We start from the raw sequence: 57671 nt of genomic DNA, 5'->3' as shown, positions 1-57671 counted from the left end.
GTGCCCTATGTCCATGTGGGGGGCACCAATGGCAAGGGATCGGTGTGTGCCTATCTGTCCAGTGTGTTGGCGGAAGCGGGCTATAAGGTGGGCCGCTACACTTCTCCCCATTTAATTGATTGGCGGGAAAGGGTTTGGCTTGATAACCGTTTCATTGATGACGCTAGTTTAATCGGGGCATTGCAACAAGTAACGGCGATCGCCCCGGCGGATAGTTCTGATCGCCCGACTTTGTTTGAGGTGTTTACTGCGGCGGTGTGGCTTTATTTTGCCCAGGCAGAGGTGGACATCGCGGTGATGGAAGTGGGGCTGGGGGGCAGACTGGATGCTACCAACGTCCCAGAACCTTGTTTGCTTAGCATTATTACCTCTTTAAGTCGGGAACATTGGCAGGTTTTGGGGCCAACCGTAGCTCACATTGCCAGGGAAAAAGCTGGCATTCTCAAAGCCCAGAGGCCAGTATTTTTAGGCAACATTCCCCCAGAAGCGCAGGCAGTTTTTCAAGAACGCATTGCCGAATTACATTGCCCCGATTATTGGGTTACCCCCGCCATTGCCACGGAAAAAAATGGTCAACCCTGGGCTAGTTGGCAAGGTTTTGAATATCCCCTGGTCCTATTGGGAGATTTTCAGCTACAAAACTCGGCCCTGGCGATCGCCGCTTTGCAGGAATTAAAACACCAGGGTTGGGATAAATTAACACCGGAGGTTATCCAACGGGGCATGGGTAAAGCTGTCTGGCCTGGACGATTGCAGTGGGTGGACTACAACGGACAAAAAATCCTTTTAGACGGGGCCCACAATCCGGCGGCGGCCAAAGCTCTGGCAAACTATACCCATGGGTTAGTTGATCAATCGGATAATTACCTGCCCACCATTACCTGGGTGATGGGTATGCTCAGCACCAAGGAACATGACCAAATTTTTCAGCATTTACTTCGTCCCGGCGATCGCCTGTTATTAGTGCCAGTGCCGGACCATGACAGCGGGGATTTACCAACGTTGGAGCAGTTAGCCTGGCAGATTATGCCGGATTTAAAAGAGGTTACACTGTTTGATGATTGTTTTACAGCCTTGGAAAGTTTAGAGAAAACCAACGAAAATTCTGAACAATTGACTGTTCTCTGTGGTTCCCTTTATTTAGTGGGCTACTTTTTAAAAAGATTACAGTCTTCCCACTAATTATTTCTAGAAATTCTGCCCTAATTTAATCCGATTCATATTATTGCTATCATCGGTTTATTCCGCTTAACTCCCCTGGTCCCCGTGGGCATTTCGCTGAGCCATATCGCCCCTGCGTCAAGGATAATGCAGGGAAACCAATTGTTGCCAAGCTTTTATTAGTTTATAGGATAAATAAATTGATTAAATTACTTATTTATTTTGTTATTCTTCCCATTGCTATTTTCCTGCTGGGAAATCAGCCCGCGATGGCAGTGGCCAATACTAACTCCCCAGATCAGACCCTGCCGGTTTTAGTATGCTTTTCCGGGGGAGAAGAAATTTTTCGTAAAAATGTGGTGGAAGGCCCCTTTGCTGATGAATATAAATTCGCCCATGAAATAAAAGTTTCCGACAGTGAAGGACAACACTGGGTTAATTTTAGTGGGGGTATGTGTGTGATTGATCAAGGGGAAGTTTTCAACAAAAAACAGCCAAAATTAACGGACAACTTAAGTTGTTATTCAGGAGCTAAAAAAGTTGTAACTTTTGATGTTTATGGAGAAGAAACAACCATTGACGAATACGTTGAAGGTAGAACATTTCTAGCAAAAGCCAGTGGCAGTGTAATTGCTTCCAATTCAATTCATCAATATTTATTATTTGGTAGTGGAACCTGCATTGGAGAAGAAATAGGAGAGGATTGATTAATCACCATGGCAGAGTTTAAATTTGCCGGGATTGATGTCGGTTTGTAGTGGCGATCGCCTGATGTTAGTGCGTTGCCTGATCATGACAGTTTTTTTAGGTCCTCCCTGCCTAGTGGGGGATTTTTCGTGCAGTAATTTTGGTTCTTTTCGGCCCAGTTGATACCATGGGGGCGTTTCCTTTGCCCCCAAATCAGTATGGATTTCCCCACCTTAAGTTCTTACCTCCATCACCATCGACCAGGGGAAGACATTCTTGCAGATTTGCACACCGATCCAGGTTTAGGTCTGACAGCGGAGGCGGTGGCCCAGCGTTACGAACAATATGGCCGCAACGAATTGAAATTTAAACCGGGCAAACCAGCTTGGTTGCGTTTTCTGCTGCAATTTCACCAACCTCTGCTCTACATTCTGCTCATTGCTGGTACGGTTAAGGCTTTTCTCGGCTCCTGGACCAACGCCTGGGTTATTTGGGGAGTTACCCTAGTCAACGCCATCATTGGTTACATCCAAGAAGCGAAAGCAGAAGGGGCGATCGCCTCCTTGGCCAAGGCAGTAACAACAGAAGCCACAGTGTTGAGAGATGGGCAAAATCTACGGATTCCTTCCCAGGATTTAGTCATCGGTGACATTGTTTCCCTCGCTTCGGGGGATAAGGTGCCAGCGGATCTAAGGCTGTTAAAAGTGCGTAATCTCCAGGTGGATGAGTCGGCTTTGACGGGGGAAGCAGTGCCGGTGGAAAAGGCGGTGGAACTTTTACCGGAGGAAACGCCCCTGGCCGAAAGGTTAAACATGGCCTATGCGGGGAGCTTTGTCACCTTTGGTCAGGGAACCGGGGTGGTAGTAGCTACTGCCAATGCCACGGAAATGGGGCAAATTTCCCAATCCATGGAAAAGCAGGTCAGCCTCATGACCCCTTTGACCCGTAAGTTTGCCAAATTTAGCCACACACTGCTCTACGTAATTGTTACCCTGGCGGCCTTCACCTTTGCGGTGGGTTGGGGACGGGGTGGTTCCCCTTTGGAAATGTTTGAAGCGGCGGTGGCCTTGGCCGTTAGTGCCATTCCCGAAGGTTTGCCTGCTGTGGTGACCGTCACCTTGGCGATCGGGGTGAATCGCATGGCTAAACGTAACGCCATTATCCGTAAACTGCCCGCTGTGGAGGCGTTGGGTAGTGCCACGGTGGTTTGCTCCGATAAAACTGGGACCCTAACGGAGAATCAGATGACAGTGCAAGCGGTGTATGCGGGGGGCAAACATTACGAAGTTAGCGGCGGTGGTTACAGTCCCAAAGGAGAATTTTGGCAAGTGATGGGAGAAGAAGTGGATAACGTTTTGTTGGATGGTTTACCCCCAGTGTTGGAAGAATGTTTGCTGACGGGCATGCTCTGTAACGATTCCCAACTGGAACATCGGGGGGATGATTGGGCGGTGGTGGGGGATCCCACGGAGGGAGCACTGCTAGCTTCGGCGGCCAAGGCTGGTTTCAGTCAAGCCGGTTTGGCAAGTCAAAAACCCCGTTTAGATTCCATTCCCTTTGAATCGGATTATCAATACATGGCAACTCTCCACGATGGGGACGGCAGAACAATTTACGTCAAAGGTTCAGTGGAGTCCTTACTACAACGGTGTGAATCCATGCTCCTCGATGATGGTCAAATGGTTAGCATCGACCGAGGGGAAATTGAGGAAAATGTTGAGGATATGGCCCAACAGGGTCTAAGAGTGTTGGCCTTTGCTAAAAAAACCGTGGAGCCCCATCACCATGCGATTGACCACGGGGATATTGAAACAGGGCTAATATTTTTAGGTTTACAGGGCATGATCGACCCGCCACGACCGGAGGCCATTGCCGCAGTCCACGCCTGCCATGACGCTGGCATTGAAGTGAAAATGATCACCGGCGACCACATCAGCACCGCTCAGGCGATCGCCAAACGGATGGGTATTGCCGCTGAAGGGGATGGCATTGCTTTTGAAGGACGACAGTTGGCAACCATGGGTCCGGCAGAATTGGCCCAAGCCGCTGAAGATAGTTGCGTGTTTGCCAGGGTAGCTCCAGCACAAAAATTACAACTGGTGGAAGCTCTACAGGAGAAGGGTCACATTGTCGCCATGACGGGGGATGGGGTGAACGATGCCCCAGCTTTAAAACGGGCTGACATTGGCATTGCCATGGGTAAAGGGGGCACAGAGGTGGCTAGGGAATCCTCCGATATGTTGCTCACGGACGATAATTTTGCCTCCATTGAAGCGGCGGTGGAAGAAGGACGCACCGTTTACCAAAATCTCCGTAAGGCGATCGCCTTTTTGCTGCCGGTTAATGGCGGGGAGTCCATGACCATTTTGATCAGCGTTTTACTGGCGTTGAATTTGCCCATTCTTTCCCTGCAGGTGTTGTGGTTAAACATGATCAACTCCATCACCATGACTGTGCCCCTAGCCTTTGAAGCCAAATCACCGGGCATTATGCAACAGGCTCCCCGCAATCCCAACGAACCCCTAATTACCAAAAAGTTACTGCACCGCATTTTACTGGTATCCCTGTTCAATTGGATTCTAATTTTTGGCATGTTCGAGTGGGTTAATCGCACCTATGACGACTTAGCCCTAGCTCGTACTATGGCCATCCAAGCCCTGGTGGCCGCTAGGGTGATTTATCTACTCAGCATTAGCCAGTTAGGGCGTAGTTTTCTGGGCTATGTGACGGGTAAACGTCAAACCATTACCAAAGCCTCCATACTGTTACTGGGCATTGCGGTGGCGATCGCCTTACAAATTGGTTTCAGTCAACTGCCATTTATGAATGTATTGTTCAAAACTGCTCCCATGGACTGGCAACAGTGGGCAATCTGTTTACTACCTATGATTCCCATGGTGCCCGTGGCCATTCTGGCTAACCGCCTTGATCCTTAACCACTGTTGGGGATTTGTAGTACCTGCCGTAGTAACGAAAACCTTAAAATTAAGCCGATGGAATCCAAAATTTTGTTTGACACTAGGCAATGCAATTAGAAGATACTATTGCGGCGATCGCCACGGCCATTGTGCCCCAGCAGGGAAGCATCGGGGTGGTGCGACTATCGGGGCCACAATCCCTCACCATTGCCAAAACTTTATTCGATGCACCGGGCAACCAAACTTGGGAAAGTCATCGCATTTTGTACGGCCATGTGCGCCATCCCCAAACCAAAGCGGCGATCGATGAAGCCCTACTCCTATTGATGCTAGCGCCCCGTTCCTACACGAAAGAAGACGTGGTGGAATTCCAGTGCCATGGCGGCATTATGCCCGTGCAACAGGTTTTACAACTGTGTTTGCAACAGGGGGCCAGGCTAGCCCAGCCGGGGGAATTTAGTTTCCGGGCCTTTCTCAATGGTCGGTTGGATTTAACCCAAGCGGAAAGCATTAGTGAATTGGTGGGGGCCCAATCTCCCCAGGCAGCGGCGATCGCCTTGGCGGGATTACAGGGCAAATTAGCCCAACCGATTCGGGATTTGCGCAACACCTGTTTAGATATTTTGGCGGAAGTGGAAGCACGCATTGATTTTGAAGACGATTTACCGCCCCTGGATGAAGATTCAATTCGTCAGCAATTGCAGAATTTGTACCAACAATTGGAGGACATTTTAAACACAGCCCAGCGGGGGGAATTATTGCGCACGGGTTTAAAAGTGGCCATTGTCGGACAGCCCAACGTGGGAAAATCTAGTCTGCTCAATGCCTGGAGCCGCACCGACCGGGCGATCGTCACAGATCTACCGGGCACGACGAGGGACGTGGTGGAATCCCAACTTGTAGTAGAGGGCATTCCCATCCAGGTATTGGATACGGCAGGAATACGGGAAACAGCGGATCAGGTGGAGCAAATCGGAGTGGAACGCTCTCGCAAAGCGGCCCAACAGGCGGATTTAGTTTTGCTGACGGTGGATGCCCACCAGGGTTGGACAGAAGCGGATCAATTGATTTATGAGCAAGTCAAAGACCGCCCTTTGATTTTAGTCATTAACAAAATTGATTTAGGCCGGGCTGATTTGGTCAGTTATCCACCAGAAATCACCAACACAGTGTTAACTGCAGCCGCCGCTAATCTAGGCATTGAAGCTTTGGAAAATGCCATTATTGAGCAAGTAAATCAAACCAATTTATCACCGCAAAATTTGGACTTTGCCATTAACCAAAGGCAAGAGGCTGTTTTAACGGAAGCTCAACTGGCGCTCAAGCAATTGCAACAAACCATGGCGGAACAGTTACCCCTAGATTTTTGGACTATTGATTTACGTTTGGCTATCAATGCCCTTGGGCAAGTGACAGGGGAAACGGTAACAGAATCAGTCTTAGACCGTATTTTTAGCCGCTTTTGCATCGGCAAGTGATGGGCGGGTCAGCCTATATGCCAAAGGATAATCACTATAAATCCTTAATTATTTTGGTTAGCGACAAACTGATTAACTAGTTCAACATCAATATCTAACTCCTTGGCAATTTCGGCGATCGTAAGACCTAATTTTTTCAACAGAGGTATAGTTTCCAGTTTTCCCTCGAGCCGACCCTCTAGTTTCCCTTCCAGTTTGCCCTTAAGTAAACCTCGTTGTTCCCCTTCCCGTAAAATTTCTTGATAGACAGCGGATTCCTTCATAATTTCACTCCTTAAAATCGTTTTGATCAGCTCAGGGGCCAGCAGGATTCCTCCAAAAACAGAAGTTGCTGCCATGAGATTTGCTTTAACTCGATTATCCTCAATCTGTTCCAATACAGTCGCCACTTCCCTCAATTTTAATGTAGGGTCAGAGGTCTGCGTCAATACCGCTAGGGGCAACAACCCTGGACTTTGGAGAAATGCTTCCGATGGTTGCTCCCAAAGCCGAATCGCTTGGTAACGGTGCAAAGTCTCCCCCACCTGAAAACTATCCTGATAAACTAAATCATTGTTACTACGTTTCAGGTAGATAACGAATTGGTGCATCGTTTTCTGGGGGAAACGGCGATAAACCCTTACCCGATAGTCCAACATCCGAAAACCCATGGTGGGGTCAGGTTCCGTTTGGAATTCCAAATGTAAAACCAAGTCTTCCGATTGCTCCAAAATTAGGGAGTCAGCCCGAATTGGCTCCAGGGATAATTCCGTTGGACTGAGCTTGGTCAATTTGATTGGTCGTCCCAGCAACCAGGCAGCATAGTCTTCGGAAAATGATTCGGCCAGAAATTTGCACAGATTGTCAAACATACCCAAATTCTAAGGGTCTAATCGAATCCATCTAAAATTACCCAAAAGCCTTAAACCTTCTGTGATGTTACCCCAGGCTGCCATTAACCGAAAATGATTATAAGCATCAAATTCAGTCAAAGTAATGGTTGAAAGCTCCTCAACCAACTTATTCACACTGATTCCCCTAGACTTCGCAAACTGTTTGAGTTTGGAGTGCTTACGATCAGGCATCCGTATCGCCAAGAGCTTTCTATCTCTTGTGATTTTAGTTCCACTTCAACTGGTAAAGAGAATTAGTATCACGATCCGAAATATACAGTTCATGAGATTTATTAGGATTAAATGCCAGCCCTGAAATACTATTAAGCTTTGACTGATATCTCCATTCCAATTTTGCAGTTTTCAAATCGAAAGCGGCAATCCACCCAGAGCTGTAGTCGGCAACGAAAAGAGATTTTCCATCGCTAGCAAGTCCCGAAGGTTTGTCTAGCCAATTTTCTGAAATAAAAGTTTCCTGAGGCACATTGTAAACATAAGAATATTCTGCAAGAACTTCCATAGGAGGAATCCAAGCTTGGCCAAGTTCCGCTATCTTAGCAAGATCTCCATGAGTTCTTACCCAGTTACTAATAGCCTCTGGTTCATCTCCATCCATTGAGACACTTTTAACATCTTCCCAGCTAATTATTCCAGTGCCAACTTGTTCTTTATCGTATTGATCTGACCAACTTTTGACAATGGTTTGTACATTTCCCTCCGTAGTAGCTATTCTCTCAACTTTGCCCATACCAGTATTGGAAAAGTAGAGCCAATCATCTAGCACCAACATTCCGCTAGGTATATCTTTGTCACGTTTGAAATCAATTTCTGGGTAACGCCAAACAATGCCATCGCCATGAAAACCATTACCTTCCTGGTGATCTCGGTTAAAGTCATAGCGCATTAAATGCCCATTACCCAAGCACTGCTTATTGCTGTCTCGACTACCACAGCCATCTAGCAAGAAATAGGCATTACCCTTGTCATGGGCAATTCCCATGGCTAACGGACTTTCATGCAACATATCCAAGTGGCTCCCTTCACGCGGCCAGTAACATTGCTGAACGCTAGAATTCCAATAAGTTAAAGGACATCCTTGTGAAAGAGTCAAATCACGGTCTGGATCATGTCCGTTCCCAGGTTGCGGCCAATCTTCTAGATATTTCTTAGTTTGTCCAGCCAAAGCATAGGTGCTTGCCGAGAACAAAGTAGGACCCATGAAATGGTTATTAACAAAATTTTTATTTCGCTCAGGATTTTTGATGAAATTCATTCCCCGTAACTCGTTGATCGAGTCATTTGAGACTGCGAACGTGTCATCATAACCAAATGCAATGCCGGTTGGTTTGGCTAGAAAATGCTCAGCGTAGGCATCACTTTTAACTGATACTTCTAGGTTAGACTCTCCAAGATTTGTTAAAGTTGCGATTGAGTCATTGCCATGATTGACTACCCACAGTTGATTGGATTGATTAGGTCTAAATGCCATTCCTGCAGGCTCATACAACTTGTCTTCTAGAGGGATTCTTGAAAGCGTCATCTTTGGCTGTGCAGATAACTGCTGCAGTCCGATCGCCATTCCGAAAACTAGGAATATTGACACTATGAGAACTTGGACAAAACGAGTTTGCTTCATTGATATTTGGTGCATAAATACTTGTGGAGTGCTTAGGTAAAATATATCCAAATTTTACGGGCGATCGCCGTTTGGCAATGAATTATTCCCTTGGACAATTAATGGCTTTGAATTGAAGCAGTTCGGCGGGGCCAGCCCAGCCAAGGGGCTTGGGGGAAGGTTTTCGCTCAAACGTTACCTGACAGTCTTGACCGTAGTTGATGGTTTGATTTTCTAGGTCTATGGATTTCAACGTTGCCGCCACGTCAGGATTCTCTTTAACATAGTTGACCATTGCCTCCAAATCTTTGACGTTCTGATATTGAGGGGGCAAAGCGGCGATCGCCATTGGAGAAAAAGATAAAGTAATCAGTGCGGGAATAATTTGCTTCATATTGTTGCTACCGATGCTTTCGCTTCACCTTACATCAAAACCTACCAGTCGTAAAAATAATACAATTTCGCGAAAAGAGCCCGATTTCATTACTTGGCTGATTTTTTGATCATACTAATAGTTAGAATTAAAGATGTGAACGCTGTCCTAGAACCACTCCGATCATTTTGGTTGAATTAGAAACTATAGCGAAGATCGAGACGGTTAGAACCAACAGTCACTGAAACCTTCTCGGAATAAACGTTTTGAAGTTGAAAGTGTCTCGAATAACTCACTTTTTGCTATAGTTAAAACACAAAATATTTCTCCCAAATTTCTTATTTTGTTCCACCATTATTAAGATAATAATTTTTATGATTACTCCCCTTTCTTGGCAAGCTTTAGCTGAACTATCCGACTATCAGGTGGATACGGTTAATGGTCCCACCAATGCCCAGGCAACTCTGAGATTATTTGGACAATCAAAGGAGTCTTTACAAGTTACTCTTTATCGCGATAACCATGCCTGGTGCCCCTATTGTCAAAAAGTTTGGTTATGGTTAGAAGAAAAGCAAATTCCTTACCGAATCAAAAAGGTGACCATGTTTTGCTATGGGGAAAAGGAGGATTGGTATAAAAAATTAGTGCCATCGGGAATGTTGCCTGCCTTGGAACTGGATGGTAGATTTTACACTGAAAGCGATGATATTTTAATAGCCTTAGAAAAAGCTTTTGGACCATTGCTTTGGGCGATGGAAGATCCATTGGTATTACCCCTTAGAAAACTAGAAAGGTTACTGTTTCGAGCCTGGTGTAATTGGCTCTGCTACCCTGCCATGTTTCCCGGTGCTGATCAACGGAATCAACAACAGTTTCAACAGGTGGTGAATCAAGTGGAAAAAGCATTGGAAAAATTACCTGGCCCGTATTTCTTACCAGAATTTAGCACTGCTGACATCGTTTTTGTTCCCTACGTGGAGCGCATGAATGCGAGCTTGTTTTATTACAAAGGTTATTCCCTAAGGGAGGATAATCCCCGCTTAAAAGACTGGTTTGCGGCGCTGGAAACCCGGATGACCTATAGGGGTACCCAGAGTGATTTCCATACCCATGCCCATGATTTGCCGCCCCAAATGGGTGGTTGTTACTCCAACGGTAGTGTCCAGGCCCAGCAGAATCAACAGCGGGTGGACAACGGCCCTTGGTTTGGTTTACCCGATGCCACCTGCCCGGAACCGGAAAATGTTAAGCAAGAGGCGATCGCCAGGGTGGTGAAACACCACGAAAATATTATTAAGGTCAATGCCCATAACCAGGGGGAAAAGTTTGATCAAGCTCTGCGCTGTGCGTTGACCCTACTGGCCACGGGGGAAAAATGTGCGGCACCCCAGGGTACAGACCAAGCATTGCGTTATCTGCGGGATCGGATTAATGTGCCCAGGGATATGTCCATTTATGCAGCTAAACATCTTCGTCAAGCTTTGGAAACCACCGCCAGTTTAGTGGGGGACAGCGAAGGAGAACCCATTCCAGTGCGCCACCGCCGGGATCAAGACCCAGCAAATTTTCGCTGATCCGTCCTTGTTTTCGGAGCCCGTTCCAAAGATGCGATCGCCCCTTGGCAATCTTCAAATAACTCTAGGGAAGCCTGTTGCTGGCCAAAACAGAGTTCCTGATGGACGGTGAAAATGGTGTCGTAGGCGCCGGCCTGGGGAAATTGTTCCGTTAACTGTTGATATTCCCGGTCAGTTCTCCCCGGTGTCGGTTCTAAACCTCTTTGCTCCTGCAACATTTGCAACGTGGCCAAGTACAAATATCGGCAGGCTTGGTAATAATCTCCTTGGCGGGCGGCCTGCTGAGCAGCTTTGAGCCAATGGTTAACTCCGGGATTTGGGGGCGAAAAATGGGGATTGAGATCAACGTTGCTCAGATTCTGCCAATATCTCTGCCAAGTTTTGCGGTTAAACCAAATAGCGGCGATCACCAAGGCAATAATTAACCAGAGTAAGCCGTGGAAAATTAACTCTTCCCACCACTCCCAATTGGGAATGTCCAGCCCTGGTATCGGCGGCACTCCCTGCCACAGGCGATCGGTCTGCCAAGCCAGCCATTCCCGTCCATTTTGGGTTAACTGTTGCAATTCCCAGGCAAGGTTACTTTTTTGGTAGGTGGTGTCCATAGCAATGACTCCAGCAAGGGGGAAGAAAACCTTTAACCAATGGGTTTACGGGCTTTAATTAACTCAATGGCTTTGCTCACACTTTCGGGGAACACTACCACCAAACCCTTTTCCTCTACCTGATCTAAAGCCTTATTCAACGCTACAGTTTCGTCCAAAATTACCTCATAGGCCGCGCCGGGATTCTCCTGCAAAATGCCTTTAACAATTAAATCCGCTGTTTCTCCCCCACTCCGGCCCCGTTTATCATCATCTTCTTTGACAATGATCCGGTCAAATACCTGGGCCGCAATTTGTCCCAGTTCAATTAGATCACTATCTCGGCGATCGCCAGGGCCTCCCACCACACCAAAGCGTTGACCGTGCCAGTTTTTGACAAAATCCCCCACGGCCCGATAGCCCGCCGGGTTATGGGCGTAATCCACCAGTGCATGGTACCGACCCAGATTGAACAAATTCATCCTTCCAGGGGTCTGTTCCGCTGAGGTGGTGAAAGTCCTTACTCCTTGGCGAATAACTTCAACATCTAAGCCATTAACAAAAGCCGCCAGACAGGCTGCCAGGGCATTGGCAATCATAAACGGTGCCATCCCCCCCATGGTCATGGGAATCAATGTGGCCTCTTCCACCCGCAGAGTCCAAGAGCCTTCCAAAATGGACACATAACCAGACTCATACACCGCCGCAATGCCATTCCGCCGTATGTGGTTTTGGATAACAGGATTATCGGGGTTCATGGAGAAATAGGCCACTTTGGCTTTCACTTTGTCTGCCATAGCCGCTACTAAAGGATCATCCGCATTGAGCACCGCATAACCACTGGGGTCCACCACCTCTGCAATGACGGACTTAACTTTGGCCATTTGTTCGATGGTGTCGATGTCTCCCAAACCGAGGTGATCCGCCGCCACGTTGAGCACTACCCCCACGTCACAGGTATCAAAAGCAAGACCTGCCCGTAAAATGCCTCCCCGGGCCGTTTCTAACACTGCCACCTCCACCGTAGGATCCCGCAAAATTACTGCGGCACTCTGGGGCCCCGTATTATCGCCTTTTTCCACGCAGTATTCGTTGATATAAATGGCATCGGTGCTGGTGTAACCCACCGTTTTGCCCGTTTGCCGATAAATGTGAGCCAAGAGGCGGGTGGTGGTGGTTTTACCATTAGTCCCCGTCACGGCCAAAATGGGAATGCGGCTGGGGGTACCGGAGGGAAAGAGCATATCCAATACTGGTGCGGCCACGTTACGGGGCAGACCCTGGCTGGGGGCCACATGCATACGAAAACCTGGAGCGGCGTTAACTTCCACAATTACTCCGTTGGTTTCCCGTAGGGGCTTGCTGATGTCGGAGGTCACCACGTCAATGCCGGCAATGTCCAAGCCAATGACCTTGGCTACCCTTTCCATCAACCAGATATTTTCCGGGTGAATATCATCGGTGCGGTCAATGGCTATGCCTCCCGTGCTGAGGTTAGCGGTGGCCCGCAGGTAAACCACTTCATCCTTAGGTAAAACACTGTCTAGGTTATAACCCTGGCGTTCCATCACATCGATCGCCGTTTTATTGACCACGATTTTAGTGAGGATGTTGGCATGGCCATCGCCGCGATTGGGATCCTGATTAGTTTTATCAATTAATTCAGTGATGGTGGAAGTGCCATCCCCGGTTACATGGGCTGGAATTCTTTCCGCCACCGCCACTAGCTTGCCATTGACTACCAAGACCCGGTGGTCACTGCCCTCGTAGTAACGCTCCACAATAATGGAACGACTTTTGGACTCCTCAGCGGCCAGATCATAGGCGGCGATCGCCTCTTCCCAATGGCGCACATTGATGGTGATCCCCCGACCATGGTTACCGTCCAGGGGTTTAATTACCACTGGATAACCCCCGACATCATTGATGGCTTCTTCCAAATCATCAAAATATTGGATAGTGGTGCCCCGGGGAACGGGAATGCCCGCATCTTGGAGAATGGTTTTTGTACCTTCCTTATCACAGGCCAGTTCAACCCCCAGAATGCCGGAATGGGAACTAAGGGTGGCCTGAATTCTCTGTTGGTGAACCCCATAACCCAATTGCACCATGGCCCTGGCACTGAGCAGCATCCAGGGAATTTTACGGGCATCGGCTTCAGTGACAATGGTTTCTGTGCTGGGCCCCAGGGCTGAGTTAGCGCCCAAATCCCGTAAATCTTCCAGATCCTTTTCCAATTCTGTCAGGGAATAATCCCCCGTATCCACCAAGGAACGACACAAGCGCACCGCGGCTCGGCCAGCGTAACGTCCTGCCTGTTCATCTACGTATTCATAAACAACGTTATAAATGCCTGGGGTGGAGGTTTCTCTGGTGCGACCAAACCCCGCCGTCATCCCCACCAACTCCTGTAATTCCAGGGCCACATGCTCGACTATATGGCCCATATAGGTTCCCTCCCGCACCCTTGCCAAAAAGCCGCCCCGGTGTCCTGGGGAGCAAAAATGTTCTACAAGAGAAGGCAACACCCTGATCAACCCTTCATAAAAACCAGGAATACTGTTGGAGGGTCGCTCCGCCAAATCCTCCAGGTCGAGGCGCATTACAATTAACTTCTTGCGTCGAATGCTCCAGTAGTTAGGGCCGCGGAGGGTAAGGGTTTTAAGAATTTTCATGATCTGTGTCAGTCAAGAACCAATGCAAGAAGCGCAACACGCCGACTATCATTCTCAAGCTAGGCCTCTGACTGAAACTGTTCGCTGTGAACAATTGATCCGAGTCAGCCCCCAGGGTCAGGGAACCTTACCTGCCTTGGGTCATGGCTAGGTTACCCGGGGAAAGGCCCGCTGTTTTACCTGATGATAAACCTCCCCATGGACAAGGATATTGAGCCGCAAATTATGGAGACTCAATGGGGCATTGGCCCCCACCAAAGCGGCGTTAGTGTAGCTCATGTCCCTGGCATCGACAAAGGAGACTGTGCCTTGGCCAATTACCTTAACGGAACCGTCCCGCTCAAACATGGCGCAGGTATCTTCATCAATACCCAAACCCAGCAGCTCAGGATGGGTAGAGATGGCACTCAACAGCCGGGCCATGCGATTACGATTGTGAAAGTGCTGATCCACCACAATTTCCGGCACAATGCCCAGCCCCACCGCCATATCCACCAGCGCTCGATTGGGCCATTCACCGCTACTGCCCCCGGCGATCATGTGATGCCCCATTACTGCCGCCCCCGCACTGGTGCCCGCTAAGCTTATTTCCCCGTTATGTACCCGCTGACGAATGCGGTCCATTAGGGGAGTGTCCGCCAACAGGCCACAGAGACGCAATTGATCCCCCCCGGTCATGAAAATACCTGTACACTGTTCCACAAACAATCGGTAGCCACTGTCATCCCCCTGGGCACGGTCACGGATGTCCAAGACTTTTAACTCCTTGACCCCCATGTCGCTAAAGATGGTTTGATATCTCTCCCCAATCAGTAGGGGCTCCCGAGATGCAGATGGAATGATGCCAATAATGGCGTCGTTGCCACCGGAACGCGACCAAAAGGTTTGCAAAATTTCACGGCCGTGAACTTTATCTTCTGCACCACCAATAATTAAGATGGCCGGTTGGGAGGATAGGGGCATTGTCAACTCTTAGGGGTTCAGTTCTCTGATCAGCAGACTAATATTATCTTGACCGGACAAAGAAAAAAAGTCCATGCCAAGAGTTTTTGTGGGCAGTTTGACAACTATTGGGGCGACTTAATCGGCGTTGAATGCCCCGACGAAATTACAATTATTAGTTGGATAGGTTTAACCCATGGTTACTGCCATGGTCAAAGCTAGTTAAATTTAGTCAAATTTAAGTTCAATTAACCAGTGTGAGCGATTTTAGCTCTTAATTAATTAGGTGAATTACCTTGAGTATCCGGATTAACAGTATCTGGAGTAACAGTGGGCTCAACTCCGGGGGATGGGGATGCGGGAGCATTGATTACATCTTTCGCACTTAAGCCGTCGGTTTGGACTCCTAAAAACCAGAGGGCAGAGGCCGCTTCTCCCCTAGTTACGGGACGCTGGGGTTGAAAGATAGTGATGTAACCAAACACTCTTTTCAGGTTGGCTTGATCGCCGTTTTGGAAGTCGGCGGCTAGGGCGGGCCAAATGTTGGGATTGATTTTGGCCGCGTCCTGAAAACCCCAGGTTTCTTTGATATTTTCCAGGCTCGCATTGGGCAGGGCTCGGCGTTGATCTAGGGGCACTTTCCAACGGACTAAATCTTCCCTGGTTAGGGGCGCATCGGGGCGAAACTGACTAGCAGTGGGGTCGTTGGTGAGGCTAGAGGGGATTAAGCCGGCGTCGGCTAAACCTTGAATTTGAGCAAAGTCGGGATGGGTGGGGGGAACGTCGGTGAAAAGAGGGGTGGCGTTACTGGGAGCGGGGCGGATTTGTTTACTGGGCTGGTTAGCAAAAAAGACGTTATTGGCCTGAAATAACCAACGGGCAAATTCTCCCCGACTGATGTTACTTTGGGGCGCAAATTCCTGACTTGTTTTGGCTTGCACAATGTCTAGTTGAGCTAAATCCTCAATTTCTTCCCTTTGGCGATCGCCTACTTTGTCTAGATCGCTAAAAGTGCCAGTGGAAAAGGTGGCCGTGGGGGTAGGTTCCGGTGTGGTGGGGGTATCCGGCTCCGTAGTTTCTGGGGTCGGAGTGGGGGAAACAGTGGTGGTGGGACTGGGGGAACTACCCAGGGAAGGATTGGCGGCAAAACGATCCTGCAATGCTTGGTTGCCGCTACAGGCCCCCAACAGGGCGCAAAGTCCGGCAATTAAATAGGGAAAAAACGACGAAGATTTTTGAGCCATTGACAACAGGGAATGATTTTGGTGTGAAGAGGGGAAAATTAAGCCGCAACTGTTACGTAGGCAGAAAAGGAAGTTGGCTCTGGGATAGTTAATCCTTCTAAACGCATTCCCTCCAAGTGAAAGGCGATCGCCTCCGACATATTTTGTTCAACTTCTTGCTTCGTTTTTCCTGTTGCCACACATCCTGGTAAATCGGGAGAATAGGCGGAAAATCCCGTTGTTGTCGTTTCAATGATGACTAAATACTTCATAAAGTAATACCTGATTGCTTGAGAAGATTGCTTGAGAATACTGGCTAGTGTCCCAGGGGCTAATTCGTCACTGGGTTTGCCCAGTACAGTTACCAAACCTGCCTTGTGGGGGTGCTTCAATTGCCGATGACTTCCCCGTATTCGAGCTACGTACCAACCATCCCGTTCTAAGATTTTGAGGATTACTTTAACCTTCATCGTTTAGGGATAATTGGTTTTATTGGCTCTAATCATGGTGAGAGTTTTCTGAGCCATTGGCGGCACTGCTGGCTAAATTGGGCAACTTTTTTGAGCAACAGGGGAGTAATGCCCCCATAGATCCTATCAAATCGGTAATGGAAAAGGAGATCCAGCACGTCATCATAGCGGAGGTAACTCAAGTAGGTCACCCCCAAATCAATCTGGCGATCGCCGAATTCGAGGTAAACCCGTTGGCTTAATTTTTCTGTCCGTTGCCAGGGTTCAGCAAAATGGGCTTTCATGGCCTGTTCATATTTTTCAAAAGCTTGTACATGACCCCGGAGATAATCCGCCACAAAAGGAACGGCAATATTGGCTCCCTGCATACCATGGCGGATGCCTTCCCCCCCTAAAAAGTTCACCGTTGATACCGCATCACCGATCGCCAGCACGGAGCCCCGATGGTATGTATCCCCCTGGTTAACGGCATAGTCCAGCACAGAGCCGTGAATTTCCTCCAGATGGTATTGGGATTTTTCCAGTTTTAAATAATCCCGGATAATAGCTTCAGTGTAGGAACGGAGCGGCTTCAATTCGCCCAAATAACGGTGTTGCCCGGCAAAAATTGCTGTCCCTACCTTTAACTGGTGATTATCCATGGGAAAAATCCAGGAATAACCCTGGGGACTCCAACGGTAACCGAGGAAAAAAACTAGGGTATCCGCAAAACGTTGGTGGGTGGTTTCATCTACTGTAATCAAATATTCCGTACCAATGCCCCGATAATATTGGTTGTTATCCGTCGCTTTGGGTTGCCCACAATTAATCACTGCCCGTTTTGACCCCGTTGCATCAATGAGTACCTGAGTTTTTACTGTAACTTTTTCGACTTTCTCCACTGAGTCACTACTTAGGGAATTTTTACTAGATCGCCGCAGGGTAACCTCCAAACCATCACCAACTTGCTGGTAACCCCAAAAGCGGTGCCCCAACCACACTTGCCCCCCTGCTTTCGTGACCGTATCCGCTAAAAATTGTCGCAATTTAGCAAAATCGAACACCACACCCCGGGGTTGATCGCTGTACCATATTTGTTCCTTTTCCGTGGCGGCGATCGCCAAATTGCGCCAATAACGGGCCACCACCCCCGGGGGCAGATCGAACAATGCCATGGTTTCCAAAGGACTAGCCGCGCTGGAGTAATTATTTTGGCTAAAATTTGAATGTTGCTCCACTAGCAGGACTCGGACACCTTGTTGGGCCAACTGTCGGGCACATTGGCCCCCGGCCGGCCCCGCCCCAATTATCACCACTGCAAACTCTTCCATCCTTTCCTCAGTTGGCTCCTCATCAACACAGTCAAAACATCATCAAAACACCAACGGGCCAATTTGTAATGTCCCCATCCCAGCCCCACCCACCCATTGCTACTTTTGAGCCGGAGAGTTTTCTCATTCTGGTGGTGGATGACGTAAAAGAGAATATTTATGTGATTTCGGAACTGTTGGAAGGGGAAGGTTACAGCACTACTTTTGTGACCTCCGGGCCGGAAGCTTTGCAACGGGTGACCCAGGCCCAACCGGATCTCATTCTGCTGGATTTGATGATGCCCGGCATGGATGGGCTGGAGGTGTGCGATCGCCTTAAACAAGATCCCCAAACCAGGGATATTCCGGTAATTTTTCTCACTGCTAGCAACGAAAAACAAGATTTGCTGCAAGCCTTTGCCAAGGGGGCAGTGGACTATGTCACCAAACCCTTTAGCCCGCCGGAACTGTTGGCTAGGGTAAAAACCCACCTGGAACTGAAACAAACCAGGGATAATCTACACCACACTCTCCTGGAACAGGCCAGGACCGCCGAAGCCCTGGCCTGTACTTCCACCCGCCTGGGTATCCTGGTGCAAAATATGCAAGCAGGGGTGTTGATGACCGACGCCCAGGGCACCATTGTGGTGGTCAATCCCGAATTTGCCCGGCTGTTTAATCTGGGTTTTCCCGCCGACCTTCTGCTGGGCAAAAATTTAACGGCGATCGCCCCCCGCATTAATGGCTTGATATCCCATGGCCAGGGGGTAACCCACAACTTTTTGGCGATCGAGTCCCCGGAACCCCTGCTAAAAGTGGAACTTGCCCTAGAGGATGGGCGCTTTTTTGAGCGAGATTATGTGCCGATCATGTTGGGGGATAGCTCCCAGGGTCATTTTTGGCTTTACCGGGACATCAGCCAACGTAAACAGGTGGAAATGATTCAGGGACAGTCCCTGGAAATGGAACGGCGCATGCGGCAACAATTGGCCGAACAAAATCAGGAATTGGTGGCGGCCACCACGGCGGCGGAGGCAGCTAATCGGTCTAAAAGTGAATTTTTGGCCACCATGAGCCACGAAATTCGCACCCCCATGAATGCCATCATCGGCATGACCGGATTATTACTAGACACGGACCTAACCACTCAACAAAAATATTTCGCCCAAACCATCCGCAACAGCGGGGAAACCCTGCTCACCTTAATTAACGATATTTTAGATTTTTCCAAGATTGAGGCCGGCAAATTAGACCTGGAAGTGTATCCCTTTGATTTGGGGCAATGCCTGGAGGAAGCCTTGGACGTGGTGGTGCCGAGCGCCCGGCAAAAATCCCTCACTCTGATCCGACGTTTTCTCACCCCCATTCCCCCCAACCTCCAGGGGGATGTGACTCGCCTCAGGCAAATTTTGGTTAATCTCCTCAGCAATGCGGTCAAATTCACCGAGGCAGGACAGGTCAAGGTGACGGTGGAAGTGGTGGACCACGACGCAGCTAAGGGGGAATATCAAATCTGTTTTGCGGTGCAGGATACGGGCATTGGCATTGCTCCTAACCAACAACAGGCTTTGTTCCAGGCCTTTAGCCAGGGCAATTCTTCCATTACCCGTCGCTTTGGCGGCACTGGGTTAGGCTTGGCCATTTGTGTGCGGTTGACTGCTTTGATGGGGGGCACCATCTGGGCTGAAAGTAATGGCTGTGTGGTGGGAAATCCCCCTGAACTTTGGCAGATAGGGCAACCGACGATCGAGGGTTCGACTTTCTATTTCACAGTCAATTTAACGGTGCTGCCCAGTTGTGCCTATTCTGTCCATAATTTGCGCCACTCCCTCTTCATTGGGCGATCAGTGTTAGTGGCAGATTACGATGAGGGCCGGGGCACCAGAATGCGAAATCTTTTGGCCAGTTGGCGTCTCCAAGCGGAGCAAATTACCTTTTCCTCCCCCGCTAAACTAGGGGAAGATCTCAAAAGCAGATTAACTCAAAAAAACTATGGTGCCCTCATCCTCCATTGCCCCTATCCAGAGGGCCGGGGAAAGCAGTTCACCGATTTTGACTTAGGGAAAATTACAACCTGGGCCCCTACGGAACAGGACATTCCAGTGTTAGTAGCCACGGATATTTATCTATCCCCAGGGGAGCGCTACAGCGGCGACAAACCACCGGTGCAAGCCTGGATCAAGAGTCCCATTAACCCCGATGAGCTTGAAAATACCTTGGTGGACGTGTTGGGGCAAACTGAGCCCCCGACCCTGGTGTCTACGGAGGCAATTAGCGGGCCTTTGTTTCCCTATTCCTCCTCTAATTTAACTATTTTGTTGGCGGAGGATAACCTAATCAATCAGCAGGTAGCTAAGCTTTTACTGAAAAAGTTGGGGTACCCAGTGGATGTGGTCAATAACGGTCAAGAAGCTTTATCGGCTTTGGCAAAAGGTGATTATGACGTGGTGTTGATGGATGTGGAAATGCCAGAAATGGACGGTTTAACCGCCACGGAGCATATTCGACGGTCCCAGGGCCGGAGTGAAAGGCCTTGGATCATTGCGGTGACAGCCTATTCCATGGAAGGCGATCGGGAAAGGTGTTTGGCCAGCGGCATGAATGATTATGTCAGTAAGCCCATTCGCCTAGAAGCCTTACAACAGGCCCTACAAGTGGCCGCCACTGCGCTCCAGTCCACCAGCCAAGATCGGATGGCTACTGTTTCCTGTGTTAGTGCTTTTGAGGCTAAACCATCCCCTTCTAGTCCCTGCCCAGAAGATCCGGCTGGCACAACTTTACCCCCCATTGACCAAGACATAATCTGTTCTCTACGGGACTTGGATCGAGAGAATGGTCAGTTAATTCTTCGGGAGATTATCGATATCTATTGCCAAACGGCGCCGGAACTATTGCAACGGATCAAACTGGCGATCGCCAATCAAGATTGGGGAAATTTGAGTTCGGCCGCCCATACATTGGGTTCTAGCAGTGCTAATTTAGGGGCGGTACTCCTGGCACAACAGGCTAAAACTTTGGAAAATCTGACCCGCCAACGGGACTCCCGGGCCATGGACCCAGGGCATTTCCCGACCTTAGCGGCCAGCTACGAAAGGGTGCAGGGAGAACTGAAAACTATGCTTGATCGCCTCTAGAAAAGTCTTGCTAGGCCTTAGTTGGTTAGAATACGGGATGTTTTCTGTGACAAGGTAGTAATGACCGTTAGCGAATCGATGGCCGGATCCCCGTTGCCCAAATTGCCCCTGGTGACTATGTTCCGTCTGGGGTTATTCCAGATGGGGCTGGGCATTATGTCCCTACTTACCCTGGGGGTACTCAACCGGGTGCTGATTGACGAGCTAGCAGTGTTACCCTGGGTGGCCGCTACGGCGATCGCCATGTATCAATTTGTTAGTCCCTTTAAGGTGTGGTGCGGTCAACTGTCCGACAGTCAGCGGCTGTGGGGTTACCATCGCACTGGCTATGTGTGGCTGGGAGCCCTGGGTTTTACCATATTGTCCTTTATCGCCCTCCAGGTGGTGTGGCAATTGGGGCTAAGTTTGCAAAATAACGGCTGGGGAGCCCTAACCATTTTTTGGAGCATTGTGCTGGGGGCAGTTTTCGCCGCCTACGGGGTCACTCTGAGTTTAAGCTCCACTCCCTTTGCCGCCCTGTTGGTGGACGTATCCGATGAAGATAATCGCTCCAAACTGGTGGGCATTGTCTGGTCCATGTTGATGGTGGGTATCGTGGTGGGGGCCATTGTCAGTTCCCGGCTGTTAAACACCCCTGAAATTTGTGGCCCGGCCCTGTTGAATGCCGATGCCCTGCTAGTGAAAAAAACCGTCGATATTGCCCAACTGCAACGGGGAATTAATCCCGTCTTCATCATCATGCCGGCGATCGTGGTATTCCTGGCCTGGCTCGCCACGGTGGGGGTGGAAAAGAAATATTCCCGCTTTGGCGATCGTTCCGGGGGGCGAGAGGATGAAATTACTTTGGGGCAAGCGCTGAAGGTGTTGACCGCCAGCCGACAAACGGCCATCTTCTTCGGCTTTTTGTTGCTACTAACCCTGAGCCTATTTATGCAGGATGCAGTACTGGAACCCTACGGTGGGGAAGTCTTTAATCTTTGCATTTCCGAAACCACCCAGTTAAACGCCTTTTTTGGCATGGGAACCCTGCTGGGCATTGGCTCCACTGGCTTTTTTGTCGTCCCCCGTTTAGGCAAACAACGCACCACTTCCCTGGGCTGTGCCCTGGCCGCCCTGTGTTTTTCCCTGTTAATTCTGGCGGGATTTCAGCAAAATGTGACCCTGTTAAAATCCGGTTTACTTTTCTTCGGCTTAGCATCGGGCATGATCACCGCTGGAGCCACCAGTTTAATGTTGGACCTCACCGCTGTGGAAACCGCTGGCACTTTTATTGGAGCTTGGGGTTTGGCCCAATCCATTTCCAGAGGCTTAGCCACGGTGGCTGGGGGAACGGTGTTGAACATCGGCAAAGCTTTATTTGCCAATGCGGTATTGGCCTACGGTTTGGTGTTTGCCCTCCAGGCCCTGGGGTTAATTCTCTCCATTTTCCTGCTCAACAAAGTCAATGTGCGGGAATTTCAGGACAATGCCAAAACGGCGATCGCCACGGTGATGGCGGGGGATTTAGACGGCTAAAAAAAATCTCCCCAGAATTAGGGAGGAGAAAATTAGGATTCTTGCACAGTACCGCAAAAGTTAGGTGTGGTGGGCCCCATTTACCCGTAATACTTCGCCGGTGACATAGCTACTGGCTACGGGGGAAAGTAAAAAGGCCACCGCCCAGGCAATTTCCTCCGGTTTACCAAAACGGCGGAAGGGGATTTCCTTGGTAATTTTTTCCCGAATATCTTCCCGGATCGCCAAAGTCATTTCGGTGTCAATGAAACCAGGGGCTACTGCATTGGCCCGCACTCCATACCGGGCCCCTTCCCGAGCCAGGGATTTCATCATGCCAATTACCCCAGCTTTAGTGGCGGAATAGTTAGTTTGACCGACGTTACCCCGCTCCCCGGAGATGGAACTAATGGCCACAATGGAGCCGGCTTTCCGTTCATACATGCCTTCGATGAAAGGCTTAATGCTGTAGGCTACCCCTTTCAAGTTAACGTTCAACACTGCATCCCAATCGGCGGGGGTTAATTTTGGGAAAAAGTTGTCTTTGGTGATACCGGCATTGGCCACCACACCGTAAACGGGGCCCAGCTTATCGGTGATTTCCGCTGCCGCCGCCGTCATGGATTCCAAATCGGTGACGTTGGCCACCACCCCCAGGGCTTCAGTATTACCCCCGTCCGTAGCTAAATCGGTAAAAGCTACTTTGGCCCCCATTTCCTGGAGTAATTTCACGATCGCCGCGCCGATGCCCCGATTGCCGCCGGTGACCACGATTACTTTATCTTCCAAACCAAGACTTAACATGGTGACTCCTGGGTAAATAGGTTAAATGTTGAAAATGTTGAAATCGAAATGTTGAGAAATTTGTGAACTAAAGGGACTAATTGTGGAGATCTTGCCACTGTTCACACCCGCTCTAAGGCGATCGCCGTACCGCCCCCCGTGCCATGGCAAAGGGCTGCTAACCCCAGAGTTTTATCCCGTTGTTGCAAGGCATAGAGTAGGGTAACCATGATCCTGGCCCCCGACGCTCCAATGGGATGCCCCAGGGCGATCGCCCCACCGTTCACATTCAACTTGTCCCGATCCACCCCCAACCGCCGCTCAAATAAAAGATTGCTGACGGAGAAGGCTTCATTATTTTCAAACAAGTCAAAATCTGCCAGGGTTTTATCTAGCTTTGCTAACAGTTTCTGGCTAGCGGTAATAGGCAACTCAGGAAAACGACTGGGAGTACCCGCCGCCCAACTGCCTCCCAAAATTTTTGCCAAGGGTTTGAGTTGATATTTTTCCACCGCTTCCCCACTGGCCAGGAGCAAAGCTGCCGCCCCATCGGTAATCTGACTACAGTTGCCCGCTGTTAACACTCCGTCCTTGGCAAAGGCCGAGCGCAATTTGCCTAGACTTTCCACGGTGGTGTCACTGCGAATACCTTCATCACTGGCTAACACCTGGGTTCCTTTCCGACTGGTGATTTCAATCGGGGCAATTTCTGAGTCAAAATAACCAGATTCCGTGGCGTGGGCCGCCCTTTGTTGCGATAAGCAGGCCACTTCGTCCAATTCTATCCGGCTGAAACCATGCTCTGCGGCCAATTTTTCCGTCTGTTCCCCCATGCCCTCCCCATTGGTGCTGTCCGTCAAACCATCATGGAGCAGGAGATCGGTTAAATTTTCCGGTGCTCCCATGAGGAACTTGTAGCCCCAGCGGGCCCGGTGGGAAAGGTAAAAACCAGTTTGGGACATGGATTCCGTCCCTCCAGCTAAAATTAAATCCCCCTCCCCAGCCCGGATGGTTAAAGCTGCATTAATCACACTCATCATGGCGGAAGAGCAGACCATATCCACTGCATAACCGTCCACCGTATCGGGAATCTCCGCCTTCAAGGCCGCTTGCCGGGGAATCAATTGCCCATGGCCAGCCCTTAACACGTTGCCCATAATGTACAGGTCAAGCTGGTCTCCCCCCACCCCGGCCTGGGCTAGGACGCTTTTCATCACATGGGCTCCCAAATCCGCCGCCGAAAAATTGGTCAGGGAGCCACCAAAACGTCCCAGGGGAGTTCGTTTAGCGGCAACAATAAAAACATCACGCATAATTGTTTTCCAATGCCATGGGTTGGGATGGGCGGCCATTAACTCCGCCTCCAGCTCAATTATGGGGATTAATTTGGCAAGCGGGGCATTGGAAATTTCAAGCTTTGACAACAAATAAACAAATCCCCCCCGGCGATCGCCTATGAGGATCGGATTTTTACCAATAAAATACCCCGTGCCCAGGGCCGGGGTGAAGATTGCAACAAGCTCAATAGCAGACAATGTTTGTGCTATTTACGCTCAATAACTTAGCCCAAGGCTTTTTCGATCGCCGCCTTGAGATTAGTGTCATCGGGTTTAGTTTGGGGGTCAAAGCGAGCCACCACCTGTCCATCCCGACCAATTAAAAATTTGCCAAAGTTCCAGCTAATATCTTCCCCATCCCCCACAAGGAATTGGTAGAGGGGACTGCGGTTGGGACCATTGACGTCCTGCTTTTCCAACAAGGTGAAATCAACGTCGTACTTGGTTTTGGTGAAATCTTTGATTTCCTCTGGGGAGCCTGGTTCCTGGGCCCCAAATTGGTTGCAGGGCACACCGATAATTACTAAGCCCTTTTCTCCATAGGCCTTGTCCAAAGCCACTAGGCCGCTGTATTGGGGGGTTAAGCCGCACTTACTGGCAACGTTAACAAAAAGGACAACTTTATCGGCAATGACCTCCGGGGCCAGGGGCGTTCCATCCAGGGTGGTCAGGGAAGTGGGTAATGGCATAGGTGTTAAGAAATGTTACAACGGTTTCCATTATGGACGATTAGGGCCCTTCCGAGGCGGGGGTAGTATCTTCCAAGGAGGTGTGATCCAACAGGGTTCCCAAGGTAGCAAAGGGCAGTCCGTAAATGGTGATCGGGTTAGTGTAGCCTTTCAACTCAATGGTGTGCTGCTGAACAGTTGCGGACCATTGGGGCAAGTCCTGTAAGTAACTGAAGGTTTTTTCGCTCATGGCTAAGTCGAAATGGGCCTGTTTAGTGGCCGATTCCAGCCGAAAAGCCGCATTGACCGTGTCCCCGATCGCCGTGTAGTCAGGATGGTCCCCACTGCCGGTATTGCCCACCATGGCGTAACCAGTGTTTATCCCTGTACCAATGCGGAGGGGAAAGGGTAGCTCATATTTCTGATTCAACTTGGCAGTCATAGCTTGGAGTCGGTTGACAGCATGGAGAATTTGAATAATTTCCGCGGGAGTAGCTTCGTTGTAACCGTGGAACCAGATGGCCATCACCGCATCACCGATGTACTTATCCACCCAACTGCCCGCTTCCCGCAGAATATGCCCAGCCTGGCGAAACCAATTGCCAATCAGCATAGATAGCAACTCCTCTTCCACCTGTTGGGCCATGCCGGTGAAGTTACGCATATCCGCCACCAACACCGTAATTAACCGCCGTTCATGGAGCACATTGGTCTGGGTATCCCATTCCGCCGGATTTCGCAGTAGCCCCGACGGGGTGCCGTTTTGATCGGAGTAGAATTGCGCTTCCGTTTTGCCAAAGGTAATTTTGTCTTGGTCTTGAATGGCGATCGGCACACTCACCCGTCGACCATTAACAAAGGTGCCATTGCGACTACCCAAATCAATTAGCAAAAAGGTATCCTCTTCCGTCGCCTGTAGAATGGCATGGTTGCGGGAAATACAATTGTCTCGGATGACCAAATCATTGTCCTGACTCCGGCCCACAGTCCAATAGCTCCGCCCCTGGAGAGGAAAGGTTACATCTCCATAAGAAAAATGTACTACTAGGTAAATGGGTAGGGCAGGCTTATCCACAGAATAATGACAAGAGTTGACTTAGGCCATCATAGCCCCAAGCCAGAAAAGGGCATCTACGACAATCGTACTCAACACTGCCCCCCCAAAGGCTTGCCAACCGGGGGAAGGCCGTTGCAATGCCCAACCCCCCAGCCCCAACAATAGGGCCAGTAGTAGCCAAGCCCAGGCAGCACCCCAGGGAGTGTGGATTTTAGCCAGGGCCGCCTGAAACACAAACCGGGCAAATTCCGGGTCCACCACCATCACCTGCCGCCAATGGTCCATCAATCCGGTGAGGTAAAAGTAAAGGTCCGTGACCGCTGTCCCCATCAGGGAGCCTAGATAGAATAAATGGCCGATCACTCCCCAGCCCCGTTTCAATCCCCAGAGGGCAAAGGGTAAACCGATCGCCTCGATGGGTAAATGCCAGAGGGGCTCCCAACGAAACCAGCCCCAATAAATCGCTCCCGCCAACCAACTCCAGCTAAAGCCCAACAACAAATCCCCCCACATGGCCTGTTCCGGTCGCTTCATTAACCAAACGGCGATCGCCACCCAGGGCAAAGTTAAAGCGAGCGAAATCCAGGGAAACTGTCGTACCAGGGGAGCTTGGATAAACACCGGCACCGACACAAGGAAGCCAGCTGCTAATTGCATGCCAGTGGTCGCGGGGTTAATGGATAAGCCAGAACGCCAACGGTGTAAGCGGCGCAAAAAATTCAGCCCTGGCTGGGCTAAGGCGGTGGTTAAAAGGGGAATCACTACGGGGGCTGAGTAAAGTTGGCTAAAGGGGGTTTAAAAAAAAAGATTTTGCTCTGGGGGAACAGTAACCAGGGCAATTTTAAGTTTTGTTACTTTAAATTAATCTTGCTTATTATATCCAAAAACTTCTAGGCTTTCTAGGGAAAACTCCCTATGGTTTGGCCCCCCCAGTCCCAGGGAATCAGAAATATTGCTAACGGTTATCCCCCAAGCCGCTAGAATGGGCTACGGAGATCGGCCCAGGATACTAACTCCATCTAGTGAATCTAGCCTGGCTCCAGGGACTGTCTCTTGGCCTTTTGTCCCCGCCGGCCCCAGCGCTATTAATTTTTCGATCATTCACCATGGCTAAAGTTTTAGTTTCTGACTCCATTGACCAAGTCGGCATTGATATTCTCAAACAAGTGGCCCAAGTTGACGTCAAAACTGGGCTATCGGAAGCAGAAATTATAGACATTGTTCCTGAGTACGATGCCATTATGTTGCGCTCTGCCACCAAGGTGACGGAGAAAATTATCCAAGCGGGTAGCCAGTTAAAAATCATTGGTCGGGCTGGGGTTGGGGTGGATAACATTGATGTGCCGGCGGCCACCCGTCAGGGCATTGTGGTGGTCAATTCCCCCGAGGGTAACACCATTGCGGCGGCGGAACATGCTCTAGCGATGATGATGGCCCTGGCCCGCCACATCCCCGATGCCAACAAATCCGTTAAGGAAAGTAAGTGGGAACGGAAACAATTTATTGGTACGGAAGTTTATAAGAAAACTTTAGGTGTAGTGGGGCTGGGGAAAATTGGTTCCCACGTGGCCGGTGTGGCCAAAGCCATGGGGATGAAATTGTTAGCTTACGATCCGTTTATTTCCCAGGAACGGGCCGACCAAATTGGTTGCACTTTGGTGGACTTAGATCTGCTCTTCAGTGAAGCCGACTTTATCACTCTACACATTCCCAAAACACCGGAAACCGCCAACCTAATCAATGCTGAAACCCTGGCTAAAATGAAGCCCACTGCCCGGATTATCAACTGTTCCCGGGGAGGCATTATTGATGAAGAAGCTTTGGTAACAGCCATTGAAACGGCCCAGATTGGTGGGGCTGCCCTGGATGTGTTTGCCCAGGAACCCCTAGGGGAATCTCGGCTGCGGGAATTTAGCAATGTGATTTTAACCCCCCATTTGGGTGCTTCCACTGAAGAAGCCCAGGTAAATGTGGCGGTGGATGTGGCGGAACAAATTCGGGATGTGTTGCTTGGTTTGCCGGCCCGTTCAGCGGTGAATATTCCCGGTTTAACCCCCGATGTAATGGAAAAATTGCGTCCCTACCTGAAGCTGGCGGAAACCCTCGGTACTTTAGTGGGTCAATTGGCCGGCGGCCGCATCGATCGCCTAACGGTTTGCTTACAGGGAGATTTGGCGGAATATACCAATAGTCAACCCCTGGTGGTGGCGGCCATTAAAGGTTTGCTCTCCCAAGCTCTGCGGGAACGGGTTAATTACGTCAATGCGGCGATCGAAGCCAAGGAACGGGGCATCCGGGTCATTGAAACTAAAGATGCTTCCGTGCGGGACTATTCTGGCTCTTTGCACCTCAAAGCCACCGGCACCATGGGAGAACATTCCGCCACCGGGGCCCTGTTGAGTAATGGTGAAATTCGCATTACCGACGTGGATGAGTTTCCCATTAACGTTCCCCCCAACAACTATATGTTGTTCACCTTGCACCGGGATATGCCGGGTATCATTGGTAAAATTGGTTCCCTGCTGGGTAGCTTTAACGTCAACATCGCCAGCATGCAGGTGGGGCGCAAAATTGTCCGGGGCGATGCAATTATGGCCCTGAGCTTGGATGATCCTCTGCCCGATGGTCTGCTGTCGGAAATCACCAAGGTGGCCGGTATCCGGGATGCCTACACCGTTAAGCTCTAATTAGCTCACCAAGGGTCCAAGTCAATGGGGGGAGGAATTAATCTTCCCTACCGTTGGCGCACATAAGGGAGAAATCGATGGCTGCGGCTAATAGTTGGTGGGAAATTAGAATACTTTGCCATCCTTCCCTGGAAGAAACTGCTTTTTGGCGGCTGGAAAAGTTCGGTTGTTTAGGCACCTCCACCGAAAAAAAGGCCCACTCCCTGCTTGTCCGTGGCTATTTACCCCAGGAAAAGGCTGAAATTCTCGACTTGGCCGCCCTAGCCCTCTGGTGTGAGCAGGACGCATTACTGTTCCAGGTGCCCAAGCCCCGCTTCCATTGGCAATTAATTGACGAAGAAGATTGGTCCATTAGCTGGAAAGAGCATTGGCAACCCACCCCCGTTGGCGATCGGTTTATCATCTATCCGGCCTGGATTGATCCTCCGGAAAATTCGGATCGGCTGATTCTCCGCCTAGATCCTGGTGTGGCCTTTGGCACCGGCACCCATGCCACCACCCAGCTTTGTTTAGAATCCTTGGAAATGCGGGTGGAGCCAGACAAACATCAAGTTCTGGCGGATCTAGGTTGTGGTTCCGGTATTTTAGGCATTGGAGCGGTTTTATTAGGGGCAGCCAAGGTTTATGGAGTGGATAATGATCCCCTAACGGTGGAATCAGCCCGTCATAATCGTCATCTGAACCAAATTCACCCCGATAATTTGGTCATCAATGAGGGCAGTGTGCCGGAATTGGAACAGTTAATTGCTGAGCCGGTGGACGGCATTATTTGCAATATTTTGGCGGAGGTAATTGTGGATTTACTGCCCCAATTCACCCCTCTAGTCAAACCCCATGGCTGGGCTATTCTCAGCGGTATTATGGTGGAACAAAGTCAGGCGATCGCCGATGCGCTGGAGCAAAACGGTTGGACGGTGGTCGCTATATGGAAACGGCAGGAATGGTGTTGCTTTCAGGCCAGAAGGGAAGAGGGAGATTAACCAAACAAAAAAAGAGGCCATTGCTGACCTCGAAAAAATTGATTCATAAAATTGCCATTCAACATTGCTAAATTAGCAACAACTAGTCTCAAGCTTAGGCTAGACCAGCATTGGTGCCGGGACGGCCAGTGGCTAATTCGACTTTCACAATTTTGCCGCCCATTTTCATGATGCGCTGTTGCTCACGAAACCAATTGTCATAGGGCACCAACTTCGTAAAATAGGTATTTTGTAATTCCCGTTGTGTCCGAATCCGGGTTTGGCTAGGAACACAAGCCGTAATTCTAAACATCCGCATGGGGTGTGGCTCTCCTAAAACGTTTTCTCTTAAAAAGTTGGCATATGCGACAGAACGGGAGTCAGAAGTCAATACCGGTCAGCTAAAACCCCGGCTATCCCGGTGGTGGCTTTAACGGCCCCAGCACTCACTTTCGACTTCCCGTTCCAACAGAGGGGCTACTGGCTAAGTTGCAAATCAACCAAGGCAGCATCACCCACGGGAATCCAGGACTAGCTCAAGCCAGAGCAGATGTAGTCGAGGTAAACGCCCATTTCTTTGCCGGCATCAGCACCAACCAAGCTAGCGGTAACTTCTTTGATGGCTTGGATAGCTTGAACGGTGGAAGAGATGGGTACACCGAGGGAGTTGTAGGTTTCTTTCAAACCGTTGAGTACGCGCTCATCGAGAATGGAAGCATCACCGGCCAACATGGCATAGGTGGCATAGCGGAGGTAGTAGTCCAAGTCACGGATACAAGCCGCATAGCGACGGGTGGTGTACATGTTGCCGCCGGGACGGGTGACGTCGGAGTACAACAGGGATTTGGCCACAGCTTCTTTAACGATGGTGGCGGCGTTGGCGCTGATTACACTGGCAGCCCGCACCCGCAGTTCACCGCTGGCGAAGTAGCTTTTCAGTTTGTCCATGGCAGCACCGTCGAGGTACTTACCTTGAACGTCAGCAGAGTTGATTACAGCCGTAATTGCGTCTTGCATAGTTTTGGTTTCCTTAAATCTTACTCAATGGGGAAAATTTGCTAAAAGGGTTGAATAATTAAGCTCAACACTTTAATAAGCTTGGGTACACAGACCTAGCTCATTTTTCCGATAACGAAGTCAAAGTAGGCAGAGGCTTCGGCGGCATCATCGGAGGACATCAAACCGGAAGCAACTTCTTTCATTTCCCGGACACTTTGAGCAACGGCTTCGATGGGGGTGCCGAGGGAACGATACATTTCCCGTACGCCCACTAGACCGATTTCTTCGATGGGGGTAACGTCACCGGAAACCACACCGTAGGTGACGAGACGGAGGTAGTAGTCCATGTCGCGCAAGCAGGTGGCGGTCATTTCTTCACCGTAGGCATTGCCGCCGGGGGAAACGATGTCAGGACGTTTTTGGAAAAGGCGATCGCCAGCTTGTTTAACGATGGTTTCCCGAGAACCAGTTAGGGTTTCAGCAATGCGAAGACGGGCGGCACCGCCGGTAACAAAAGCTTTAATACGATCCAGTTCGCCGGGGCTCAGGTAGCGGGCTTCTGCATCAGCATTCACGATTGATTTCGTGACGATACTCATGGATGGATTCCTCCGTAAAGATTTAAAACGTTAAAAAAAGGCTTTAAGCTGATTTTATCAACCGAGGCGCAGTCACGAACTGGACAATGCCGTTAACCAGCGGACTCCAGCGAGCAACCTGCCCAAACCATTCTCAGGCATTGCGTTCCTGATTACACTGCCCCCGTAACAGTTTGTAATATTTCTTGACGATCGCCAGCAGAATTTACTTTAATCCCTTGGCATTTTTGGGGGAGGCTGTAAGATTAGAGGGGAAAGTAATGGTTAAATCCAGATTTCCCCGAATTTAGACTTCCACTCCTCCGCCTCCCTTCGTATTTTCGGCTGTGTTGCAGCGATTCCAATAATGAAGAAGCGATCTCTGTTCTCCCTTTTAACTGTCTCCCTGCTGATGTTCAGCGGTGGATGTGGATTTCTCCCCGGCGGTGGCAGTGGTGAAGAAACCGATGTTTCCGTCGAGAATCAAGAAACAGCTCCCCCGGAAGTGCCCCTGACCGCCGTTCGGCCCCTGCCCCCGGTGGATATCGCCGCCCTGGGGTTAATTCCCCCCGTATTGCCGGATCAACGTTTGAGGGAAATCCAGGCTGGTCGGCCAAATCCTTTCGCCTTGATCCCAGTTGAAGCAAAGGTTACAAGCCCGGGATCTACCGCTGATGGGAGCAAAGCAACAGATGGGGCGTCGAATGGAGGAGAAAATAGCGGCAACGTTGCCAGCAGTGATGGACAAACAGGAGTCAATGGCATCACAGGTGAGCCTGGGCAACAAAATGGCAGCTCAATCTTTCCAAATTCGGAGCCGCCCAGACTTTATCCCGATGATGCTAGGGCTGTGGTGGTTTCCGGTGTTATCGAAATCGGCAGTCGTCCCTATGCCATTGTCCAAGCCCCTGGGGAACCCGTAGCCCGTAACGTAACCGTTGGCGATCGCCTGTCCGGTGGCAATGTTAGGGTGCAATCCATCAACGTCATGGGGGAAAATTCAAACATTGTGCTGGAACAGTATGGCGAGTCCGTAACCCGTGATGTCGGCGCTCCAGCTTTACCCCCCCTTACACCGCCAGTATTGCCGATTCCCCCATCTGACTCCTAAGAAAGTATTTGAAAAATGCAAGGCTAGATATTTATCCCCTTGAATCTCCTCACTAGAGCTCCGGCTTAAAAAAGGGGACTTTTGTGACAGTTCCCCCCCTCCCAAGGGAGGCTAGGAGGGATTAAACAGCCAAAACTCAACTTTCCAAACAGGCTCTAAAAACTGAGTTGGTGGTCAGCAAAGCTAAACATAAAAGCCGGGGCAATTTGTAGACACATAATTTTTACTAGTCCATTTCCCTGCGCTGTTGAGATCGGTTTTTATCAACCTTCTCGGAACAATCACGCCACGTTCTAGGTGATCTGGGAGTAGCACTTTGCCTGCTCCATAGTGGAAAGATTGGTTTTAATTGTCATGGGGCCCTGGGCCAGCTTGCTCCCTTCGCCTACAGTTGAATAATGTCTTCCCCCAGCCTTTCCCCCCATTACCAAAAAATGCTCGACGATCTAGATGGCCAGGTTCTCCAGCTAGACCGTCAGGTGTTCCGACGCTTGGCCCGATTGGGCTACCAACCCCAGGTGATTTTCGATGTGGGCGCTTCCAACAGTGGTTGGTCTTACTATATAAAGCAGGTGGTAACGGAGGCAGACTTCTATTTGTTCGAGCCCTTGGTGGACCATGTGCCGGATTATCAAGGTCTGATGGAGGAAACGTTACGGGTTTATCCTTCCTTCCATCTATACAAATACGCCCTCGGCGATCGGGATGGCACCATAACGGTTAATGTTTTTGACGACCCCGCCAGTAGCACCACTTTACCCATGACGGAAGGTGGTCCCTCCATCAATGCTGTTCAAGTTCCCCTGCTCACGTTGGATTCGGCCCTGGTCAAGCTTGGCTTGCCCCAACCCCAGGTGATTAAAATCGACACCCAGGGCAATGAATTGTCCATCCTCCGGGGAGCAGCCCAAACATTAGCCAAAGTTGATGTTTTATTTCTGGAGTGCTGGCTCTATCGGGGTTACGGTCCCAAAACCCCCCTGTTAACGGAGATTGCCCATTGGTTGTTGCCATTCAACTTTCGCCTTTGGGACGTTTCTGAGCCCTACCGTGGTCCCCAGGGGGAGTTGACCACTCTGGATTGCATTTTCATTAACACCGCCGCCGGCCTAGTTCCAAACTGGTACTACTAGCTTTTCCCTTTCCTCTAGAAAGTGTCTGAAAAGTGCAAAGCTAGGTGTTCATCCCCCTAAATCAACCCACTAAAGCTCTGGCGGAGGGCTTTTGTGACAGTTCCCCCCTTCCCAAGGGGGGCTAGGGGGGATTAAACAGTCAAAACTCAACTTTACCTAGCCGGAGCCTTAATTACGAAAGTAAGGGAGCTTAACAAAGGTGAATTCTTGCCCCGCTTAATATAGTCATTCTGGATTTTTGAGCGATGCTGGGGAAAATATCTCTGCATTTTCTTATTCGTAGGCTATAATTTGCCTGGAGTAGCGATTCTAGACGATCCCCATGGGCTTGCCTCGTTGGGTGGACTAGAACAAGTCCTACTGTTCGCCAAGTAGACAATGTCGAAAAAGTGCGAGGATTCATCGTGTTAACAGCGGTATGCTTCTAGTCTTGACAGCAAGGCGATTCTTGCTATGATTACCCTAAGCAACTCCGAGACACACATAGATGAACCCTGTTTTGTATATTTTTTACCGTAAAAACTGAGGAGTTTTAAGAAGTCCTATGGCACTAAGTCCTAACGTAATTGCGGCTCTACAGATCATGTACACCGGCCGTGGTGTATCCGCCAGTGATCTGAATTGGTGGGCCACAGATGGGGCAAACATCACCTATGCAGAAGCAGTTGCCCTGTTTGCCAGCAGCCCCGATGCAGCTATTAAGTATCCCTTTTTCCAAGCGCCCCAAACCGCTGACAAACGCCAGTATGTAGCCCAGGTTTTTGCCAATCTCTACAACATTGACATTAACGATACCTCCCTGGTCCCCACGGAGGAATTGGACTACTGGATTAACTGGTTGTCCCTGTCCCCCGACAACTATCTAGATTTCCCCAACGCGCTGAACAATGCTTCCGCCGCTGCTGGTCTGACCGATCGCCTCGAGGCGCTGACCAACAAAGCTGATGTTTCCCTGTCCTACACCGAAGCTCTGTCCACTGCAGGGGTTAATACATTTACAGAAGCCCAGTATGCCGAGGCTGCGGGCATCATTGCTACGGTTGATGATACCAATGCGAGTGTGCTTGCGGCAGAAGCCCAGATTGTGGAAATTGCGGCTTCCCTGAGCGTCTTCACCATTGCCCAGGCCCAAGCCACCCCCAACCTACCCCCCGCTTACACCATTAGCGATACTGCTGATAACTTGATCGCTGGTGCTGACGACCCCGTTGTGACTGGGGCAAATAATGTCATTGCGAATCAGTCCCCCGCTGCCCCCCTGAGCGTGGAAGATGCAAATATACTGCTAGCCACCGCTGACGAACTGGCCGCCGGTGTGACCTGGGATATCCTTGACACCGCCGCTGATGTGTTGGCTGGTGGTGCCGCCGTATCTGGTGCCGCTAGCGTTGGTATCACCGACATCGTAGATGTTGCCACTGCGTCCCAACTCCTCGCCCTCGGTAATTTTGATGGTGTGTATGCCATCGCAGACACCTCCGCGAATATTGTTGCTGACCCAGGAGTTTCCGGTGGCGCCACTGCCATCACTTTGTCCGATCCTGACGTTCCCGTAAGCGTTGCTTCTGCGACGTTTTTACAAGGTCTGGGTATTCCCGTTGGTCCTTCCTACATTGTGGAAGATACTTCTGCCAATATCTTGGCGGCCCTCTCCACCCCGGCCATTGTTAATGCCGCTGAGGTAATCGTAAACAACACCGATGTACCTTTAAGCGTTGCCCAGGCGGAGGACCTCTTGAGTCTGCCTAACCTTAATGCAGGGTTCACCTACATCATTGCGGATACCCTAGACAATCTCAGCGCTGCGCCCTCTACTCTTCTTGACGGTGCGGTTAGCTACTCCCTCACCAACACCAACCCCGATCTTGGTGTTATCACCGAAGCCGAGGCTGTTATCGTCAATGGTGCCACCAATGCGTCTGATTTCAACTTCCTTGTGGCTGACGTTATCCTGACGCCTCAAGCTGACATTCGTTCTGGCAACTCCTTCCTGTCGGTGGCTGTGGTTGAAGGTGGCTCCATCTTTAATACCCTCAACAGTAATGATCGCCTGACTGGTACCGGCGAAGATCCAACTTTGAGCTTGACCTGGCAAGAAGCCACCTTTGGTAACATCAATACCATTTTCCCGGTGCTGGATGGAATCGAAACCCTCGTAGCCACCCTAATCGAAAACGACCTGACTTTGGTGTCGAATGATTTCGACGTGGTTGGTCAAGGTTTCATCACTGGTCTGAAAAACGTTGCAGCGAGCGGTACCAAAGGTGGTGACCTAGAGCTCATCAACCTCCAAACTGCTTTGGAAACCGTCTCCGTTACCAACTACTTCTTCGGTGATGATGTTAGCTTCAGCATTGCTGACCCCGAATTAGCCGGGGACAATGATCTCTTGCTACTCACAGTAGACCAAGTCACCGAGGACGGTCCTGATGTCACCAGTATCAAGATCAGCGACTTCTCCGGCAACGGTGGCTACGAAACCCTTGGCCTCACCTCCGGGGTTACCACCTCGTCCAAAGGTAATACCAACACGGTAGACATTGAAGGCATTGTGGCAGTTGAGAGCATTGGCATCACTGGCATTGAAAACCTCACCTTGTCCACTTCCCTGATTGGCTCTGTTGTTAAGGTTGATGCCACTGGTTCTGCCCTCATTCCTGAATTTGAAGGCCGGGAAGTCTTTACCGGTGATTTGAAAGCTTTCTTTGATGACCGCCCCGGTGGTGCATTACTTTCCTCAGTGGTTCCGGTAACGACGAAATTTCCATCGCTCGGGATGCCTTTACCCTCAGCGAAGATCTGAAAGACGTAATCTCCAAAGGTCATATCCTGGATGGTGGTGCTGGCAATGACGAGTTAACCATTACCGGTGATGCTTTCAGTGATACAGATGCTGGTCACACTGTCATTGGTGGCGAAGGTAACGACAGCATTCTTCTCACTGGTGTTGCTGAAGGTCCCATTGCTGGTCATGTGGTCAACAGCTTCGACTTAATCAACGAGGTTGGTGGCGCAGGTGATGACGACATTAATATCAGTGGCGACGCCATTGGTGACTCTGCTGGCCATGTGGTCTTCGGTGGTGCAGGTGAAGATGACATCTTCATCGGATTCGACAAAACCTTAGCAGTTTCGGGCAATGGTGCGGCTCTAGGTGTCGATCTCGCTGGTCATGTTGTATTTGCTGGTGACGACGACGACACTGTCCGGATTACCGGTGATTCTTTTACCAGTGATAGCGCCAATGGCTCTGGTCATAGTGTTGAAGGTGGTACCGGTGATGACTTGATCGAAATCAGCGGTGACGCTCTAACCGCCGACCCAGACAGTGAGACTATAGCCAATCCGTTCTTTGACGATTCTGAGCCTTCTGACCTTGATCTCTTTATTGCGGCAGATCAGCCAATTCCGACTACGGAAGAACAGTATCAAGTTCTTTTGGCCCAGTTAGGTTTACCTGCTGATTACAACCCCAGGAATTTCATTAGGGGGGTTGCTGCCATCTCTGGTGCCCACACCGTTCGTGGCGGTGAAGGCAACGACGTAATTCTGTTCGGTCCCATTGCGGGGGAACCCGGTAACGGTGATGGTCAGCATCTGGCCTTTGGCGATGAGGGTGACGATTTCATTGAAATGACTGGTATTGGCAGTGTCGAATTCAATGGCGGTGCCGGTGATGATACCCTCGTCGGCGGTGACGGGGATCCGATCCTTGGCTTCGGCAATGACATCCTCAATGGGGATGAAGGAAATGACTTCCTCTTTGGTGGCAAAGGCAATGACAACCTCCAGGGTGGTGAAGGTGATGACATTATGTCCGGTGGTGAAGGAGACGATTTCTTCTTTGTTGATGCTGGCTTTGATGTCATCGAAGACCTCGGCGATGCTAACTCTGAAACTGGCGACCAATTCCAGGTGTCTGAAGATGCAGAAGCAGAAATTCGGGTCGTTCAAGACTGGGAAGCTACTGGCTTGACCTTCAACCTGGGTATTGCTACCCTCACCATCGAAAATCCTGGCGGTGGTTCTGTTGACCTATCTGCTTCCAACGTCCCTCCTAACACCAATGGCTACACCGTCATTGGCAACATCGGTGACGACGAGATCATCGGTAGCCGTGACGATGACAGCATCTTTGGTGGCCGTGGCGAGGATTCCATTGCCGGTTTAGGTGGTGATGACATCATTGAAGGTAACGACGATGATGATTTCATTTCCGGTGATAGTCTGTTATTACCCTTATTACCACTAGAAGAAATATTACCATTTGGCAACGATGACATCGACGCCGGTAGTGGTAACGATGTAATTGCCGGTGATCTTTTAGTGGTTACTGGCGATGATATTGACCTGAACTTATTTAATGGTGGTAAAGATACCATTGAAGCCGGTTTGGGGAGTGATATTACCGTTGGTGACTGGAGTATTGGCGCATTCGGAGACATCGACCTTAATGCATCCCTCGAAAGAACCGCTATCGGTGGCGATGACACCATCACAACCAAGCAGGGTGATAACGGGATTGTCTTTCCTATTGGTCAGGTTGCCATAGATAACTTCTTGGTTGGCGATTTAGCTGCAGCCGTTGACGGGGTTGGTAACGACATATTCTTGACTGAGACTCTGACCGTCATTGGTGGTGATGACACCATGACTGGTGCCGATGGACTAGATGTCATCGTTGGTGATGTCGGACTGTTTGGTTTCGAGTTCAACGACAGTGAAATTAACTTGACCAACTTCAAGTTAGGTCAGGTCAATGGTTCCACCGTTAGTGCGGGCGATGATTCCATTACCGGTGAGGGTGGCAATGACATCCTGGTTGGTGACTTGTTTGTCGGTGTTATTAATAACAACGGCATCATCATCGATGGTGGTAAAGGATTCCAGCTTGGCAAAGACGGTACTACCAGTTTCATCGGTGGTGACGATTCTATTTCTGGTGGCGACGGCAATGATTTCTTAGCCGGTGACTTTGTCCTGGTAGACCAATTGTCAGCGCCATTTGATCCCTTGGATCCCAACGATTGGACATTTGTCAATCCCTACGCCACTCTCCAAGGCCAGGCGGGTGATAGTAAAGCTCAAGCTGCTCAAGCTGCTATCAATTTGGCTCAACTCCGCCTTGAGTTCCGTGCCGTTGGCGGCGATGACGAGCTCGTGGGTGGTCGTGGCAACGATACTTTCTATGGTGGTCTTGGTGCAGACACTATTGATATCGGTAATGATGTCACTGTCGGCGGTGTTGGCGTTAACGGTGCCAATGAAATCTGGTACATGAATGGTGCCTTTGAAAACGCAGCGGTCAATGGAGCCAACGTCGATAACATTACTGGTTTCAACGTAAACAACGACAAATTTGTCTTCGCGGCTGGAGCCAATAACTTCTTGTCTGGTGATGCTACATCCGGCCTTGCCGTCCAACGTGTCCTTAATTTACAGGCGGGGAATACGGTCTTCAATCTAAACGATCCGATCCTTAATGCCTCTGCTAATAACATCAACGATGTGTTCTTAGCTGTAAATGCAGACAACAGTGTCGGTGCGTCTCTCTCCTTCTCCTTGCTACCCGGCTTGCCTTCTCTGGTTGAGATGCAACAGATCAATGTCTCTTCTGGTGCTCTGGCTGGTCGCGAATTCCTGTTCATCAACAACGGTGTTGCGGCTGTCAGCTCCCAAGACGACTTCCTCGTAGAACTTACAGGTATTAGCGGTACCTTTGGTCTGGACTTGACTCCTAACTTCGAGGTTCGTGAGTTCTACGCCTAAACTCTCTGAACTATATCTAGGGTGGCTATTCCACCTCAGATAAATCGAACTAACTGATTTATGGCCGTCCCTCCGGGGGCGGTTTTTTCTGCTTTTCATTCCCTCTTTCCTTAAGGGGATAAAACAGTCCCCCCCCTTTGCTAAGGGGGGCTAGGGGGGGATTCAACCCAACTTTACAAACAGGAACTAGACGCGATCAATAGGTTAGGATTTAATCTCTAAATCTGCTCACTAAAGTTACGGCATTTTGACATCCTCCAACCCGGCTAAAGCCGGGGGATTCCTACGAAGCAAACAGAGTTAACTGAATAGCTTTTCGGTGGGTTGACGCTTCACCGGATGCCGCTACCGAAGTAGTCTGACGCTTTCCTCCACGTCCGTTTTTAGTCTCCGAATGCCCTCCGGCGACCAGTATGTTTGTTGCGGCATTTATATCTCTGTCGTGGTTTGCCCCACAAAAAAGGCAAGTCCATTCTCTAACAGAGAGTTCTTTTTTGCCGCCAATTTCACCACAACAGGAGCAACGTTGAGAAGTGGGTTCCCAACGGGAAATCGTCCGAAATTCCCTGCCGTACATGACTGCCTTAGCTTCTAGTATCGTCCGAAAACTACGCCAACCAAGGTCAGAAATGGCACGGGAGAGACGACGATTTTTCATCATCCCGGCGGTGTTTAAATCCTCCAAAATCACCGTTTGGTTCTCACGGATCAATCTGGTGGACAGTTTATGCAAAAAGTCAGTGCGGGTATCTTTTACCTTGGCATGGACTTTAGCCACTCTTAAACGAGCTTTTTCCCGTCGCTTACTGCCCTTTTGTTTACGAGCAAGATTGCGCTGGCACTTCCTCAGTCGCTTTAGCTTTGCCTTTAAGGGTTTGGGAGATTTGATTTTCTCTCCAGTACTCAAAGTGGCAAAGTCGATGATGCCAAGATCAATCCCTACGGACTGCCCATTGTCGGCTAATTGTTGTGGGTCAACTTCGACAACAAAGCTTAAAAAGTACCGATTAGCCCTATCCTTAATCACCGTCACTGAACTAGGTATTGACGGTAAGGGGCGACTCCAGACCACATCGAGAAATCCAATTTTCGCTAGGTAAATTCTGTCGTTATCTTTTAAGACAAATCCGGCACTGGTAAAAGTAGCAGACTGTTTGGATCTTCGACTTTTGAATTTAGGAGGATTAACCTTTTTTCCCTTGCGTTTCCCGTTGACTGAATCAAAAAAGTTTTTGTAAGCCGCACTAAGATTTCTGATCGATTGCTGTAATGGAACTGCCGAAACATCAGTAAGCCAAATTTTCTCCTCTGTTTGTTTGCATTCCGTCAACCGTTTAGACAGGGCATTGTAGGAAGGCAATTTTTCCGAATCTTTGCAAAAAGCTAAAGCATCGTTCCACACTACCCGCACACATCCGAACAACTGGGCTAAGCCCTGTCGCTGTTGGTTTGTGGGGTAAAATCGGTACTGATACCTTAGCTTCATGCTGTTATTCTACAAGAAAATTAAAGCCCTCCTAAAGGAGGGGGTTTTAAACCCATTTTTCTGATAATCAAGCAGAGTCAATGGAGAAATGGAATGAACTCTCAGGTTAAAACTCCTTGGTTGAAGGCAATCAGTGTATTTCCTCTGGATAACTTTCAACTGCAAATCAAACTAGAAAATGGTCAAGAATTGATTCTGGATCTTCAAACAATCATTGAAACCAATGACAATTACTGGCGCTTAAAAAATCCCCGTTATTTCCGCCAAGCCCAGATAGATCCCCTGGGGGGCATTGCCTGGCCAGAAGGGGAAGACCTATCTCCCACTGGCCTAGAGCGTTACGCAAAGATTGCTTTTCCCTCCACTATCAACGATGGCTTGATGAGTTAGATATCCTGCTGGTCTTCTTGTTGCCTTCCCGAGGTTCTATGACCAATTTCCCCCCTTTACTAAGGGAGGCTAAGAGGGATAATAGGAGTATCCATTTCTCAGCAACAATACCGGACTTTCAAACCTTCGTTGCCATTGTTACCACGTTGCTAGTCTTTTTGACTGGAGTAGCATTAAAGTATGACACCATCTACTTCCGAAACTACGAAATCTCCATCCCCCAATGGGCAGGACTCAGCTTCGCCGGGCTTACTTTCTCGTTTGTGGTCTTGGATCAACTCCTACGGGGGTTTGTCCGACTTGAGGAAATACAACAAACAACTGAGGCAAGAAACCGAAGAGCTGAGGAAGAGCAACGAAGAAGCGAGGATCGCGCACGAACAGTGGCTCGAGAAGCAAAACAGGATCGAGAACGAGAAGAAGAGCTTGCACGAGCAGAGAATGAAAGAGCTGAGGCAAGAGACCGAAGAGCTGAGGCAAGAGAACGAGAGGCTCGCCGAGTTGGACAAGAAGCTCGCCGAACTAGAATCGAAAATCAATACCGTCTTGCACTCATCCGCTACCAACTTGAGCCCAACTCCCCCCATCGACGACAACTAGAAAATATTCTTGCTTTGTTGGATGAGTATGGGGATACGCTATGAGAATGGTGATTTAATCTCCCTTAAAAAAGGGTAATTGGATTTATTTTTCTGTGGAAAGAATAGTTCAAGAAATGTGAATTATTTCTGCCCTCATCCAGAAACCAAAACAAGAATATTAAAACAGTGCTCTTGTCCCTGCCTTTGCGAAGAAGGGCTAGGAGGGATAATAAACACAGGCAACTTCTCACCCTTTGCTACCAGGGTAACAATGAATTAACGGAAAGAAAGCAAATTTTTCTTCCCTATAATCAAGCCCTAATGGAATCAGCTAGGAAAAATTCCTACTGGTCATGGCCCCGGGCTAAAATGTTACTCTTCCCTAGTGAAAAACTATGATTCATGCTATTGAGACAACGTCTAGCATTTCCCTAGAAGAATTCTTAAACTTACCGGAAACCAAACCTGCCCAAGAATATCAAAACGGAAAAATTATCCAGAAGCCAATGCCCCAGGGTAAACACAGTAAACTGCAAACCACCTTGGCTAGCGAAATTAATCAACGGGCAGAATCCCACCAGCTCGCCTATGCCTTCACAGAACTGCGCTGCACCTTCGGGGAAAGATCTCTTGTTCCAGACATTACTGTTTTCAAATGGAACAACATTCCCCTAGATAGTAGGGGGCAAATTGTTGACAGAATCGATATCCCCCCAGATTGGATCATTGAAATCCTCTCCCCAGATCAATCTCCCCTAAAAGTTATCGAAAAAATAAGTTTTGCCCTTAGGAATGGCTGTCAACTAGGTTGGCTTGTTTCTCCTAGTGAGAATATCGTTATGGTTTTCCAAGGGAACCAACTACCAGAAACAAAAATGGGTAAAGATCCCCTAGCTGTATTAGCCGAACTGCAAGAATGGTTCATCACTCCAGAGATAATTTTTGGCTGGCTGAGTTTTGAACGATTAAAATAGGGACGTTGATTCCTCAGCAACAATGCCGAACTTTCAAACCTTCGTTGCCATTGTTACCACCCTGCTAGTCTTTTTGACTGGAGTAGGATTAAAGTATGACACCATCTACCTCCGAAACTACGAAATCTCTATCCCCCAATGGGCCGAATTCAGCTTCCCTGGGCTTACTTTCTCTCCTGTCCAGTTAGTTTTTCGGGGCTATCTCAATCCTCTATTCTTACAGTGCATTCTTCTTCCTCTATTTATGCCATCTTTTTATCGACTTGGTATAAGTTGTTCAGTTTATTTATACCGGAGAAACCATTAGCAATAATTAAATAATTAGTGCGGATAACTTTTCCTGCAAAACTTCAGTTACCTTGGCGATCGCCAGTTTGCGATTACCTTTGTAATCTTCATAATGATCATCCACCAAAATCGGCTCACCAATGGTTAATTGAACCCGCTGACGACCTAGGATGGGACGATTGTTCAAGTTGCCCCCCTTCATGCGGGTAATGACATTCCAAAGTAATAAAAGAGTGTCGGCAAACCGTTCCACCGTCGGTTTTTCTTTGACGTAATGCCCCGTCACTGCGACAAAATTTTCCACCAAGCGCATATGCCACATTCTTAAATCTGCCTCTTCTGCAATGCGATCCGCTAGACCCTTTTTAACTGGGAATAAAGTCTGTTCGTCCCGCAAATCTTCACGATAAATACAATCCCAACCAGCTTGTTCTAAGCGTCGACAACGATCCGGTAACGTTCCTTTCGGGGTAATTTGAAAATATTCTTCCCCCACCGTTAATGCCGCATGGAGCAAATTTTGGAGGCGGGAAGCAAGTAATTGATTGGGATCGGTTTCAAGGTTATTAAAATTCTCTTGCAGGCTTTGGGCTAAATCCTCCACCGCTGGCAAGTTTTGTTGGTAAAACTGACGGTAAAAATTCTCCATCAGATCCAACATTACCTCCCCCAAGCTATAAAGGCGTTCGTATAATCTGGCTTCGCCCAAACTATGGTCAGTGGTGGGGCCAATGCCGCAGTCGTTTTCCAGTTGGGAAAGTAAATTTTCAATCTCTCGCCAAGGAGGGGTGAGGTAAAAATATTGAATACCCACCGGTAGAATTAGTGTTTGCTCCGGTCTTTGGGCTTTGCGTAAATCCTCCGCACACCAAAATCCCAGTTGGGCAATGCCCGGTTCCAGGGGAGAAATGAGTTCGTTATGGCCGTTGGTGGCTCCTTCTGGGGCGGCGGCCAGGGGATATTGGCCGTTGAGCATTAAATCCCGAGCAGACCGTAAGCCAGGGCGGTCTAATTTCCCCCGCTGAATGGAAGTGCCCCCTAAACGGGGAAATAGCCACTGTAGAAAATCTCCTCCCCAGAGGGGAATGCCCCGGTCATACATAAAGTGGGAGTGGCTCACCGGTGGCGGTTGGAGAGCACCTTTTTTCAGAGCTGGCGGTAATAAATTCCAAAATAAATACCCCATACATAACGGATCGTTGATGCTGGGGTGACGAAAAGCCAGGAGTAAACGGTTTTTGCCTTGGCTAAAGTCCCCGTAGGCCTGAGCTAGAACCTGCAAATTTTCGGCTTCAATTTTGGCGATCGCCGTTTGAGAACGGATCCACCAGGGCAAAATCAGCGGCCCGAGCCGGAGTAACCAGGGCTGGAGATTGGGCGCTAAAAAGTCCAGGGGGGGTTGGGCTTGGATGGGGGATTCCATGGGGATAACTCACCGTTGGCGGAGTCGGCAAAGATGTTAGAAATTAGTGGCGATCGCCTGGACGGGGCAGGAAGGAATACATTGCTCACAGACCACACAACGGGAACGACGGAACATCAAGCGAAAACTATCCGGATCTAAACTCAGAGCCTCCGTAGGGCAAACCCCGGTACAGAGGCCACAATCTACACAACTTTGGTCATCAATGACAATTTCCCGACTAGCCAAGGAAACTTCAATACTCTGGGAGCGCATCCACTCCAAAGACGCTTCCAGTTGGTCAATGTCCCCGGACAATTCCAGTACTACTTTGCCTACCTGATTGGGGGCCACCTGGGCTCGGATAATATTGGCGGCAATATTAAAATCCTTGGCCAGCCGATAAGTGACGGGCATTTGCACCGCACTACGGGGAAAAGTCAGGGTCACACGCTTCTTCATCCTTCTATTTAACTAGTTGTTTAACCAGCCTCGCTGGACTGGTCTGGACTGGCAGCTTTTTTCCGGGTGGTGCGTTTAGTGGTGGTCTTCTTGGCCGTACCAGTGGCACTAGCTTTTTTAGAAGTGGTTTTCTTAGTGCCCTTCGCTGTGGTGGTGGCTTTTTTACGGCTAGTTTTTTTACCGCTGCCGGCCTTTTCCGCCAACAGGGGTAAAGCTTTTTCTAGGGTAATGGTTTCTTCCGTTTCCCCCTCCGGCAAGCTGGCATTAACTTTGCCATGTTTGATGTAAACCCCATAGGGGCCTTTGAACAAATTAACCGGCTCCTGGTCTTCGGGATGTAAGCCCAATTGTTTGAGGGGAGTGCGGCTGCCCCGGCCCCGTTTTGGTTCCGCCAACAACTCCAAAGCCCGTTCCAGGGTGATGGTCAACACATCATCATCCCCTTTGAGGGAACGATAATCCTTGCCATCCTTACCTTGGTCATGGACTACGTAGGGGCCAAACCGACCCAGACTGGCTTTAATATTTTTGCCCGATTCCGGATGTTCTCCCAAATTACGGGGCAGGGCCAACAATCCCACTGCCATTTCCAGGGTGACATCCTCCGGTTTAACCCCCTTGGGCAGGGAAGTGCGTTTCGGTTTCTTATTTTCCTCCGTTGCTTCCCCTAGCTGGACGTAGGGGCCATAGGCTCCAATGAGGATGAAAATTGGTTCCCCGGTTTCAGGATGGATACCGACTTTATCGGGGCCCTCCGTTTTTTGCTTGAGCAACACGGCCACCTGTTCGGGGTTGAGGTCTGCCGGAGTTAGATCCTGAGGAATGGAAGCGGTAATAATTTCTTCCCCCTGGGGAATTTCGATATAGGGGCCAAACTTGCCAATTTTCACCTTAGCGGCCAGGTTTTCCAGCTCAATGGCCTTGGCGATCGCCGGGTCGATCTGGTCTTGGCGCACTTTGACTTGGTTTTCTAGCCCCGATTCCCCCAGGAAAAAGCCCTGTAAATAGGGGAGCCACTGGGTTTTACCGATGGCAATTTCGTCTAACTTCTGCTCCATGCGGGAAGTGAAACCCGTATCCACTAAGTCGGGGAAATGGGATTCCAGTAAACTCACCACCGCAAAGGCAGTGAAGGTGGGGGTCAAAGCTTTGCTCCGCATTTGCACATAACCCCGGTCGATAATGGTGCCAATAATGCTGGCATAGGTACTAGGGCGGCCTACCCCTTCACTTTCCAGCGTTTTCACCAACGAAGCTTCCGTATAGCGGGCGGGGGGTTGGGTTTCGTGGCCCACGGTATCAATTTCTCGGCAATTCGGGCGATCGCCAACTTTGAGGGGGGGCAGAATCACTTCTTGGTTTTCCAGAGCGGCATCGGGATCATCAGACCCTTCCACGTAGGCCCGGAAATAACCGGGGAAATCAATGCGTTTACCCGCCGCGCGAAATTCCGCATCTTCCACTTTTAACAGCACACTCAGTTGGGTAATGCGGGCATCGGCCATCTGGCAGGCCACCGTCCGTTTCCAGATCAACTCATATAAGGCCAATTCCCGGTCTTTTAACCCTGTTTGATTGGGAATGCGAAACTCTGTCCCAGCGGGGCGAATGGCTTCGTGGGCTTCCTGGGCCCCTTTACTTTTGGTGGTGTACTGCTTGGGCTGGGGACTCAGGTATTCTTTGCCGTACATTTGTTGCACGCAATTGCGGGCCGCCGTCACCGCTTGGTCAGAAAGATGCACCGAATCCGTCCGCATATAGGTGATGTAACCCTCTTCGTAGAGTTTTTGGGCCACTCGCATCGTATCCCGGGCGGAAATGCCTAACTTGCGGTTGGCTTCCTGTTGCAGGGTGGAAGTGGTAAAGGGGGGAGACGGTTTACGGACACCGGGCTTTTCTTCGGTATTGACCACTGCCCAGGGCTTGCCGGTTAAACGCTCCTTCAGGGCGATCGCCTGGGCTTCATCCAGCACCACCACCTGTTTATCGGGCAACAACGCACCAGTATTGGGATCAAAATCGCTACCATTGGCTAATTTAGTGCCCCCCAAGGTCATCAACTTGGCCTGAAAAGGATTTTTATTCTGTTCCAGTTCTGCTTTTAAGTCCCAGTAACCAGCGGTCTTAAAGGCCCGGCGGGCCCGTTCCCGCTGCACAATCAACCGCACCGCCACCGACTGCACCCGGCCAGCGGATAGTCCCCAAGCAATTTTTTTCCAGAGCAAAGGGGAAAGGGTATAGCCCACCAAACGGTCTAAAATGCGGCGGGTTTCCTGGGCATGGACTAAATTCTCGTCAATATCGCGGCAATTCTCCAGCGCACTGCGAATGGCTTCCTGGGTAATTTCGTGGAACACCATCCGTTTAATGGGCACTTTGGGCTGGAGCAGTTGCAACAAATGCCAGCTAATACTTTCTCCTTCCCGGTCTTCGTCCGTGGCCAGAATTACTTCGTCGGCATTTTTCAGGGCAGTTTGCAATTCCTTAACTACTTTCTTTTTGCTTTTGGGAATCACATAAAGGGGACTGAAATGGTCTTCCACATTGACTCCCAAATTAGCCCAACTTTTATCTTTGTAAGCCGCGGGTACTTCCTCCGCCGAAGCCGGTAAACCCCGGACATGGCCCATGGAAGCTTCCACCCGATAATCCTGGGGCAGATAGTTGCGGATAGTGCGGGCTTTAGTGGGGGATTCAACGATAACGAGTTTGGACATAGGGAAGGGGAAACGGGGGAAGAAACGAAAAAAGGAGGGCGACGGAGGTCAGACAGATTTGATAATCCTGGCTAATAACCATATAACCAATACTTATCTTAATCTTTCCGGAAAATCAAACCCCGCCTTACTGAATGATAAAGACCAAAAGTTGATTTTTGGCAAGTTCTGTTTCCGCTAAGAACCTATTTGAAAAGCGCAAGGCTAAGTATTTATCCCCCTAAATCTCCTCACTAAAGCTCCGGCTTAAAAAGGGGACTTTTGTCACAGTTTCCCCCATCCCAAGGGGGGCTAGGGGGGATTAAACAGCCAAAAGTCAATTTTTCAGACGCTTTTTAAGGGGAGTTGGGTTAAAGCCAAAAAAATCTCCCCAAGCTTAACCTGAACCATCAGGTATCTGGGGAGTAAAAACATCAACAGGGTCAGGATAACGTAACCCCGATAGTGTCAGCATTTGCTTCACTCTGCTTCGGGTTCGGGACGGCCCAGGTCTTCCAGCACATTGTGATAAACAAAACCTGCCAATAGCGCTCCGGCGATCGGGGCTAACCAAAATAACCACAATTGTCCAATCAAAGCAGGATTGCCACAGAAAAGAGCAACCCCAGTGCTGCGGGCTGGATTCACGGAAGTGTTGGTAATGGGAATACTAATCAGGTGGATCAGAGTCAAAGCTAAACCGATGGCGGCGGGGGCAAAACCAGCGGGGGCAGTTTTATCCGTAACGCCCAAAATGACAATTAGGAAAATGAAGGTGAGAACAAATTCAATTAACAGGGCAGCCAAAAAGCCGTAACCCTGGGGGGAATGGTCACCAAAACCGTTAGTAGCGAGGGGGTTGCTGCCGTCAAGGGAAAAGTTAGGGCCACCCTGGGCAACAATGAAAATAAATAAGCTCGCCACGATCGCCCCTAGAACTTGGGCACCGATATAGGGGGCTAACTGGGAACCGGGGAATCTCTTACCCATCCAGAGTCCAAAGGAAACAGCGGGGTTGAAATGACCACCGGAAATATGACCAAGGGCATAGGCCCCAGTAAAAACCGTTAAACCAAAAGCTAAGGCAACGCCCAGGTAGCCCAAGCCAAATTCGTTGGTATTGCCACCACCAGGGGCGGCGATAAAAGCGGCAAAAACAGCGCTGCCACAACCACCAAGCACTAACCAAAAAGTGCCAATAAATTCAGCAATGTACTTTTTCATTTGCGTCTTCAAAAAGGGAAAAAGAGTTTATTTCTTGTTAGGCTCAATTTAGGCCTAGGTTTAGCCAACTAGTTTGGATCAAAAATATCCACCACGAAAGGTAGCACTGTTTTGTCAAATTTTGTACAAAATCAACGAAAATTTTACTTTTTGGGGGCAAGAATTTGGCTACATTTCCCCAGCATCTAACCCACTCCCTAGTTTTGAACGGAATCTTTGCCCAATCAGCCTGCACAGTGGGGTAATGTCGTAGCTAGATGGGGGGTGAATGGGATCAATTCACACCATAATACATCCAGAGCTTTTCGGTGGTTATCCGCAAGAAAATCGCATAAATTATTTTTAATATCCTCATATTTTTCTATATTGTCGTGAAAACAACGGAAAAAGACCTAATCAGTGTCGGGTTTCAAGCTTTGTCTGACCCTATTCGCCTCCAGGTGCTAACTCTGCTGGAAAATCAAGAACAGTGCGTCTGTGACCTTTGCGACCAACTGAATATTAGTCAATCCAAGTTATCTTTTCACCTCAAACGCCTGCGGGATGCGGAATTGGTGCACACTCGCCAGGACGGCCGCTGGATTTATTACCGTCTCAATCCCGAACAATTTCACCATCTACGGCATTACCTGGAATCCTATGGCCAAGTAACCCAAGCCTATGTTCCCCGCCATTGCTGTGACTGATTGGCAGTTTGGCCATGGCATATCTCCATGTCGTCCCAATCCATCCCTAAAAAATAGCCCAAACAAAGGGCATTCTTTCCCCTGTTTTTTCCTAGACGTCGCCTTTACAGCGGCAACGGTGTCGGGGTATGGTCTGTAATGGGAGAAGCTTTAAACAAAGGGATTTATTGCCCCTTTGATCGTAATTGCGCAATGGTGTCTATCCGTCCGTCCGTCCGTCATACCCCCGCCTATGTGCCTGGGGAACAGCCCCAAACCAACGATTTTATCAAGCTCAACACCAACGAAAATCCCTACGATCCTCCCGCCCAGGTGTTGGCAGCGGTGGCAGCGGAGTTACCAAAAGTAAGGCTTTACCCTGATCCCGTTTCGACCCAGTTACGTCAAGCAGCGGCGGATTTGTATGGAGTGGATTTAAATCAGGTTTTAGCAGGCAATGGCTCCGACGATATTCTCAATATTGTGGTGCGTACCTTTGTCGATCCAGGGGAAACTGTTGCCTTTTTAGATCTTACTTACTCCCTATATGAAACGATCGCCTCAGTCCATGGGGCTAAGGTACAAAAAATTGCCACCGATGCCAATTTTGATTTAACCGGGCCGGTGATTTGTCCAGAGGCAAAACTGATTTTCCTCGCTTCCCCCAATCCCCCCAAAGGCAAGCATTTAAATCGAGAATTCCTTTGGCAGACCTGCGCCCAGGCGGAGGGAGTAGTGGTCATTGACGAAGCCTACGGGGATTTTTCCGACGAGGACCATTGGGACTTTCTGCAAGAGTTTGACAATGTGATTATTTCCCGTACCCTTTCCAAGAGTTATAGCCTGGCGGGGATGCGGGTGGGTTTGGCGATCGCCGCTCCGGCCTTGATTGAAGAAATGGATAAGGTGCGGGATTCCTACAACTTGGATCGTTTGGCCCAGGTATTGGGCACCGCCGCTTTACGGAACCAGGCTGAATTTGTGCCCCTCTGGGAAAAGGTACGCCACACTCGCACCCGTTTAATGGAGCAATTGGCGGAGTTAGATTTCCAGGTATGTCCCTCGGATGCCAATTTTGTGTTTGCCGCTCCCCGTTGGATGGCCGCCGCTGACCTGTACCAAGCCTTAAAGGAAAAGAAAATTCTGGTGCGTTACTTTAACCATCCCCGCATTACCGATTATCTCCGCATTACCGTGGGTACTGACGGGGAAATTGATCAACTACTGTTGGCGATCGCCAGTTTGAAAGGGTCTTTGGGATAGGGAGATGTTACCAGAGGTTGAACAAAGACTATTCATTGCCCAGCAGTTGGCCGCCGTTTCCGGGGAGATCCTTATTCAATACTTTCGCCGTTCCCATTTACAGGGTGGAACAAAAATAGACCAGGTTTCCGCCATTGTTACCCAAGCCGATGAAGAAGCAGAACAGGCCATGGTGGATTTAATCCAGGCACAATTCCCCCAGGATGGCGTAATTCGGGAGGAAGGCAAAAATATTGCGGGAAAGTCTGGCTATACCTGGGTGTTAGACCCCATTGACGGCACTTCCTCCTTTGTGCGGGGCTTGCCAATTTTTGCCACCCTCATTGGCTTAGTAGATGCAGATATGCGGCCAGTGCTGGGCATTGCCCACCAACCCATCAGCGGTGATCGATGGCAGGGGGTACAGGGAGAGCAAAGTAACGTTAATGGCATTCCCTTGGTTAATCCCTATAAAGCAAGCGAAATTAATTTAACTGCCGCCTGTATTGTCTCCACCACACCACTAATGTTCACCACCCCGGTTCAGCAACAGAAAATGGCTGATATTTACCGCCAATGTCAGCGCACCGCCTTTGGGGGAGATTGTTTCAATTACCTCAGTGCCGCTAGCGGTTGGACAGCCATGCCCTTAGTAATAGTGGAAGCGGATTTAAATTTTTATGACTTTTGTGCATTGATCCCCATTTTGACCGGGGCAAATTACTGTTTTACCGATTGGCAGGGCAAAGAGTTAACCCCAGAGTCCACGGAAGTTGTGGCCAGTCCTAACCCAAAATTGCACAGTGAAATTTTAGCTTTCCTGCAATAATTGATCGATGGTTCGTTCTGGGGGGTGATGACGGGTGCAATTAAGCTTTCAAGAACGTTTGGAGTCCATTAAGGCCGGTTGCCTCGGGGCGACCGCCTTTGGGTTGGTTTATGGATTGACCTTGCTGGGCAACACCTATTTCAACCTACTGACAAGCACACTCAATTCGGACTGGATTAACCTGGGTTTGAACTTTGGTAGTGGTTTGCTGAGTGGCTTTTTATTTGCTGTCACCTATCGTTACATCATTCGCCAGGATGACAATGCCCATCTCCGGGACGGGGCGGTTTTAGCTTTCACTTTGGTGCGGAGCAGCGGACTGATCGCGTTACCCACCACTGAAGACCCCCTGGCGATCGCCATTTTGATGGGGGAAAGTCTGATTGGTTTTGCTGTAGTTCGTTCCAGCCTCGATTGGGCCATGGCTAGGGATTGGCTCCGGCCCTTTAAAAGTTGATGGAAATTTTGAGAATTTTATAATCGGTGAAAATTAATTGGGAAGGTGTTGGAAAATTTTGTCGGCAATATCGGCAATAAGTGATGGCTTGGGCAAGGTTACCAGTGGCGATCAAAACCAAACCGTCAATGAACCTTTCCCCAGTTAGGGCCGTCTTAAGCCCTGGGATGAAATCCGGACTGAATCTGCCTACTCCTCGTTTACCATTCCCTAAAATGCTACAGTTCCAAATTCAAAACGACAGCGAAATTCCCGCTTCCAAGCAGTTATTTGACCAAATTCGTTTTGCGATCGCCTCCCGCCAGTATCATCCGGGGCACCGTTTGCCCAGTACTAGACAACTGGCCATGATGACGGGCTTGCACCGCAACACCATCAGTAAGGTTTACCAAAATCTGGAAGATGCGGGCCTGGTGGAATCCATTGCTGGTTCAGGCATTTATGTCAAAGCCCCCAGCACCGAGGAGGGCATGATCCTCGATGGCCCCCTATTCCGGGAATATCCCGAAGCCAGTCAACTAATCCAAAAAACCATTGATGAACTGCTGGGTCAGGGGTTAAACCTCTCCCAAGTGAAAGAGCTTTGTTTGGAAACCATTGATTGGCGGCTGCGTAGTACGGCTAGGGTGTTGGTCACTGTGCCCCAGCGGGACATCGGGGCGGGGCAGTTAATTCTTAATGAATTAGAACAAGCTTTAGTAATTCCGGTGCAGTTGGTGCCCATGGAAACCCTCAAACAAACCTTGTCCGAATTGCCTTCTGGCACGGTGGTCACCAGTCGTTATTTTTTGGCCGAGGCGGAGTCCATTGCTACTCCCTATGATGTGCGGGTGATTCCCGTTGATATTTACGATTACAGCAAAGAGCTAGAGTTGGTCAAAGCTCTGCCAGAGAATTCCTGCTTAGGCATTGTGAGCCTTAGCCCCGGCATTCTCACCATTGCCGAAATTCTTATCCACAGCCTGCGGGGAGAATCCCTCTTTTTGAAATCGGCTCTGGTGAGCGATCCCCAGAAATTACGCTCCCTAGTCCGCACTGCCCGCACCATTATCACCGATCCCGCCAGTGAACCCATTGTGCGTCAGGCGATCGAAGCGGAACGCCATGATTTAATCCGGATGCCGGAAATTATTTGCTCTGAACATTACATTGGCGAAAAATCCATTGCCATCCTCAAACGGGAATTGGGGTTGGGGGAAGAGGAAACGGAGGAGGAAGGGAAGTCGACAAAAGTGGCCACGGCTTAAACTCAACGAAAAACCGCTAAGCCAAATCTAGCGAGTTCTCACTGTTAACAGTTGGGGCGGAGTCGCGTCGGGGGGATAAAGCAGATCCACCTGCACAGTTCTTGCCTCCCCTGGTTTGAGGTCGAGGCTGACCAAATTTTCTCCCTTTTGGCCCCGCCGTTGCACCAGATGGTAGTAACGGTTATTGGTTTGCCCCCGGCGATCGGTATAGCTGAATCTTACTGTGCCTCGGAAAAAGACATTGACCGCAGGAGGTACCAAAAAAGTTAGCTGATCATTGGGGGCATCGTTGAATTTGAGGGGAGTTTCCACCGTCAGGTCCACGGTCTGATTGCGATTGGTATTGTTCACCAAGGGCAAGGTCAAACTATATTGCACTCCATAATTACCGTGGGACTCATAGGCTGTGTCAGGGTAACGCACCGCCATGGGGGCAGACTGATTTTGCCCGGTGCCCATGCGGCCCCCTTCCAAAGCGCTAATGGGATAGGAAAAACCCTGTCCCGGTTCGGGAATGGTTAGCTTTTGGCTGTTGTCATCAGTGATGGTGGCTTGCCACTGGGAGCCAATGGAAACCCCCGCCACCCGGCTATAAATGCGGCGTTGGCTATTACGGGGAATGCGGTCCCTGGGTTGCATCAGGTTGGCAGTTTTGAGCAAATTTTCCCAATCGGCCAAACGGGGAGCCTGTTCTACACCAAGGCTATTCTGGGGAGCATACATGGCCATGCTGGCGGCATGAATGGGGACGTTGGTATTAAGTCGTAAGTAAGCGGAAAAACCGTTGCGGGGTAGTCGAATCGGCGGTGGTTGCCCAGGCACTGGGGTATAGTTCACCGGCAAAGGCTGATTAATTAACATGCGGCTTTGGCCGGCAGGAATGACGAATTTGTCTGGGTAATCCGTTTGTCTTTTGCCCCGTAGTACGTCATTGGTCACCCGACTGCCGGGGCCAGCAAATACATTCCCGTCATTGTTTTCCACCACCGGCGGAAGATCGATAAATAGAGCGTCGGGGGAAGTGAGGGAACTGGCCCCCTGCAGAATTTCCACCGTGGCATCCTGCCGACTGCCATTGAACAGTAACACCCCTAAATATAAAGTTTTCCCTTCAGGGGAAGCCTGGACAACGTGGTGGGCAAAGACATCAAACCGACCTCGGAAAGGATGATTTAGGTGGGCATAGGGATGGCCCATGCCAATGGAAGGCAAAGTGGAGAGGATAATGCCTTCGTTAAAAATCAGTTCAGGACTGTTACTGTTAAAAACGGGAATTTGGTCTAGTTGCCCTGGCAAAGGGCGCACTGGCTGCACAACTTTTAGTTCTTGGGGAGTGTCACCGATGGTGGGGGCGGGCTGGGTAATTACCGGTGGTGGCGTGATGGGAATGGCGATCGGATTAGCTTGGGCCAGAACTAGAGGTGTGAGCAGGGAAAGCATGGATGATGAAGCAGGGCAAAGAACGGGCAATGGAACCCGAGACGGCCAGATGGGTTAAAAAGTGTCGATTTCCCCATTGATTGTAGTTCTTCGGTTACTTTGGCAAAATTGCCGGGGACAGTTAGCTAATTTGCCCTACCCATCAATCTGTTAATCAATGGTAAGTATCAATTCTGTTAATTCATTCTTTTGGATCTACTGTGCTTTTTGCAGCAATACTTGGGAGCTTATTTCGGGCAGATAGCTATTAACTTTGGAGCTTCGGAAAGTATCCCGTTGTTGGAACAAAATAAAGGCGGCGATCGCCATGAGGAAATAAGCAAAACCTTTTTGGAGATTTTTGGCGTCAACAAAACTGGATAGATAGGAACCCAATAAAATTCCCAGGGCGGCGAAGAACGTAAAACTCACCATCAGATGATAATCCAAACTAACTTGGCCAAAATAACCTAAAAAGCCGGCCACAGAGTTAAAGGCAATAATCAACAGGGAAGTCCCGATCGCCTCTTTCATGGGCAATTTTCCCAGCAACACTAGGGCGGGTACAATGGCAAATCCTCCCCCCACTCCCACCAGCCCGGTTAAAACGCCAATGGCAATGCCTTCCGTCAGTAGCCACAGCCAACAATATTTACAAATGGGGGCGGGATAGGTGGCTAAATCAGGATCCTCTGTGGAGGATAACTGGGGTCGTTGTTGGGCTTTGCGGATCATAAAAATAGCCGCCACCAGCATCAGCACCGCAAATAAAATCAACTGAAACGTTTCTGTCACTAAAGGAAGAGCGGCTAGCTTAGCCCCGCCAAAAGCTCCCACCATGGTGGCTGAACCAAAAATCAGGGCCTTGGGGAGATTAACATTACCCCGATGCCAATGGGGAATGACCCCAATCAAGCTCACGGCCCCCACAATCACTAACGTCATGGCGATCGCCGCCTTGGGGGGAACCTGCATGACATAGACCAAAATGGGCAGGGCTAACACCGAGCCGCCACCTCCCAAAAGCCCCAAACTTAGGCCAATGCAACTTGCCAAAAAATAGCCCACCACTTGGAGTGCCATGGTTATTAGTCCTTAATTTGGTTGTAGGGTAATTTGCCCAAAAGATTAGCCATCATACAGGTGCCAGAAAGTCCGGCAAATAATAATCCTGCGCCGACAAAACCACTGAGAAAATAAAATCCAGGGGCGACAAAACTGCCCAGCAAAACCCCGGTCAAAACCAAACTACCGGCAATAATTTGCACCTGACGCATAATGCTGATGGGGGCATTTTTTGTTTTTACCGTCGGCAACCCAGCCTGTTTCCAAGCTAATAATCCCCCTTCCAAATGAATGATTCCTTCCACCCCAGCAGATCTCAATTGTTGCAGGGCATTGCCGGAACGGTTACTACTTTGACAATAGAGTACCGTCGTTTTTCCTTCCGCTTGGGGCAATTGGCTAGGATTCAATCGGGATAAAGGCAAAGAATAGGCATCGGTAATGTGTTCCCCAACAAATTCCAGGGGCTCCCGCACATCAACCAGAATTACCGCATCCTGTTGACGCAATTGTTGCAAAGTTTTGGGGGCAATGGTGACATTGGTTTGGGTTGAGCTAGCCATAGTTTAATCTCCGCTTAAGTTTGTTTTTAATAATTTTAAATTTAGTGGCTAAGCTGTTGCCAATTAATCCGATGCCTTGGCCAACAAACTTTGCCATTCTTGGAGGACAAAATAGGGAACTTTGATTTGTTGTTCTCCCCCTGCCAACGGTAAATTCAATTCCCAAATGCCATTAATTTGTAAATTGGTAAAATCCGTTGTAACCAAAAATTGACCAACATTTTCACCGGGGCTTTTCTCTGCTAAAAGATCGGTTAGGTTAACGGTATTACCACCATTGTCCCGAACCACCAAAGGGGCTGGATGGCGAAAGGATGTGACTCCAGGAAAACCAACTAAACGTAAATTGGTTTCTCTATCACCGTTGGCTTTCGTCCTTTTAAATAACACCACTTGCCAGGTATTCCCTTCCTGGTCCCGTAGGGATTGACGAGACTGGATCAGGGTTTGCCCCGGCTGTTCCGTAGTCTCCCGTACTAGGGCTGGAGTTGCCACCGGCCAAAGAGTTAAACAGGCACAGCAAAGCCCAAAGCTAAGCACTGTTAGGGTTAAAACCTTACCCCAGCGAAGGAAAAGGGACTGACACCAACTGACCATAATTGTGAACGGATTTTTCCGGGAAATGGATCTTGATTAGTCTTGGAGCAAGTCTTTAAACCGCAACAGTCCTTTGACCACAGAGTTGATTGGCGGGCACCGCTTCCATAATTTTCTTTGGATCAGGCAGATTTAAACTATCCATAAATTCGATAAAGTTCTGGCGATCGCGCCCTAATAAGCGGGGGTTAAAACGTTTTTCTTCCCCAATAGTGGAAACGGTGTGGCCCCGGTAGTCATGGCCCGGATAGACAAAAACATCCTCCGGCAGGGTGAATAATTTACCGTGGATAGCGTCATACAACGTACCGGCATCTCCACTTTGGAAATCCGTCCGGCCACAGCCCCGGATGAGCAGAGCATCCCCCGTCAACACATGGGTTTGATTGACCAAAAAAGCTAAATGGCTATCGGTGTGCCCCGGAGTGGCGATCGCCTGGATGGGTATGGAGCCAACATGAACAATTTCCCCGTCCTGCAAATGGCGGTCAGCACAGTCCACCTCAGCATACTG

Annotated in this window: 49 protein-coding genes (2 of these 49 running past the window's edge); 22 read left to right on the top strand and 27 right to left on the bottom strand. The window is 49.6% G+C overall.

Features of this window, described 5'->3' with window-relative positions:
* The 4 genes from H6G46_RS03075 to mnmE all read left to right on the top strand — a co-directional run.
* Positions 1 to 1182: the 3' portion of a folylpolyglutamate synthase/dihydrofolate synthase family protein gene (locus H6G46_RS03075; RefSeq protein ID WP_010872528.1), read on the top strand. 105 nt of this gene lie to the left of the window's left edge; 1182 of the gene's 1287 nt are visible here — the last part of the coding sequence; its start codon lies off the left edge, out of view; its stop codon occupies positions 1180 to 1182.
* 248 nt (positions 1183 to 1430) lie between these two features.
* Positions 1431 to 1868: a hypothetical protein gene (locus H6G46_RS03070; RefSeq protein WP_010872527.1), complete on the top strand. Its 438-nt coding sequence runs from the start codon at positions 1431 to 1433 to the stop codon at positions 1866 to 1868.
* 198 nt (positions 1869 to 2066) lie between these two features.
* On the top strand, positions 2067 to 4784 hold the full coding sequence (locus tag H6G46_RS03065) for a cation-transporting P-type ATPase (protein ID WP_010872526.1): 2718 nt from the start codon (positions 2067 to 2069) through the stop codon (positions 4782 to 4784).
* An 89-nt stretch (positions 4785 to 4873) separates the two neighbouring features.
* Positions 4874 to 6244, top strand: a complete 1371-nt coding sequence (gene mnmE / locus H6G46_RS03060) for a tRNA uridine-5-carboxymethylaminomethyl(34) synthesis GTPase MnmE (protein WP_010872525.1) — start codon at positions 4874 to 4876, stop codon at positions 6242 to 6244.
* Between the two features lie 44 nt (positions 6245 to 6288).
* On the opposite strand, the gene H6G46_RS03055 is transcribed toward mnmE, so the two are convergent.
* The 3 genes from H6G46_RS03055 to H6G46_RS03045 form a co-directional block, all read right to left on the bottom strand.
* Positions 6289 to 7095 carry an Rpn family recombination-promoting nuclease/putative transposase gene (locus H6G46_RS03055; protein WP_010872524.1) on the bottom strand — a complete coding sequence of 269 codons (807 nt, stop codon included), beginning with the start codon at positions 7093 to 7095 and terminating at the stop codon, positions 6289 to 6291.
* Positions 7096 to 7342: 247 nt separating this feature from the next.
* Positions 7343 to 8752, bottom strand: a complete 1410-nt coding sequence (locus tag H6G46_RS03050) for a hypothetical protein (protein WP_223211360.1) — start codon at positions 8750 to 8752, stop codon at positions 7343 to 7345.
* 82 nt (positions 8753 to 8834) lie between these two features.
* Positions 8835 to 9125, bottom strand: a complete 291-nt coding sequence (locus H6G46_RS03045; protein ID WP_010872522.1) for a hypothetical protein — start codon at positions 9123 to 9125, stop codon at positions 8835 to 8837.
* Between the two features lie 353 nt (positions 9126 to 9478).
* On the opposite strand from H6G46_RS03045, the gene H6G46_RS03040 reads away from it, so the two are divergent.
* Complete coding sequence (locus tag H6G46_RS03040; protein ID WP_010872521.1) at positions 9479 to 10678, top strand: glutathione S-transferase family protein; 1200 nt, start codon at positions 9479 to 9481, stop codon at positions 10676 to 10678.
* Here the strand turns inward: H6G46_RS03040 and H6G46_RS03035 are convergent.
* From H6G46_RS03035 to H6G46_RS03010, 6 genes are all read right to left on the bottom strand, one after another.
* A complete protein-coding gene (locus tag H6G46_RS03035; protein WP_010872520.1) occupies positions 10654 to 11283 on the bottom strand; it encodes a DUF4129 domain-containing protein in 630 nt (209 codons plus the stop codon). The genes H6G46_RS03040 and H6G46_RS03035 overlap by 25 nt on opposite strands.
* Positions 11284 to 11315: 32 nt before the next feature.
* Positions 11316 to 13937 (bottom strand): cyanophycin synthetase, encoded by a 2622-nt coding sequence (cphA, locus tag H6G46_RS03030; RefSeq protein WP_010872519.1) that lies wholly within the window; start codon positions 13935 to 13937, stop codon positions 11316 to 11318.
* Positions 13938 to 14084: 147 nt separating this feature from the next.
* Positions 14085 to 14900, bottom strand: coding sequence for a cyanophycinase (locus H6G46_RS03025; RefSeq protein ID WP_010872518.1), 816 nt, complete (start codon positions 14898 to 14900; stop codon positions 14085 to 14087).
* Between the two features lie 257 nt (positions 14901 to 15157).
* Complete coding sequence (locus H6G46_RS03020; protein ID WP_010872517.1) at positions 15158 to 16123, bottom strand: S-layer homology domain-containing protein; 966 nt, start codon at positions 16121 to 16123, stop codon at positions 15158 to 15160.
* Positions 16124 to 16161: 38 nt separating this feature from the next.
* On the bottom strand, positions 16162 to 16572 hold the full coding sequence (locus tag H6G46_RS03015; protein WP_010872516.1) for a type II toxin-antitoxin system HicA family toxin: 411 nt from the start codon (positions 16570 to 16572) through the stop codon (positions 16162 to 16164).
* A 32-nt stretch (positions 16573 to 16604) separates the two neighbouring features.
* Positions 16605 to 17882, bottom strand: coding sequence for an NAD(P)/FAD-dependent oxidoreductase (locus tag H6G46_RS03010; RefSeq protein WP_010872515.1), 1278 nt, complete (start codon positions 17880 to 17882; stop codon positions 16605 to 16607).
* Between the two features lie 68 nt (positions 17883 to 17950).
* Here H6G46_RS03010 and H6G46_RS03005 point away from each other — a divergent pair, with 68 nt between their 5' ends.
* Both H6G46_RS03005 and H6G46_RS03000 read left to right on the top strand, forming a co-directional pair.
* Positions 17951 to 20995 (top strand): response regulator, encoded by a 3045-nt coding sequence (locus H6G46_RS03005; RefSeq protein WP_010872514.1) that lies wholly within the window; start codon positions 17951 to 17953, stop codon positions 20993 to 20995.
* A 60-nt stretch (positions 20996 to 21055) separates the two neighbouring features.
* Positions 21056 to 22510, top strand: coding sequence for a PucC family protein (locus H6G46_RS03000; protein WP_010872513.1), 1455 nt, complete (start codon positions 21056 to 21058; stop codon positions 22508 to 22510).
* Positions 22511 to 22570: 60 nt separating this feature from the next.
* Here H6G46_RS03000 and phaB read toward each other — a convergent pair whose 3' ends face one another.
* The gene (gene phaB / locus H6G46_RS02995) at positions 22571 to 23293 is read right to left on the bottom strand and encodes an acetoacetyl-CoA reductase PhaB (RefSeq protein ID WP_010872512.1); all 723 of its coding nucleotides are present in this window, start codon (positions 23291 to 23293) and stop codon (positions 22571 to 22573) included.
* 101 nt (positions 23294 to 23394) lie between these two features.
* Positions 23395 to 24585, bottom strand: a complete 1191-nt coding sequence (phaA, locus tag H6G46_RS02990; protein ID WP_041425968.1) for an acetyl-CoA acetyltransferase PhaA — start codon at positions 24583 to 24585, stop codon at positions 23395 to 23397.
* A gap of 17 nt (positions 24586 to 24602) precedes the next feature.
* Between phaA and H6G46_RS18605 the strand changes: the two genes are divergently transcribed.
* Positions 24603 to 24731 carry a hypothetical protein gene (locus tag H6G46_RS18605; RefSeq protein WP_277922302.1) on the top strand — a complete coding sequence of 43 codons (129 nt, stop codon included), beginning with the start codon at positions 24603 to 24605 and terminating at the stop codon, positions 24729 to 24731.
* A 102-nt stretch (positions 24732 to 24833) separates the two neighbouring features.
* Here H6G46_RS18605 and H6G46_RS02985 read toward each other — a convergent pair whose 3' ends face one another.
* From H6G46_RS02985 to H6G46_RS02975, 3 genes are read right to left on the bottom strand one after another with little or no spacing between them, the layout of a single operon-like run.
* Complete coding sequence (locus H6G46_RS02985) at positions 24834 to 25298, bottom strand: glutathione peroxidase (protein ID WP_010872510.1); 465 nt, start codon at positions 25296 to 25298, stop codon at positions 24834 to 24836.
* A gap of 40 nt (positions 25299 to 25338) precedes the next feature.
* Positions 25339 to 26352, bottom strand: coding sequence for an adenylate/guanylate cyclase domain-containing protein (locus H6G46_RS18730; RefSeq protein WP_010872509.1), 1014 nt, complete (start codon positions 26350 to 26352; stop codon positions 25339 to 25341).
* A 21-nt stretch (positions 26353 to 26373) separates the two neighbouring features.
* Positions 26374 to 27096 (bottom strand): DUF3120 domain-containing protein, encoded by a 723-nt coding sequence (locus H6G46_RS02975; RefSeq protein WP_010872508.1) that lies wholly within the window; start codon positions 27094 to 27096, stop codon positions 26374 to 26376.
* A 260-nt stretch (positions 27097 to 27356) separates the two neighbouring features.
* Between H6G46_RS02975 and serA the strand changes: the two genes are divergently transcribed.
* Positions 27357 to 29021 carry a phosphoglycerate dehydrogenase gene (gene serA / locus H6G46_RS02970; RefSeq protein ID WP_010872507.1) on the top strand — a complete coding sequence of 555 codons (1665 nt, stop codon included), beginning with the start codon at positions 27357 to 27359 and terminating at the stop codon, positions 29019 to 29021.
* A 77-nt stretch (positions 29022 to 29098) separates the two neighbouring features.
* Positions 29099 to 30001, top strand: a complete 903-nt coding sequence (gene prmA / locus H6G46_RS02965; protein ID WP_010872506.1) for a 50S ribosomal protein L11 methyltransferase — start codon at positions 29099 to 29101, stop codon at positions 29999 to 30001.
* 94 nt (positions 30002 to 30095) lie between these two features.
* On the opposite strand, the gene H6G46_RS02960 is transcribed toward prmA, so the two are convergent.
* From H6G46_RS02960 to H6G46_RS02950, 3 genes are all read right to left on the bottom strand, one after another.
* Positions 30096 to 30299, bottom strand: a complete 204-nt coding sequence (locus H6G46_RS02960; RefSeq protein WP_010872505.1) for a phycobilisome linker polypeptide — start codon at positions 30297 to 30299, stop codon at positions 30096 to 30098.
* A 212-nt stretch (positions 30300 to 30511) separates the two neighbouring features.
* Positions 30512 to 30997 carry an allophycocyanin subunit beta gene (gene apcB / locus H6G46_RS02955; protein ID WP_010872504.1) on the bottom strand — a complete coding sequence of 162 codons (486 nt, stop codon included), beginning with the start codon at positions 30995 to 30997 and terminating at the stop codon, positions 30512 to 30514.
* A 95-nt stretch (positions 30998 to 31092) separates the two neighbouring features.
* On the bottom strand, positions 31093 to 31578 hold the full coding sequence (locus H6G46_RS02950; RefSeq protein ID WP_010872503.1) for an allophycocyanin alpha chain: 486 nt from the start codon (positions 31576 to 31578) through the stop codon (positions 31093 to 31095).
* Between the two features lie 346 nt (positions 31579 to 31924).
* On the opposite strand from H6G46_RS02950, the gene H6G46_RS02945 reads away from it, so the two are divergent.
* From H6G46_RS02945 to H6G46_RS18370, 4 genes are all read left to right on the top strand, one after another.
* A complete protein-coding gene (locus H6G46_RS02945) occupies positions 31925 to 32668 on the top strand; it encodes a hypothetical protein (protein ID WP_010872502.1) in 744 nt (247 codons plus the stop codon).
* Positions 32669 to 33066: 398 nt separating this feature from the next.
* Positions 33067 to 33801 carry an FkbM family methyltransferase gene (locus tag H6G46_RS02940; RefSeq protein ID WP_010872501.1) on the top strand — a complete coding sequence of 245 codons (735 nt, stop codon included), beginning with the start codon at positions 33067 to 33069 and terminating at the stop codon, positions 33799 to 33801.
* Between the two features lie 544 nt (positions 33802 to 34345).
* On the top strand, positions 34346 to 36604 hold the full coding sequence (locus tag H6G46_RS18375) for a hypothetical protein (RefSeq protein WP_015390148.1): 2259 nt from the start codon (positions 34346 to 34348) through the stop codon (positions 36602 to 36604).
* Positions 36605 to 36774: 170 nt separating this feature from the next.
* Positions 36775 to 39570 carry a bluetail domain-containing putative surface protein gene (locus H6G46_RS18370; protein WP_238569090.1) on the top strand — a complete coding sequence of 932 codons (2796 nt, stop codon included), beginning with the start codon at positions 36775 to 36777 and terminating at the stop codon, positions 39568 to 39570.
* Positions 39571 to 39853: 283 nt separating this feature from the next.
* Here the strand turns inward: H6G46_RS18370 and H6G46_RS02930 are convergent, their stop codons facing one another.
* Positions 39854 to 41056, bottom strand: coding sequence for an RNA-guided endonuclease TnpB family protein (locus H6G46_RS02930; protein ID WP_010872499.1), 1203 nt, complete (start codon positions 41054 to 41056; stop codon positions 39854 to 39856).
* Between the two features lie 93 nt (positions 41057 to 41149).
* On the opposite strand from H6G46_RS02930, the gene H6G46_RS02925 reads away from it, so the two are divergent.
* The 3 genes from H6G46_RS02925 (at position 41150) to H6G46_RS02915 (ending at position 43001) form a co-directional block, all read left to right on the top strand.
* Positions 41150 to 41446, top strand: a complete 297-nt coding sequence (locus tag H6G46_RS02925; protein ID WP_010872498.1) for a DUF2442 domain-containing protein — start codon at positions 41150 to 41152, stop codon at positions 41444 to 41446.
* A 291-nt stretch (positions 41447 to 41737) separates the two neighbouring features.
* Positions 41738 to 42046, top strand: coding sequence for a hypothetical protein (locus H6G46_RS02920; RefSeq protein ID WP_206754519.1), 309 nt, complete (start codon positions 41738 to 41740; stop codon positions 42044 to 42046).
* A gap of 376 nt (positions 42047 to 42422) precedes the next feature.
* Complete coding sequence (locus H6G46_RS02915) at positions 42423 to 43001, top strand: Uma2 family endonuclease (RefSeq protein WP_010872496.1); 579 nt, start codon at positions 42423 to 42425, stop codon at positions 42999 to 43001.
* Positions 43002 to 43314: 313 nt separating this feature from the next.
* Here the strand turns inward: H6G46_RS02915 and H6G46_RS02910 are convergent, their stop codons facing one another.
* The 4 genes from H6G46_RS02910 to aqpZ all read right to left on the bottom strand — a co-directional run bounded on the left by H6G46_RS02910 (position 43315) and on the right by aqpZ (position 49073).
* Positions 43315 to 44712, bottom strand: coding sequence for a 1-acyl-sn-glycerol-3-phosphate acyltransferase (locus H6G46_RS02910; RefSeq protein WP_010872495.1), 1398 nt, complete (start codon positions 44710 to 44712; stop codon positions 43315 to 43317).
* A gap of 36 nt (positions 44713 to 44748) precedes the next feature.
* A complete protein-coding gene (locus H6G46_RS02905; protein ID WP_010872494.1) occupies positions 44749 to 45153 on the bottom strand; it encodes an NIL domain-containing protein in 405 nt (134 codons plus the stop codon).
* Between the two features lie 20 nt (positions 45154 to 45173).
* Positions 45174 to 47870, bottom strand: coding sequence for a type I DNA topoisomerase (gene topA / locus H6G46_RS02900; RefSeq protein ID WP_190595405.1), 2697 nt, complete (start codon positions 47868 to 47870; stop codon positions 45174 to 45176).
* 459 nt (positions 47871 to 48329) lie between these two features.
* Entirely contained in the window at positions 48330 to 49073 is a 744-nt protein-coding gene (gene aqpZ / locus H6G46_RS02895; protein WP_010872492.1) for an aquaporin Z, read from the bottom strand.
* Between the two features lie 371 nt (positions 49074 to 49444).
* Here aqpZ and H6G46_RS02890 point away from each other — a divergent pair, with 371 nt between their 5' ends.
* From H6G46_RS02890 to H6G46_RS02870, 5 genes are all read left to right on the top strand, one after another.
* Positions 49445 to 49759, top strand: coding sequence for a metalloregulator ArsR/SmtB family transcription factor (locus H6G46_RS02890; RefSeq protein WP_010872491.1), 315 nt, complete (start codon positions 49445 to 49447; stop codon positions 49757 to 49759).
* 192 nt (positions 49760 to 49951) lie between these two features.
* Positions 49952 to 51001: a histidinol-phosphate transaminase gene (gene hisC, locus H6G46_RS02885; RefSeq protein WP_014407103.1), complete on the top strand. Its 1050-nt coding sequence runs from the start codon at positions 49952 to 49954 to the stop codon at positions 50999 to 51001.
* A gap of 4 nt (positions 51002 to 51005) precedes the next feature.
* Positions 51006 to 51809, top strand: a complete 804-nt coding sequence (hisN, locus tag H6G46_RS02880; protein ID WP_010872489.1) for a histidinol-phosphatase — start codon at positions 51006 to 51008, stop codon at positions 51807 to 51809.
* A gap of 34 nt (positions 51810 to 51843) precedes the next feature.
* A complete protein-coding gene (locus tag H6G46_RS02875; RefSeq protein ID WP_010872488.1) occupies positions 51844 to 52266 on the top strand; it encodes a hypothetical protein in 423 nt (140 codons plus the stop codon).
* 80 nt (positions 52267 to 52346) lie between these two features.
* The gene (locus H6G46_RS02870) at positions 52347 to 53513 is read left to right on the top strand and encodes a GntR family transcriptional regulator (RefSeq protein ID WP_010872487.1); all 1167 of its coding nucleotides are present in this window, start codon (positions 52347 to 52349) and stop codon (positions 53511 to 53513) included.
* 27 nt (positions 53514 to 53540) lie between these two features.
* Here H6G46_RS02870 and H6G46_RS02865 read toward each other — a convergent pair whose 3' ends face one another.
* The 5 genes from H6G46_RS02865 to H6G46_RS02845 all read right to left on the bottom strand — a co-directional run.
* Positions 53541 to 54953 carry a DUF3370 domain-containing protein gene (locus H6G46_RS02865; RefSeq protein ID WP_010872486.1) on the bottom strand — a complete coding sequence of 471 codons (1413 nt, stop codon included), beginning with the start codon at positions 54951 to 54953 and terminating at the stop codon, positions 53541 to 53543.
* Between the two features lie 195 nt (positions 54954 to 55148).
* Positions 55149 to 56015, bottom strand: a complete 867-nt coding sequence (locus tag H6G46_RS02860) for a sulfite exporter TauE/SafE family protein (RefSeq protein WP_010872485.1) — start codon at positions 56013 to 56015, stop codon at positions 55149 to 55151.
* A 5-nt stretch (positions 56016 to 56020) separates the two neighbouring features.
* Positions 56021 to 56560 carry a rhodanese-like domain-containing protein gene (locus H6G46_RS02855; RefSeq protein ID WP_010872484.1) on the bottom strand — a complete coding sequence of 180 codons (540 nt, stop codon included), beginning with the start codon at positions 56558 to 56560 and terminating at the stop codon, positions 56021 to 56023.
* Positions 56561 to 56623: 63 nt separating this feature from the next.
* Entirely contained in the window at positions 56624 to 57157 is a 534-nt protein-coding gene (locus tag H6G46_RS02850; protein ID WP_010872483.1) for a DUF3122 domain-containing protein, read from the bottom strand.
* A gap of 55 nt (positions 57158 to 57212) precedes the next feature.
* A protein-coding gene (locus H6G46_RS02845) for an MBL fold metallo-hydrolase (RefSeq protein WP_010872482.1) crosses the window boundary here: on the bottom strand, positions 57213 to 57671 show its 3' portion. Its footprint extends 240 nt past the window's final position; only the last 459 of its 699 coding nucleotides appear in the window; its start codon lies off the right edge, out of view; the stop codon is at positions 57213 to 57215.

The sequence above is a fragment of the Synechocystis sp. FACHB-908 genome, from assembly GCF_014698595.1.
GTDB lineage: Bacteria > Cyanobacteriota > Cyanobacteriia > Cyanobacteriales > Microcystaceae > Synechocystis.
The sequence above is the reverse complement of the archived record's forward strand: the minus strand, read 5'-3'. Positions and strand labels throughout refer to the sequence as shown.

Bases quoted from the DNA above. Each gene is read 5' to 3' on its own strand.
- H6G46_RS03010 (WP_010872515.1), bottom strand. From the start codon at position 17,882: ATGGAAGAGTTTGCAGTGGTGATAATTGGGGCGGGGCCGGCCGGGGGC.
- H6G46_RS02960 (WP_010872505.1), bottom strand. From the start codon at position 30,299: ATGCGGATGTTTAGAATTACGGCTTGTGTTCCTAGCCAAACCCGGATT.
- hisN (WP_010872489.1), top strand. From the start codon at position 51,006: ATGTTACCAGAGGTTGAACAAAGACTATTCATTGCCCAGCAGTTGGCC.
- H6G46_RS02910 (WP_010872495.1), bottom strand. From the start codon at position 44,712: ATGGAATCCCCCATCCAAGCCCAACCCCCCCTGGACTTTTTAGCGCCC.
- H6G46_RS03070 (WP_010872527.1), top strand. From the start codon at position 1,431: ATGGCAGTGGCCAATACTAACTCCCCAGATCAGACCCTGCCGGTTTTA.
- H6G46_RS02940 (WP_010872501.1), top strand. From the start codon at position 33,067: ATGTCTTCCCCCAGCCTTTCCCCCCATTACCAAAAAATGCTCGACGAT.
- mnmE (WP_010872525.1), top strand. From the start codon at position 4,874: ATGCAATTAGAAGATACTATTGCGGCGATCGCCACGGCCATTGTGCCC.
- H6G46_RS03025 (WP_010872518.1), bottom strand. From the start codon at position 14,900: ATGCCCCTATCCTCCCAACCGGCCATCTTAATTATTGGTGGTGCAGAA.
- H6G46_RS02865 (WP_010872486.1), bottom strand. From the start codon at position 54,953: ATGCTTTCCCTGCTCACACCTCTAGTTCTGGCCCAAGCTAATCCGATC.
- aqpZ (WP_010872492.1), bottom strand. From the start codon at position 49,073: ATGAAAAAGTACATTGCTGAATTTATTGGCACTTTTTGGTTAGTGCTT.
- H6G46_RS18375 (WP_015390148.1), top strand. From the start codon at position 34,346: ATGGCACTAAGTCCTAACGTAATTGCGGCTCTACAGATCATGTACACC.
- phaB (WP_010872512.1), bottom strand. From the start codon at position 23,293: ATGTTAAGTCTTGGTTTGGAAGATAAAGTAATCGTGGTCACCGGCGGC.
- H6G46_RS03065 (WP_010872526.1), top strand. From the start codon at position 2,067: ATGGATTTCCCCACCTTAAGTTCTTACCTCCATCACCATCGACCAGGG.
- H6G46_RS18605 (WP_277922302.1), top strand. From the start codon at position 24,603: ATGGGTTGGGATGGGCGGCCATTAACTCCGCCTCCAGCTCAATTATGG.
- H6G46_RS03015 (WP_010872516.1), bottom strand. From the start codon at position 16,572: ATGAAGGTTAAAGTAATCCTCAAAATCTTAGAACGGGATGGTTGGTAC.
- H6G46_RS02855 (WP_010872484.1), bottom strand. From the start codon at position 56,560: ATGGCTAGCTCAACCCAAACCAATGTCACCATTGCCCCCAAAACTTTG.
- prmA (WP_010872506.1), top strand. From the start codon at position 29,099: ATGGCTGCGGCTAATAGTTGGTGGGAAATTAGAATACTTTGCCATCCT.
- H6G46_RS03045 (WP_010872522.1), bottom strand. From the start codon at position 9,125: ATGAAGCAAATTATTCCCGCACTGATTACTTTATCTTTTTCTCCAATG.
- topA (WP_190595405.1), bottom strand. From the start codon at position 47,870: ATGTCCAAACTCGTTATCGTTGAATCCCCCACTAAAGCCCGCACTATC.
- phaA (WP_041425968.1), bottom strand. From the start codon at position 24,585: ATGCGTGATGTTTTTATTGTTGCCGCTAAACGAACTCCCCTGGGACGT.
- H6G46_RS03035 (WP_010872520.1), bottom strand. From the start codon at position 11,283: ATGGACACCACCTACCAAAAAAGTAACCTTGCCTGGGAATTGCAACAG.
- H6G46_RS03040 (WP_010872521.1), top strand. From the start codon at position 9,479: ATGATTACTCCCCTTTCTTGGCAAGCTTTAGCTGAACTATCCGACTAT.
- H6G46_RS03055 (WP_010872524.1), bottom strand. From the start codon at position 7,095: ATGTTTGACAATCTGTGCAAATTTCTGGCCGAATCATTTTCCGAAGAC.
- H6G46_RS02985 (WP_010872510.1), bottom strand. From the start codon at position 25,298: ATGCCATTACCCACTTCCCTGACCACCCTGGATGGAACGCCCCTGGCC.
- H6G46_RS02950 (WP_010872503.1), bottom strand. From the start codon at position 31,578: ATGAGTATCGTCACGAAATCAATCGTGAATGCTGATGCAGAAGCCCGC.
- H6G46_RS02915 (WP_010872496.1), top strand. From the start codon at position 42,423: ATGATTCATGCTATTGAGACAACGTCTAGCATTTCCCTAGAAGAATTC.
- apcB (WP_010872504.1), bottom strand. From the start codon at position 30,997: ATGCAAGACGCAATTACGGCTGTAATCAACTCTGCTGACGTTCAAGGT.
- H6G46_RS03005 (WP_010872514.1), top strand. From the start codon at position 17,951: ATGTCCCCATCCCAGCCCCACCCACCCATTGCTACTTTTGAGCCGGAG.
- H6G46_RS02850 (WP_010872483.1), bottom strand. From the start codon at position 57,157: ATGGTCAGTTGGTGTCAGTCCCTTTTCCTTCGCTGGGGTAAGGTTTTA.
- H6G46_RS03020 (WP_010872517.1), bottom strand. From the start codon at position 16,123: ATGGCTCAAAAATCTTCGTCGTTTTTTCCCTATTTAATTGCCGGACTT.
- cphA (WP_010872519.1), bottom strand. From the start codon at position 13,937: ATGAAAATTCTTAAAACCCTTACCCTCCGCGGCCCTAACTACTGGAGC.
- H6G46_RS03050 (WP_223211360.1), bottom strand. From the start codon at position 8,752: ATGAAGCAAACTCGTTTTGTCCAAGTTCTCATAGTGTCAATATTCCTA.
- H6G46_RS03000 (WP_010872513.1), top strand. From the start codon at position 21,056: ATGACCGTTAGCGAATCGATGGCCGGATCCCCGTTGCCCAAATTGCCC.
- H6G46_RS02945 (WP_010872502.1), top strand. From the start codon at position 31,925: ATGAAGAAGCGATCTCTGTTCTCCCTTTTAACTGTCTCCCTGCTGATG.
- hisC (WP_014407103.1), top strand. From the start codon at position 49,952: ATGGTGTCTATCCGTCCGTCCGTCCGTCATACCCCCGCCTATGTGCCT.
- H6G46_RS02860 (WP_010872485.1), bottom strand. From the start codon at position 56,015: ATGGCACTCCAAGTGGTGGGCTATTTTTTGGCAAGTTGCATTGGCCTA.
- H6G46_RS02930 (WP_010872499.1), bottom strand. From the start codon at position 41,056: ATGAAGCTAAGGTATCAGTACCGATTTTACCCCACAAACCAACAGCGA.
- H6G46_RS02905 (WP_010872494.1), bottom strand. From the start codon at position 45,153: ATGAAGAAGCGTGTGACCCTGACTTTTCCCCGTAGTGCGGTGCAAATG.
- H6G46_RS02925 (WP_010872498.1), top strand. From the start codon at position 41,150: ATGAACTCTCAGGTTAAAACTCCTTGGTTGAAGGCAATCAGTGTATTT.